Below are 55,533 nucleotides of genomic sequence, written 5' to 3'. Positions count from 1 at the left end.
TCATCGTGTTGGCGAGACCGTGCTGGGCGAGGATGCTCTCGACGCCGGTCTGGGACGCGAATCCGTCGATGCCGAACTCCAGCAGTTCCCAGAGGACGCCGAACGCCATCGTGAAGACGAGGATGAACGCGGCGACGAACTTCCGGGGGAAGTAGACGTCGGCGTCGTGAACGTCGAAGGCGCGGACCGTCGCGTACCCCGCGGCCGCGACCAGCGACGACGAGAGCGTGTGGGTGAGGTTGTCCCAGAGTCCGATTGCCTCGTAGAGGCCGAACGACCCGAGGGCGTGGAGAAACACCGGGACGACTATCCAGAGCGTGAGTCCGGCGTCGATGGGCAGTCCGTAGTCGCGTTCGAGCAGACCGGGCAGTTCCATCACCGCGAGCGCCACGGCGGCGTTGACCACGACGCCGACGCTCCGCCGGACGAGACCCACGGCGAGGACGACGACCAGCGCGAGTTGCAACCCCCGGACGACTTGTCGCTGGCGGCGGTCGGACAGTCGAAGTCGTCCGGCGGACTCGGTAGCGGTCTCCCCGGATTCGGACCGAGCGTCGCCCGAAGACCGAGGTCGAGCGGTACCCGACGCGCCGACCGCAGACCGTTCGCGCGGATGGCCGGTCGAGAAGCCGAGTCGCTCGCGGTCCACGCGACGGAAGTACGCGGCGAAGGCGACACCGGCGACGACCCCGACCCCGGTCGCGGCGGCCATCGACCACATCACGTGGTAGAGACCCCGCAGGTTGCGCGTCCCGAACGCGAGGTCGGCGACCCAGCGGACCACCGCCCACGCGCCCGCGGCGGCCATCGTCGCCGTGACGACGAAGACGACGGCGAATCCGGGCGACATCTCGACCGCGGTGAAGGCGTCGAACTCGACGGCCACCGCCAGCGCGAGCGCCGGGACGACGAGGTACGTCGCGACCGACCGCGGCAGGAGCAGGTCGAGCGACTGGAGCGCGTAGGGCAGCGCCACGAACAGCGAGACCTCCCACGGAAGCGTCGCAGTCCACCGACGGTAGGCGACGGCCGGAACGACAGTCACGGCTACCGCGGCGAGTCCGAGTCCGGCCCAGAGCAGGTCGCCGTCGCTGGCGCTCACCCCGGCAGCGACGGTGAGACAAGCCACCAATATCCACGATGCGACCGCGTTCCGCCGCCGCGCGACGATGCCGTCCGCGATTTCTCTTCCCCCGGACACCACCCGGAGTACGACGGGAGGTCGTAAAAGCGTGGAGTCCGGCGCGCGCGTTACCCGACCGTTACCGTGAGACGTTCCGATAGTTCGGCCAGTTCGATTCGGTGAAACGTTTGAACGATTCGTGAACCGTCCGTCGTGTGCGGAACGACGAGTTCAAACCCGCGTTGTCACGTCCCGGAACCGTTCGAACCCGTGAAACGTCGCTCAACCGAGTTACCACTTCATGGGCCTGTGACCCGAGATGTTAGTCGGGGGAAGAAAAAATGACAGCACAACGTTCAGCGTTCTCGGAGACCGTCGAATCGTGCGAAGACTGCGGTGAATCGACGCCTCACGACGTGCGAATCGAGATTCAGACCGAGAGCAAGAAGTCCGAGAACACCGAGTTCTCGCGCGAACCGTACCGAGTCGCCGAGTGTCTGGAGTGCGGGGAGACGACGAGCAAGCGGATGAACAACGCGTAACTCGGACTTTTCTCGTCGAGCCGTTTCGCCGATAGCCCGTGAGACACGGACTACTTCTCCGAAGTTCGGTATAGCAAAATGGAGTTTATTATCCGGTCTCGAACACCTCGGCCAGCTCCTGGCGCATGAACTCGCGGCGAACCTTCCGCGAGCGCTCCGCGGAGAGGTAGTTCGAGAGGACGACGCGGGGGTCGTCGCTGCCCTGTTCGGCCGCGATGTCCTCCAGGCCCTCCATCACGGATTCGAGGACGGACGTGTAGGTGTCGTACCAGAACCGACGGCAGAGTTGCGGACTCGGGCGCTCGCCGTCGATTTCTTCGGGTAGGTCCGCACGCTCCGCCAGTTGCCGGAACCACGACCAGACCGTCTCGCGGGTCACGTGAGCGGTAGCGCCCCGCTCGGACGGGAAGAGATAGCCGGACCAGTCGTCACCGACGAGGTCGGCGAGTCGGGCGTCCAGCGCGTCGAGTCCGTAGACGAGGTTGACTTCCCCCGGCCCGTTCTTGCGCTCCTCGAACGTGACGTAGGGGGTGTCGTCCTCGGCCACGTCGCGTTCGATTTGAGAGAGATGGAGACTGGCCACCTCGTTCGCGCGCAGTCCCCACGCCGCGAGCGCGACGACCAGCAAGCGTTCGCGGGGCGACTCGGCCGCGCGGACGAGCGCGCGGACGTGGTCCGGAGAGAACTGTGAGGGGTCGGTCTCCTCGACCTGCCACTTGAACTCGTCGTAGAGTCCGGTCGCGGGGTTGACCGCGGCGAGGCGGCGACCCACGAGGTGCTGGTACCAGTCGTCCACGACGCTCCGGACCCGAAGCTTCGTCCGGGCACCGTACTCCCGCTCGTTGAGCCAGTCGAACGCGGCGTAGCAGGCGTGAACCGCCTCGTGAGTCGGTACGTCCGAATCGCGAACCACGGGCGAGAGGAGGTCGTCGGTGTCGTTGGCCTCGCGGTAGGCTTCGACGTAGCGGTTGAGCCGACGCCGTTTGGCGGCGATAGAGGACTCGCGGAGCGAGTGGCGCGAGCGCCGACTGTCGAGGAACGCCTGCAGGGCGTCGAGCGTCTCGTCGTGGTCGGTCGCCCAGTCGTAGCCGGTGTCGTCGCCGAGTCCGAGGTCTTCGCGCCAGAAGTCGCCGAACGAACGGTCGTGGTGCCGCCGGAGCGCCGCGAGGAACCCCCGAAGCCCCTCGTCGCGGAACCACTGGTGGCTCGGACGGTGGGTCTCGGGGTCGCGGCCGTCGGCTTCGAGACGAGGGGCGACGCTCTCCCAGTAGAGTTCGCAGAAGTCCGTCAGCGAACACGTCGTCCAGCGCACGTCCTCGAAGGGGTCTCCGGACGCGTTCCGGGCGGTCTCACTCACGGTCGAACCCCTCCCGTGGCGTCAGTCGCGGGGGAACGGCGGTCGCGTTCGCGGTACGGTATTCTAAGGTCGGCATTTTCGGGCTGTCGAGCGTTTCTCACGCTTCGCTTATAATTTTGTGGGGTTAACCGACTGGTGGAGTCCGTTAAACCCACGGATAATGGGCAGTGTTCGCCGGTCGAACGCATAAATCATATTTCGATATATGGAAATGGTGTTCTGGGCGGGATTCAGAGACGGCCGGACAAGACCCGAACGAGACGTTCTGTAGCCGGTTTAGACTCGAACGGGGTCGGCGGAGGGGCTCACCGCCGTCTAGAAGAAACTCTCCCGGCAGTTGTACGCCGAGTCCGAACCGTAGTAACGCATAGTTACGTCGAAGAACACCAAGTCTCCACCGCAGTTGGCGGTCACTAGCGAGACGACGCGGTCGTCGGTCGAGACGACGACGACTATCGTCGGATTGCCGAAGAGATTACCGACGGAACTCCGACGGGTTTCGCCGGGAGCGAGCGTGTACCGGCCGTGGAGGCGAGACGATTCGGGGAGTTCGACCGACGTAACGGTGCCGTAGTCGGGACCGAATTCGTACGTACTCAATCCCTCCCCCGGCGACGCCGAATCGACATCGCCGTCACCTTTCCGGATGGTCACGTCCGTCAACGGGCCTTCGACGACCGAAACTTCGAAGGTGTGGGTCGCGTTCGCCGAATTGTTCAGCGCGACGGGGACCGGTCCCTCTTGACCGGACGGTCCACCGAGCGGTCCGGCCGTACACCCCGCCAAGACGAGGAGAATCCCGAGACCCAACGTCTGGAGGGAGCGCGCAGAAACGTAGTCGGCCGAATCGGGGTTCGGTGCGTTCATACTTTCGGATGGATGGCACCGCTCATCAGAGCGGTGGAAACAGCGGGGACGATAGTGCGTTCTCGACGGCACCGATGGAAAGTGTCGTGCCGGGATTGGCGTAGTCCATCGCCGGATGGCTACCGGCCCCGCTCCTGAAGCCGGTTTTGTATCCGAACGAACCGAGAGTGTCGAAGGGAGTCCGCCCCGGAATCAGACTCTCCGCCGCGAACGTATCGAACGCGTCGTTCGCACCGTCACGAGTCCACTCGGTCCCCTCTCTGAACGTCGTCTGGTCGCGCCGCGTCCCGCCGACGTAGAGGGCGTGAGCGGGGTAGTAGCTCACGTCCCAGACGCGAACGAGTTTCGTCCCGTCGGCCATGAACGCGAAATCGACGAACGCGTAGAACGCCGGCAGTGCCGTGAAGTAGGTCACCAACGCGGCCGGAATGTTCCCCGAGAAGAGGAGGCCGAGGGTGAGACCTTGGTTCTTCGCACGGGAGAGGTAGGTGTCGTTACCACCGAAGATTATCGAACCGCGAACCCCTTGGACGCCATCGACGGTGACCGTCTTCTGCGTCGTCTTCGGCCCCTTCTTACCGGCCGGGAGGTAATTCTGGCTCCCGTCGAGGTCGTACACGCTGCGGAACGGGTTGGACTCGCCGGGACCTCCTTCGAGCGTGATTTCCGCCAATTTGCTCGGTTGTGCCATCTGCACCTCGTACGAGGGAATTGATTGGCCGCTGGTGTCGAATCCGATTTCGACGGACGTCTTGACGCGGTAGTTCGGAAACGTCCGCCCGTACTCCTCGAGCGACTTGGACCCGAGTGCGCTCGACTGGGCGCTGGGCAACGACTGCCTGTTGTCACCGTGGAACCAGTCGTCGAAGAACGTCGGAATCGCACTGTTGGTCGGTTTCCCGCCGCTACTACTGTTCTCGCTGTACCCCGGAATCGCCGTGACGACGTTCACTTTCTCCGTCTTGTCCCATCCAGCGGAGAGCGTCACACTGCCACCCCCTCGAAACGGAAGCGTTCGTCGTCGATTTCGATGCGGATATCGCCTCCCGCGAGTATCTCCGCACTGTACGGTATCTCCGTACCGTCGTCGTACACGAACCGGCCAGCTCTGATCGCGTCTGTCGAACTCTGGACGTCGTCGTCGATGGGGAACCCGTGGGAGCGCTGGAGTTCGCGGCGCTTTCGGACCCAGCGCGTGATAGTGACCTGTTGCCGGTTGTCGGTCAGGTGGACGTTGTCGAGGTAGACTCGACCGCGGTAGTCGAAACTCGACCCCTTCCCCTGCGGGCCGGTCGAGACCGGACGGTCGGCGGGGTACCACGCTATCTCCAAGCGACGCGGGGCGGCGAGTTTTTCGTCGGCTATCTCGCTCATGTCCCACGCCAGTCGTTGTCCGTAGCGTTGCTCGACCGTGATCTCGGGCGACTCCGCTACGTCCCCCGGACCTGCGGAGTGGTACCGAAATCTGAACGACACCGCCGAATCCGAGTCCGCTATCGACCCGGGGAGTACGTCGGCGAGGAGATACGGTGCGTCGGTGAAGTCGGCGTCTCGGACCGCCCGCTGATTCCGAACCGCTGGCTGAGAGTCACCCTCCACGCTGACTTCCAGCGCGTAATCGCCTCGTGTGACCGGGGCACTCTCGTCTTCGCGACCCACCCGTCGAACGCTGTTTCCGCCGTTCGTTTTCCACCCGTCAGTTCCCTCCTCGAAATCCCCCAGAACTACCGATTCGCTCGCTCCAGCGCGGTCGGACCCGCCAACGACGACGGTACCGGCGACTCCGATTCCCGCTAAGCTACTCAGTACGCTGCGACGAGAGACGTACCGCGAGTCGGTAGAACCGTCTTCTACTTGACGGTCGTTCTCCGAATCATCAAAATCAAAGTCTCCTTGATTATTTTCCACTATAATAAAAATATACGTTGCCATGATAAAACTATGGTACGGAGTGTCTGTGAAACAGTCGCTACAGAACGACGCATCCTGTAAGTATCCCGTGACAACTGAGAGTCGCAGAAGGAGAGCGTAAAAAGAATCACCGGGAACGACGGGGCAGACGGCCGAAACAGAGGACCACGGTCGATTGTCAGTGGGACAGTAAAGTATCCGACCGAACATGTGCCGGACAATTTCCATATCGGTTCCCCGGCAACCGGTCCACATGGCAACTGTACGACCGGCCCTGACGGTACTGATGGGCCTCTTGCTTCTCGGCGTCGGGTGGTGGCTGACGAGGATAGAAGACTGGCAATCGTACACCCCCGCAGTAGGCGGGGCGGCCGGACACGAATCGGGGCGCGGGACCGCCGAGAAACCGTCCGGTATCGTTCGATGGTTGACCACCGTGGACCACAAGGACATCGGCATCCTCTACGGGACGTTCGGCCTGCTGTCGTTCGCGTGGGGCGGCGTGGCCGTCCTGCTGATGCGGACCGAACTCGTGACGCCGCCGGTGGACCTGCTCGGTGCGACGTTCTACAACGCGCTCATGACCACTCACGGCATCACGATGCTGTTCCTGTTCGGGACGCCGATTCTGGCGGCCATCTCGAACTACCTCATCCCGCTGCTCATCGGTGCCGACGACATGGCGTTCCCCCGCATCAACGCCATCGCGTTCTGGTTGCTGCCGATAGCCGCGCTGCTCATCTGGGGCGGCGTCCTGCTCGAACCGTTCGTCGGCGATATCTCGGGCGCTCAGACGGCGTGGACGATGTATCCCCCGCTCTCGGTCGAACAGGCGAACCCGGGCATCGACCTGATGCTACTCGGCTTACACCTCTCGGGCGTCTCGGCGACGATGGGAGCCATCAACTTCATCGCGACCATCTTCACCGAGCGCGGCGAGGACGTGTCGTGGGCGACGCTCGACCTGTTCTCGTGGACCGTGCTGGTCCAGTCCGGACAGATTCTGTTCTCGTTCCCGCTGCTCGGGAGCGCGCTCGTGATGCTCCTGCTCGACCGGAACTTCGGGACGCAGTTCTTCGCGCAGGCGGGCGGTGGGACGCTGCTGTGGCAACACCTGTTCTGGTTCTTCGGCCACCCCGAGGTGTACATCCTCGTGCTGCCGCCGATGGGACTGGTGAGTCTCATCCTGCCGCGATTCTCTGGCCGGAAACTGTTCGGGTTCAAGTTCGTCGTCTACTCGACGCTCGCACTGGGCGTCCTCTCGTTCGGGGTCTGGGCGCACCACATGTTCGCCACCGGCATCGACCCCCGGATTCGGGCGAGTTTCATGGCGGTCTCCATCGCCATCGCGCTCCCGAGCGCGGTCAAGGTGTTCAACTGGATAACCACCATGTGGAACGGCAGGATTCGGCTGACCGCGCCGATGCTGTTCTGCGTCGGATTCGTCGCCAACTTCATCGTCGGCGGCGTCACGGGCGTGTTCGAGGCCGCGATTCCGGTGGACCTCGTCCTCCACGACACCTACCACGTCGTCGCGCACTTCCACTACGTCATCATGGGCGCCATCGCGTTCGCGGTCTTCGCAGCGGTCTACTACTGGTTCCCGCTGTACACCGGCCGGATGTACCAGCGCACCCTCGCCAAGGCGCACTTCTGGCTGTCGATGGTCGGGACGAACGTCACGTTCTTCCCGATGATTCTGCTGGGCTACGGCGGGATGCCCCGTCGGTACGCGGGATACGACCTCACGGTCGGCCCGGCCGCGTACTTCGCGGATCTGCACCAGATAGCGACGGTCGGCGTCTACCTGCTGGCGCTCGGCCAACTCGTCTTCGTCTGGAACGTCGTGACGTCGTGGCTCGAAGGCCCGGAAGTCGAGGACGGCGACCCGTGGGACCTCGCGGACGACGGACTGCTGACTCACGAGTGGGCGTGGTTCGAGCGCAAGCGCGAGACCGCGCTCGCCGCCACCGACGGCGGCGAGGCGACCGGGGCCGACGACGGCGAGGAACCGCTCCCGGACGGCGGCGAGCGAGAGTGAACCGAGGGCGGTCGAGTCCTCGCTCGACTCCTCACCCGACCGTCTTCGTCAGACTGTCCGCGACTTTTCCGAGGAAGAACCCGAACAGTGCCATGAGAACCGCCGTCTGCGTTCCGCCGACGTAGTAACCGAGCGCCAGCCCACCGAGCGCGAGGACGACGCCGAGGGAGTCGCTGTGCATACCGACGGAAGGGGGGCTCCCGTCGGATAGCTTCCGCCGAACGTCTTCGGGTACGGTCGGCGGAATCGGTACTAGTCCCGTGGGTATCGGTTGGTCGCGTCGGTACCGGCCGTCAAAATAGCGTCTCGGGGTCAGACCAGCGTCTCCGGCCGGTTCCCGAGGTAGTCGAACACGGCCCCGAGCGTGAACCCGTACGAGAAGTGCGCGCCGAGGGTCAGCACGAGGTAGAGTAGCATCGCCAGTCCGGTGTACCCCTCGTAGAAGGCGGGCGCGAACCCGGTCCAGAGGACGAATCCGAACGGGACGCCCTTCGTCGCGAACTTCTCGCCCGGCAGGTACGACCCGATGGACGCGAACAGGAGCGGCCACATGACCATCCCGGTCAGCAGGAACAAGATGTAGCCGACCGCGGTCGGGTTCAGCGGGAGGATGGCGTTGAAGCCCGTGAGTTCGGCCAGCGTTCCGAAGCTCTCTATCTGGAACGCCCCCAGCGACGCGGCGATGAGCAGTCCGACCGTCAGCGCGCCGGTGCCGACCAACCCCCCGACCGCGCCGATGAGACCGTCGGTCACGATTCCCCACAGGTGGTCGAAGTCGGGTTCCGTCCCCTCGGTTACGTCGTCCTGTAGGTCCGCCGATAGCTCCGGTTCGTCCCCATCCATGCTGTTCGATACCATTCGACAATCCAAAAGCGTTCTCCATCTTTAACGAATATTTGTGGGAAACCGATAAGTACACGTACGGTGTTATCACCTGCCATGGTATCGTCGGCCGGAGCGCTACTCCTCGCCGCCAGCGAGTTCCTCCCGGCCCAGTCCGGGATAGTACCGAAGGGGACCAGAGTAGAGGTGTTCCAGCGCATATTCACGGTGTTTCTGGTACTCGGGACGCTGGTCGGTGTGGTCGTCATCGGCTACATGGTGTACAACGCGTACAAGTACCGCGACGGGGACGGACGGGCGACCGAAGACGAGGGACCCCGACTCGGCGAACTCCCCACGGGCGGGGGCGGCGGTCGGAAACTGTTCTTCTCGTTCGGACTGAGTACGATAATCGTGGTCTCGCTCATCGCGTGGACCTACGGGACGCTGCTCTACGTCGAGGAGAACCCGCCCGGCGAGGGCGAGGAGGGCCTCGAAATCGACGTGGTGGGCTATCGCTTCGGGTGGGACTTCGTCTACCCGAACGGACACACGTCCAGTACGCTGCGCGTCCCCGAGAACGAGACCGTCCACCTGCAGGTCACGTCAGAGGACGTGTTCCACACGTTCGGGGTTCCGGAGTTACGGGTGAAGACCGACGCCATCCCGGGCCAGAAGACCGACACGTGGTTCCGCACGAACGAGACGGGGACCTACGAGGCCCGGTGTTTCGAACTCTGCGGCGCGGGCCACTCCTACATGACCGCGGACGTGGTGGTGATGGACGCCGAGGCGTACGAGTCGTGGTACGCCAACACCACGAGTGCGAACGGGTCGGCGTCGAACAGTTCGGCGCTCGACGCGCCGCGTGACGTGACGAGTCGGCCAGCATCGGCGACCGCACCCGCGAGCGTAAACGCGCTGGAGGTGGGCACATGACCGACGAGAACGCCGACGGCGCGGAGACCGACGACGGTGTGAAGACAGACGGCGGGACGGAGACGGACGGCGGCGTGACGAACGCGTCCCACGGGACCGACCATCACCACGACCTGCCCGACCCCGGCAGCGTGAAGCGGTGGCTGGTCACGACCAACCACAAGGACGTGGGCATCCTCTACACCGTCACGGCGCTGTTCTTCCTCGTGTTCGGCGGCGTGCTGGCGCTGCTGATGCGACTCCAACTCTGGACGCCGGGCGTGAGCCTGCTCGAACCGCTCCAGTACAATCAGGCCGTCTCGGCCCACGGTCTCATCATGGTGTTCTGGTTCCTCTCGCCGTTCGCGTTCGGGTTCGCCAACTACGTGGTGCCCCTGCAGATAGGCGCGAAGGACCTCGCGTTCCCCCGGTTGAACGCGCTGTCGTACTGGCTCTACCTGTTCTCCGGCATCCTGCTGGGCGTCTCGTTCTTCCAAGGCGGGACGTTCGCGGGCGGGTGGACGATGTACGCGCCGCTGAACCTCCCGGTCTACACCCCGAACATCGGCGCGAGCACCGCGGTGCTGGCGCTGGTGCTGTTCACCGCGTCGGTGACCATCGGGTCGGTCAACTTCCTGACGACGATGCATCGGATGCGCGCCGAGGGGCTGACCCTCCGGCGGATGCCGCTGTTCACGTGGACCATCCTGCTGACGACGTGGATGATGCTGTTCGCGTTCGCGGCGCTGCTTGCCGCGCTGACGATTCTCTCGGCCGACCGACTACTGGGGACGCAGTACTTCGCGGCGACGGGGCACGCCGGGTCGCTGCTGTGGGCGCACCTGTTCTGGTTCTTCGGCCACCCCGAGGTGTACATCGTCTTCTTCCCGGCGCTCGGCGTGATGGCCGAGACGTTCCAGACGTTCACCGGGCGGCGTCTCGTCGGCCGGAAGTGGTTCATCGCGGCGATGGTGCTGGTGGCGCTCCAGAGCTTCCTCGTCTGGATGCACCACATGTTCCTGACGAGCATCAACCTCCAGATAAAGACGCTGTTCATGGCGACTACCATCGGCATCTCGCTGCCCTTCGACCTGATGGTGTTCGCGCTCATCTACACCACCGTCAAGGGGAAGGTGCGGTTCGCCACGCCGTTCCTGTTCTCGTTCGGGGCGCTGATACTGTTCATCCTCGGGGGCATCACCGGGGTCTTCCTCGGCGCGGTGGTCCTCGACTACGAGTTCCGGGGGACCTACTGGGTCGTCGCGCACTTCCACTACGTGATGGTCGGCGGCGTGACCGCGCTGGTGGGCGGTCTCTACTACTGGTACCCCAAGATGACGGGCAAGATGTACGACGAGTTCCTCGGGAAGGTCCACTTCGCGCTCTACTTCGTCGGGTTCAACCTGCTCTACTTCCCGATGTTCGTCGCGTGGGAGACCCCGCGCCGGGACTTCGTCTACCCGGAGGCGTTCCTCCAGTGGCACCAGCTATCGACAATCGGCGGGTTCCTGCTTGGCGCGTCGTTCCTCGTGATGTTCTACAACCTGTTCGTCAGCCTCTGGCGGGGCGAGGACGCCGACGACAACCCGTGGCGCTACTCGACCACGACGGAGTGGGCGATCCCCTCGCCGCCGCCCCTCGAGAACTTCCCCGGCAGGCCGTCGTTCTCCAGCGGGTCGCTGGAGTTCCGACGCGGCGCGGGCGGCGTGGCCGACGGCGGCGAATTGGCGGGCAACGAAGCGACCGACGGCGGCGTGGCGCGGAACGCACAGGGGCAACTCGCAGGCGCACACGCGGGAGACGAGAACGGAGAGAGCCACGCCAGCATCTGGCCGTTCGCGATCGGACTCGCGTCGTTCGTGCTGTTGTTGGGGCTCTCGGGTCTGCAGAAAGCGAGTTACCCCGGCGGACTCGAAGGCGGGTTCTACGTCGCGCTCACGGTCGGCGGCCTGCTCGCCGGGGTGTGGGCGCTGGTCCGGATGGCCCGCGAGGAGTTCCACGCGCTGACCGGTCCGTTCGGCGAGAGTTGGCCGTTCGAGGACGTCGGGAACACGAAACTCGGCGTCTGGATATTCCTCGCCAGCGACGTAGTGCTGTTCGGCGCGTTCGTCGGGTCGTACGCCTTCATCCGAGTCGCGGAGGGGTGGACCGACTGGCACCACCTGATACCGGCCGCCCACGTTCCGCTGCCGGGACTGATAAACACGTACATCCTGCTGACGAGCAGTTTCACGGTCGTGCTGGCGCTCGTCGCGGCCGAGCGGGGGAGTCGCTGGGGACTGGTCGGGTCGCTCGTGACGACGTTCGTCCTCGGCATCGCGTTCCTCGTCAACAAGGCATTAGAGTGGCTCCACCTGTTCCACGTCCACACCGAGGCGTTCCCGCACGGGTGGGACATCGGGACGAACGTCGCGTCATCGACGTTCTACCTGACTACCGGCTTGCACGGCCTGCACGTCATCGCTGGACTAGTCGTGACGCTGTATCTCATCGTGCGAGCGTGGAACGGCGCGTACCTCGACGACGACCGGCCGGTCGAGTACTTCGGCCTGTACTGGCACTTCGTGGACATCGTGTGGCTGTTCCTGTTCCCGCTGTTCTACATCCTGTGACCATGACTGGCAACACCGCAATCATCGACGAAGCGACATTCCGGACCCAACCATGACCAGACTCAAACTGTACACCGCGATTTACGTCGTGTTGTTCGTCTTCGCGACCGTGCAGGTCCTCGTGGAGCAGTCGGGCGGACTCCCCTACTGGACCGCGTTCTGGGTCATCATCGCGCTCTCGTTCGTGAAGGCGCTCATGGTAGCGTGGTACTACCAGCACCTCAAGTGGGAACCGCGGTCGGTGGCGTTCACCATGTTCGTCGGCCTGCTGGCGGCACTGGCGCTGACGACCGCGGCGGCGTACTCGATACTGTAGGCCGAGTTACCACACCTCAAAACTTTTCAGCCCGGCCGAGACGACGTAGCGTATGGCGGAGAAAGGTGTTCGGGTGACTTGTCCGCACTGCGAGGAGAAGACGGGAGCGACGATTCCGGCGCGGCGCTCGGTCCGACGCGTCCACGAGGAGTACGACGGTCGGAAGGTCCGTGACGGGTTCTGCAATCGGTGCGGCGAGGAGTTCGCGGTCAGGTACGAGTAATCGGACCGCACGGTCGAACGCTAAGCGACCGGGAGCGGTTCATCCCGGGGCCTGCATCATCGACACCGCGAGGTACGTCAGGAAGAAGAACGCGTACACCCCGACCAGCGCCGCGACGACCTTGAGGTGGTAGAGGAACAGGTCCTCGCGCTCGGCCTCCAGCGCGTCCTCGTAGGCCTCACGCTGATCGGTCGAGCAGTCCTCGCCGTGGAAGTCGCCGAGGTGGAGCGCGCGGAGTCGCTCGCTGCGGAACGGGCGGCGGCAGTGGGGGCACCGAGCGGGCGTCTCGTCGTCGGGGATCCGGACCTCGGAGTCTGCGACGCTCACGGTCACCCCGCGAGGACGAGTTTGACGGCGACGCCGACCACGAACAGCGACCCGAACAGCCACGCGCTCAGAAGCGCCGCCTGCGCGCTCCGGAGACCGCGGAATCGGGCGGAGCTATAGGTGCCCCAGAGCAGGAACCCGAGGAGCGACACCCCCAAGACCGACCCCACTGCGACCCAGTCACCGACCGCGGACGCCACCCCGGCGTCGCTGACGAGGAGGACCGCCCCGCCGCCCGCGACCAGAACCAGCGCGAAGAAGGCCGCGGCCCACGTCCCGACCGAGTCGGTCTCGTCTGCCGACCGTCGCGTGTGCGCGCCCCCGACGTTCGCGGCGTCGTAGTGCCGCCAGTCCTCCATCCGTGTGACGAACGACCAGACCGCGAGTACGGCGATTCCGGTCACGACGGCGCTCGCCAGATAGGCTGTTTCGGCCATGAGAGTCGTCCCTGTATGGTTGTTAGATAGTAACACGCATAAAGATTGACCCGGTGTTCGGGGGCGTATATCTGGTAAGTGCTAACAGTGTTCAGTCAGCTTTAATAGATAACCGATAATAGCAGGAAATACTTCAGCCGCCCAGAACGACTGGGCGCGCGAGGTGATACACCCATGAACTGTCCACCACTCCGGGCGAGCGCTTTCGGCACGGGAGCCGACAGCAAGGCGTCCGGAGGTTCGGTGTCCGCGGGGTCGACCGGAGTGATTCCGGTGATGCCCTGCGATGCCGGACAGGTGGACCACATGGGCAATAGTACGTATTGCCTCGAACGGACCACCCCGACCGCGTAGGGCGTTCGCGGACGCCGACGTTCCGTCGGCACTGCGACGCCGGGTCGGCTCGCTTCCTCTCGAACTCACGACTCGGAAGCGAGCGGCGTGCGTCGGGAGCGTGGTCCGTTCGGCCACGTCCTTCTCCGGCGCATCGACCCGGTAGTCGCGACTCGTCCGCGCGAGTCGGTCTCCGAACGAAGAGAGACATCTGCGCTCCCGATAGCGCCGCGTCTCGCGGCCGCGAGCGAAGGCTCGCAGGGAGACGCCGAACGCGACCCGACCACCACACCACCACACAAATCGCACTACCATGACCGCACCGACGATAGACGCGACCGCAGACCTCGAAATCCACGTCCCGCGCGGCGACGACGGCACGTTGCAGGACGGTATCGCCACCGTCCTCGGCCGGAGCGCCGCGGTCGACCGCACGGAGGTCGTCGATATCTCGGGCGTCACCCCGACGCTCAACGACCTCCGCGTGGACGCCTCGGTCCGCCTGCACCTCAGACTCGACGACTCGGTCGAGGACGAGCGGGCGGCCGTCCGCGAGACCGTCGCCGACCAGTTCGGCGTCCGGACCGTCACGGCCGTCGAGACCGACCGGTCGGCGTGACCCGGGGCCGTCCTCGCTCGGTCGCGCCGACTCCTCGCGGGGTCCCCGACGGCCCGGACGTGACGCATCGCTCGACCACCGACACGACCAGACTCACACCAATGCGATACACGCAGTACACGCCCGAACGACCCACGAGAACGACCTTGCGGAACGCGGCCGCGCGAACGCGCGACGCCGCGGACCGCTACGCCAAGATGACGGTTACCCTCGCCGTCGCCGCCGCGGCCTTCGCGGTCGGGACGACGGCCGCCGCGTTCGCGCTCGGCCTAATCTTGGCATCCATGCCCGGCCACCCCTTCGCCCTGCTCGCGGCCACCGCGGCCACCGTCGCCGCGGCCTCCGCGGTCCCCCTGCTGGCGCTGTTCGCGGCCCGCGTCGCGCTCCGCGCGCTCGACCGCCTCGCGTGACGCGGTGCGCGACGGGTGAACGGACGCGGCGCGACGCGGTTCCTGTCGGCCCGACGGCGAACGACCGTCGCCCCAGCAAACGCTTCTTTCGCGCGAGACATCCAGCGGCGACCGACGACCGCCGTCGGACAGCCCCGACCTGTGCTGTTCTAGGAGCGTCCTACGGTGGATAAGGCGCGCCATAACAATGGGACCGTGGTCCGGACGACTCTACGAGATGGACCTGAGAGAGATAACCAGCGGACTGTGCGGAGGCGACGAACGCACGCGGCGAGACGACGAATCCGGAACGACGGCCGGGTCAGAGCGCGAGGGCGACGGTTCCCGCTCGGCGACCAGCGAGTCGGGCGACACCGCTACGAACCGGTCGGAGACGACGAGCGACGACTCGGCGTCGAGCGAGCAAGACCGGGATGACGACTACCTCTGCCCGTTCTGCGAGACCGAGTTCGACGCCGAGCGGGGTGCCTGTCCGGAGTGCAACGCCGAAATCGTGCTCCGAGGGACGCGATAGGACTCCGTCCGTCGCCCGAGAAACTGGGCGTTGTCCGGCGCGGAAAGCGAAACCTATCGCGGAACGTAAGTACACTTTTACACCAGATGGTGTCGTGGCGGGCTTCAATGACCCAGCGGTACACTCGTCGGCGGTTTCTGGGAGCGAGCGTCTCGGCCGGACTCGTGGGAGGAGCGGGGTGCGCCGGTCCGACCGGGAGTCGGCCGCGACAGAATAACTCCACCCGCGACGAGGACGGCGGCCGAGAATCTACGTCTACCGACGCGGGGACCGAGAAGACGACCCAGACGGCCGCCGACCCCATCGACGTTCGGGGTGCGCTCTACGTCCCCTCGCGGGCGTGGAACACCTTCCAGATGTGGCACGACTACGACGAGCAGGTCGTCGAGCGCGACCTCGGATACGCCGAGCGCGTGAACCTCAACGCCATCCGAACGTGGGTGAGTTACGAGCAGTGGCTCGAAAGCCCCGACGAGTTGGAGCGGTCCATCGAGCACTTCCTGACCGCGGCCGACGACCGTGGGATGGAGGTGTTGTTCGGCCTGTTCGAGAGCGTCGGCAGGGAACCGACCGAACAGAACCTCCACGATACGGACCCGCGGACCGCGCCGCCGGTCCAGTCGCCGTCGAGCGAAATCATCCAGTACAGCAGTCTGTGGGACGACCCGCGGGAGTACGTGCGGTGGTTCATGGACCGGTGGCGAGACGACGACCGCCTGTTCGCCGTCGAAGTGATGAATGAACCGGGGTGGCTCCCGACCATGAAGCGGTTCGCGAACGCCATGTTCGAGACGATGGCGGAGAACCGCGGGTCGGTCCCGCTGACCGTGGGTTCGACCAGCCTCGCCAACAACGCGGAGTACGTCGATTGGGGCGTCGATATCCTCCAGTTCCACTACAACTTCCCGAACAGCACCGACGTGTTTCACGACCTGCTCCCGAACGCGCTCGAACTCGGCGAGGACCTCGACATGCCGGTCTACCTGACCGAGTGGCAGCGCGTCGCCGACTACGGATGGGGCAGCAGCGGCGAGGTCGAGCAGTGGCAACCAGATTACGCCTCTCTCGCGCCGACGATTCACCAGCACGGCGTCGGCAACTTCTTCTGGTCGCTGATGGTGAAACCCGCCTACGTCCGCTACATGCGCAAGCGCGGCATCATCAACGGTCTCTTCCACGAGGACGGAGCGGTCTGGAACCGCGCGGACGCGAAGGCAATCAAAGCCATGTCGGGCGACGCGAACGTGAGCGGTTTCGAACAGCGCCGCGAGTGGCCCGAGTGGGCCTCGGAACTGAAGTCGAACCACAACGCCACCGATTAGACCGAGAGAACGAACAGTACTGGGGTAGCCCTATCGCCTCGGATTCGGTGAAGTAGACGGATAGCAGTCCCAAAGTGAGACAGACGACGGTCGGGAGGGAAGACGAACGATTACCGTGAGGGGTGAAAGACGACGGTCAGGAGGCCCGCCAGCGTGACCATCCCCCTCCTGAACGGTCTAAGCCGACGGCGAGGTCAGTAGAGTTCTCCGCCGAGAGGCACGTCGTCGTCGGGCGCGACGAGAACCGGGTGACCCTCCTCGTCGGGGACACCGACGGTCAGCGCCTCGGACTTCTCGCCCGCGATGCGGACCGACCCGAGATTGGTCGCGCAGAGCACCTGTCGTCCCACGAGGTCATCCGGGTCGTAGTTGTACCCGGTCTGGGCGACCGATTGTACCTCCTCGTCGCCGAGGTCGATTCGGAGTTTCGACATCTCGGGTTTGTTCGTTTCCGGGAACGACTCGGCGTCGACGACTTCGCCGACGTGGAACGTGGTCTCGAAGGGACCGTCGGACATGGGAGGGCGTACGCAGTCGGCCGACTTAAATGTCCAGTCGGGCGAACCGGGGTTCGCGCTCAGTCGGCGCGCTGGACGCGGATTTCGTTGCCCGAGAACTCGTTGTTCGAGAGCGACACGTCCACGCCTATCGCGGAGACGCCGACGAGGTTGTCCGAGATGGTGCTGTCCTCGACGGTGCCGCCGGTGGCGTTCTCCAGTCGGACCCCGTAGGCGTTCGAGAACGTCGAGACGTTCCGGACTGTGGCCGACCCGCCCGTGACGAGGACGCCGGAGTGCCAGTCGGTGACGGAGACGTTCGTGACGGTGACCCCCTCGGCGTCCGCGACCGCGACGCCCTTGGTGTGACTCTCGCCTCTGCCGCCGATGGTGTGACCGCCGCCGTCGAAGGTCACGTTGTCGGCGGTGATCTTCATACAGGGCTGAGAGATAGCCGTCTCGCCCGCGTTCTCGATGTCGGTCGTCAGGACGTAGGTGCCGGGTTCGTCGATAGTCGTGCAGGAACCGATCTCCGTCGGAGTCGCGTCGGTCGCCGTCGCCGCGTCGAACGGCGTCGCCGTCGTCGGGACGCCGCCAGCGCCGACCGCGAGTCCGAACGCGGCGAGGAGAACGACGAGCGTGCGAACCTCTCGAAATGTCATGCGAACTGCCACGATGGAGGAGTAGTTATACCTACGGTGCAGTTCGACCGCTAACGGGCGTAAACGAAACGGTAAGCGGGGACTAATTCCCCCGTTGAGGCGGAGTGACGCCCGGCAGTCGGCAACGTCGCAGCGGCGACATCGCCGACTGCGGGGAGGCCGACCGGAGCGATTCTAGCCGATGCTATCGGACCGCCCCGACCGGACCGCACTCCCGTCGGGGCGTCTCCGTCCGCCGACATCGCGGCGTCGCCGTCAGCGTCCGCCGGTTCGACACGCCTCGCAGACGGCCACCTCGGCCGAAATCGGCCCGTCCTCCGGGGCGACGGGCAAGACCGTTATCGGAACGTACTCCCGGCAGTACGCACAGCGTTCGATGGCCGTGATTCCCGTGTCCATACCTCTCGGTCAAACCCCCACTACTCAAATTTTACTCTGGCTGTCAACGAATATGAATAAATCTTGTGGCCATATGTTGGAAAACCAAGGATGGATTCAAGGTAACTATTGGATTTTTTGTAGCGCAAATCGTTTATTCGCGATGCTCCTACGACGACCCGATGACCGACTCCGAGAACGATGTCGCCGACGCCGACCCTCCCGACGAGAGCGACGCTCCCCCGGGAGAAGCGACCGACCCAGTCGAATCTGCGAACGACGCGGCCGACGACGAGGCGGTGAGCGTCGAGTCGTTCCACGACGCCGTCGAGCAGTTCGGCCGCCCCGTCGTCACCGCCGAGGAGGTCGCGCGCGCACTCGACCGGTCGCAGGCCGAGACCGACGACGCGCTCACCGGTCTGGCGGAGCGCGAGGGCGTCGAACGGCTCGACGTCTCGAACGACCCCGTGGTCTGGTACCCGACCGACTGGGGGAAACTGGCCGACCGCGAGCGCGTCATCGTCTTCCCGAAGCGCCGCGAACTGGTCGTGGACCAACCGACCCAGTTCACTCGCGCGCAACTCTCGCAGTTCGCCCACCTCGTGGACACCACGCGCGACGGCGGCTACATCTACGAGATTCGCCAAGAGGACGTGTGGGCCGCGCCGTTCGACGACTTCGAGGACCTGCGGGGAACCCTCCGCGACGTGCTCCCCGAGCGGTCGCCCCACCTCGAAGAGTGGATGGAGAGCCAGTGGAAGCGCGCCCGCCAGTTCGTCCTCCGGACCGACGAGGAGGACGGCTACGTCGTCCTCGAAGCCGCGAGCGAGGACCTGATGGGCAACGTCGCGCGCCAGCGACTGGACGAGGGGCAACTCCGCGCCCCGCTGTCGGACACCGAGAGCTGGGTCGCCGAGGAGTCCGTCGCCGAGGTCAAGCGCATCCTCTACGAGGCCGGATACCCGGTGCGCGACGAGCGCGACCTTGACACCGGCGAGGAACTGGACGTGACACTGAACCTGCGCCTTCGTGACTACCAGCAGGAGTGGGTGAACCAGTTCGTCGAGACCAAGTCGGGCGTCCTCGTCGGCCCGCCGGGGAGCGGGAAGACGGTGGCGGGCATGGCCGCTATCGAGGCGGTCGGCGGCGAGACCCTGATTCTAGTCCCGGGCCGCGAACTCGCCACTCAGTGGCACGAGGAACTGCTGGCCAACACCACCCTCGCGCCCGACCAGATAGGCGAGTACCACGGCGGCACGAAGGACGTTCGGCCGGTCACGATAGCGACCTACCAGACCGCCGGAATGGACCGCCACCGGCAACTGTTCGACCAGCGCGAGTGGGGCCTCATCATCTACGACGAGGTCCACCACGTCCCGTCTCGGGTCTTCCGACGCTCCGCGGAACTCCAGAGCAAGCACCGACTCGGTCTCTCGGCCACCCCGGTCCGCGAGGACGACAAGGAGGAGGAGATATTCACGCTCATCGGCCCGCCAATCGGCACCGACTGGGACGCGCTGTTCGAGGCCGGATACGTGCAGGAACCCGAGGTCCAGATTCGTTACGTCCCGTGGGACGACGAGACGTACCGCAACGAGTACGGGAGCGCCGACGGCCACGAGAAGCGACAGGTGGCGGCGAGCAACCCCGCGAAACTCCGCGAGATTCGCCACCTGCGCGCGGAACACCCCCACGCGAAGACCCTGATATTCGTGGAGTACCTCGACCAAGGCGAGGCGCTGGCGGAGGCGCTGAACGTCCCCTTCATCTCGGGCGAGATGCGCCACGCCCGCCGCGAGCAGTTGCTCCAGCAGTTCAAGTCGGGCCAGCGCGACGCGCTGGTCGTCTCCCGGGTCGGCGACGAAGGCATCGACCTGCCGGACGCCGAACTCGCCATCGTGGCGTCGGGTCTCGGCGGGTCCAGACGACAGGGCGCACAGCGCGCTGGCCGGACGATGCGGCCGACGGGCAACTCACGGATGTACGTGCTGGCGACCCGCGGCACGACGGAGGAGGACTTCGCCCGACGGCGGATGCAACACCTCTCTGCGAAGGGCGTCCGCGTCACCGAGCAGAGCGCGGAGGCCGTCGAAGACCGCACACCGTAACCGTCTCTCCTAACGACATCGGTACGCTTCTCTTCGGCAGGGAAGTTTCGTCGTTCCATTTCGATACGAGTTCTTCGTCGAGACGAGGTCTCTCTCGACGCGATTTCGCTCTCCACGCGCGTCCAGTCGGCGGACGAGACCGAGGTAGGCCGCACCTAGCCGCCGGTATCACTCGGTGAGTGACAGTTACGCCCCGTTTACGCGAGCGTAGCGTCCGGCAGAGAACGACCCAGAGAGTCCATAACAAAGGGAAATACCGGAATACGGACCGTTAGCAGTGAGATGAACGTCGATAGAACCACGATTCTAAGCTTTGGACTGACGGTGCTGTTGGTAACGTCGGCGCTGCCGCCCGGCATCGCGGGGCTGGTCGGGACGGCGAGCGCGGACCACGACGACGCGCCGGTGTACACGGTTCGACAACCCGGCACGAACGTCTGTTACGAGGTACGACCCTACTCGTACGACCACCCCAAGATGGTCCCCGAAGTCGAAGTCCGGCGGAACATCACGTACGAGGAGGCCGACGTGAAGGGGTCGTTCCGGAACCCCGACTGGAACGGGTTCGAGTCCATCGAGTCCCAGATGGACTACCGCTATCGGAACGACACCGACCCGCGTCCCGGCCCGGAGAACGTCTCCTACAAGGGCCAGATTTCCGAGTACGCACCGTATCTCAACACCCAGTTCGTCTACGAGGGTTGGGAGTACGCCACGTACGGGAAGTACAACTGGTCGGCGGACGGCGAGAGCCACCTGTTCTTCTACGAGAACGCGAACGGGGAGGTGAGTCTGGTGGTCCGCCACGACAGACTGTACGAGGAGACCGGCACCTCCTCGCACTACCCGTACAACGGTGAGTACGGTCCCGCCGACGGCTTCCTCGAACCGTCGCCCGGCGGCGGGACGGCCGACTGGACGTTCGACGACCTCCCGAGCGGCGAGTGGGCGTACATCGACGACATGTACCCCCGGGCGGAGATAGACGACCGGTACGTCGATGCCAGCGGAACGATGTTCGGTCACCGGAACCTCGCCGAACGGAATTCGAGCTACGAACGTCTCAGCGAGTTCGGCGGCGGCTACTTCGACGTCCACTGGACGTGGGGTCCCGGCGGAACTGACGGCGGCGCGTACCGCGGGTTCCACAACCTCCAGCGGGGCGAGAACGTCACCATCGACGCCTCGTTCACCGGCGACGTCCAGCGCTGGGCCGTGCGCCACAACACGGGCCACGACGACATGAACGGCGAGATGAAGGACCTGCAGATGGACGAACCGCTCGTCATCGAGCGCGGCGCGAACTGCCTCGACGCGGAACTGAGCGCCGACCGGAGTCGGGTCGAGGCGGGCCAGAGCGTGACGTTCACCGCGGACGAAGCGGCCGACAGCTACCAGTGGGACTACGACGGCGACGGTCGGATAGACGAGAACACGACAGACCCCTCCGTCCCCCACACCTACGAGAACGCGAGCGAGTACGAAGCGACGGTGACGATGGTCGCCGACGGCCGGGAGGTGACGGCGTCCACGACGGTCGAGGTGAAGACTGGCGAACCGCCGAGCGCCGACTACATCGTCAACGACACCGCGGGCGACAGCGAGTACCACGTCGTCGGCGAGTCCATCGCGTTCGACGGGTCGGCGAGTTCCGACAACGTGGCGCTCGCCGACAGCTACGAGTGGCGCGTCAACGGGAGCGCGAAGAGCGGCGAGCGAATCTCGCACACCTTCGGCGCGCCCGGCGAGTACGAGGTGTCGCTGACGGTATCGGACCGAAGCGGGAAGACCGATAACGTCACGAAGACGGTGACCGTCGTCGCGCAGGACGACCCGACTGCGGAAGTCGCGGCGACCCCGACGACGGTCGAGGCCGGAGCGCCGATAACCCTCGACGCGAGCGCGAGCAGCGACGAACACGGGAGCGTCGAGTCGTACTCGTGGAGCGCCCCCGGCGGCGACGTGCGCGACGAGGACGGCGGTGACCCCGGAGCCAGCGTCACGTACGGGTCGGCAGGCGACTATCAGGTCGAACTGACGGTCACCGACAACAACGGGAACGTCGACACCGACAGCGTCAACGTCACGGTCGGGAACGGGAGCGACCCGAACATCACGAGTCACACCGTCCCGAGCGAGGTGTCGGTGAGCGAGACCGTCGCGGTGTCGGCGTCGGCGACCGACAACAGCGAGCGGTCGCTGAACTACACGTGGACGTTCCGGCAGTCGGGGACCGTGGCCGAACGATACGGCCCGGACGCGAGCTATCAGTTCGACGAAACGGGGACGGCCACCGTCGAACTCGTGGTTACCGACGCTTCCGGACGGGCGGTCTCGACCGACGAGATTCCGGTGGACGTCGTCGACAGACCGAACGCGGAACTCTCGGTCCCCGCCGAGACCCGCGCCGGGAACGAGGTGACGCTCGACGCGAGCAACTCCACCGACCAGCGGGGTGAAATCACGGAGTACCGCTGGGACTTCGACGGCAACGGGACGGCCGAGCGGACCACCGACGCCGCGAACGCCACCGTGACGCACGCGTACGACAGTTCCGGTACCTACGACCCGGTCGTGACCGTCGTGGACGACGACGGGGACACCGACAACGCGTCGGCGACTATCGAGGTGAAACCCGAGGAGAAGGCCGCGACCGGCGGCGGCGGTGGCGGCGGTGGCGGCGGTTCGACCAGTCTCGGCCCGCCGCCGGTCGTCACCGAGGTCGAACGGACCGGTGCGAACACCGCGCTGATAGACGTGCGAAACGGGCAGGGCGACGAGACTATCAGTGCGGGACTGCCGACCAGCGACGCCGCCGCCCGGACGGGCGTCGACTTCCGGCGCGTGGCGGTCGATTTGCGGGGCGACGACAGCCACATCGCGTTCGAGAGTTCCGCGAGCGCCGACCCGCCGGGGAACGCCGCCGAACTGACCGCGACCGACGAGTCGCTGGCGTACCTCGGTCTCGACGCGAAGTACCTCGACACCGGCGTCGAGAACGCGACCGTCGAGTTCACGGTCAACCGGTCCGCGCTCGGCGGACTCGCGTCCGGAGACGACGTCGCGGTCTACCGGTACGACGCCGGGTGGCAACGACTGAACGCGACGGTCGCCGAATCGACCGGCGACGCCTACCGACTCACGGCGACCACCGACGGACTCGGAACGTTCGCGGTCGGCGCGAACCGGCCCCTCGCGGTCGCCGACGCCGAGTTGGTGAGTCGGACCGTGGCGACGGGGAACGAGGTGACGGCGACCGCGACGGTCGAGAACAACGGGACGACCACCCGGAGCGCCGCGGTGACGCTCACGCTCGACGGGAGTTCGGTCGCCTCCGAGACGGTGGAGGTCGCGCCCGGCGAGTCGGCCGAGGTGACGGTCACGGGGACGGCCCCGGCGACCGGCACCTACGACGTCGCAATCGGCGGCGAGTCGGTCGGCATCCTCACGGTCAAGGAGACGATTCCGGCGAACACGTCGGTCACCGACGTGTCGCTGAACAGTTCGACCATCTCGGCGGGCGAGCAGGTCGAAATCACGGCCACGGTCGAGAACACCGGCGGCGAACCGGGCGAGCGACCGGTGACCCTGACCATGTTCGGCGAGCAGGTGGCGACCAAGAACGTGACGGTCCCGCCGGGCGAGACGGCGACCGTCACCTTCGTCCGGCAGGTGGACGCCGCCGGTAACTTCACGGTGGACGTAGAGGGGAAGACGGCGACCCTCGGCGTGACGAGCGCGGACGACGGCGGCGTCCTCGGGAAGGAGGCCCCGGACGTTCCCGGATTCGGCGTCGGTACCGCTGTCGTCGCGCTGATTGGGGCACTGCTACTCGCACGGATACGCGACTGAGCGAGGCGGCAGTCGCGCTCCGATTGCACCTCTGGCTCTGCTCTCTACTGCACCACGACTCCGCTCTCTTTTCGCTGCCCGACGCCGTTTTCCGTCCCAGCGCCGTACTACGCTCGGGATGACCGACAGCGACGGCACCGAAGGTCGCGGTAGCGGACTTCTCGGTGGACGGTCGTCCAGCGGTCGGGAATCGTCGGACGACGGTCAATCGTCCGACGCGACGTCGAGCGGTAGTTCGGGGCTGGTGGCGAAGAAGAACCGCGTCCGCGAGTGGGCGCTCCTCGACGGGAATCGACTGGTGGTCGCGGGTATCGTGGTGGCAGGTATCTTCGCCGTGCTGGCCGGGACGGAGCGACTCGGACTGGTTCCGCTGGACCGCAGTCAACCGGTATACTACGTGTTCAGCGCGCTCATCAGCGGGAACCTCACGCTGATTACGGTCGTGGTCTCCATCAATCAGTTACTGCTGGGTCGAGAGTTCCACTCGCCGGGTGAACTCGAATCCGAGATTCGGAACGTCGTCGACTACCGGAGCGAGGTGGAGGAACACGCGGGCGAAATCGCGCCGGTGAAGCCGCTGGGCTTCCTCCGACTGCTCTTCGAGAACACGCGCCGAGAGGCCCGCCGAATCGACGCGATGACGTTCGGGACGGTCGGCGAGGAGACGCGCTCGGAGGTGGACGAAGTGGTGAAGTCGATGACCGACCACGCCGAGCGCGTCCTCGACCTCCTCGACGATTCGAGCGCCGACACGTTCGACGTGTTGTCGGTGACGCTCACGACCAACTACGCCGAGGAGATACATCGGATTCGACGGATTCGCGCCGACCACGGCGACGACCTGCCGGAGTCGGTGACCGACGCCCTCGACACGCTCGTCGACCACCTCCAGAAGGTGGACGTGGCGCGCCAGTACTTCAAGTCGCTGTACCTGCAGGAGGAACTTTCGTCGCTATCCCGGGTCCTGCTCTACGCCGGACTCCCCGCGGAGTTGGTCTCGGTGGTCGTCCTCCTCGGTCTCACGGCCCGACAGGGGACGGGGATAACCCCGTACGCCCACCTCCTGTTGCCGATTACGGTGACGCTCGCGTTCCTCCCGCTGGCGCTGCTGCTGTCGTTCATCGTCCGCACGGCGACGGTAACCGAGCGCACCGCGGCGACGATTCCGTTCACCACGGCGAAACAGGAGCAATGATTTTCGGGGTATCTGAAACGTCACCGCGGGGTCGCGGGTCAGTGAGCCGTCAGTTAGCAACTCGCCGGGGCGAACTCGGCTGATGATAACAAAGGCTATTATTTTCCACCGCCTCGATTAATACCATGACCGTCGTCAGTATCTCGATGCCGGACGAACTGCTGGACCGCGTGGACGAGTTCGCGGGCGAACACGGGTACACCGGCCGGAGCGAGGTGTTCCGGGAGGCCGCCCGGAACCTGCTCGGGGAGTTCGAGGACAAGAAACTGGAAGACCGCGACCTGATGGGCGTCGTCACGGTGCTGTTCAGTTACGAGGACACGACCGTCGAGGAGCGGATGATGCACCTCCGTCACGAGTACGAGGGGTTGGTCGCCTCCAACGTCCACAACCACGTCGGCGACCACTACTGCATGGAACTGTTCATCCTCGAAGGCGGTCTGGAGGACATCTCGACGTTCGTCGGGAAGATTCGGGCGACCCAAGACACGCTCACGGTCGATTACTCCGTGATTCCGGTGGACGAGGTCGGACCGCTGACCACCGGAGAGTGAGAGGCTTCGAGCGGTGGGCAGTCAGTCGTCGGTCTCTTCGCCGCCGTCCGCGGCCGTGCCTTCTCCGCCGTCGGTGAGTGCGGTCTCGCGCTTGCGCTCGAACCACGTCCACTCCCGGGTCTTCAGACCGTCGTCTTGGAGGTCCCACGGGTCGCCGCTCTCGACGCGAGCGCCCTCCATCCACGAGGTGACGAGGTTGTAGACGAAGATGAGTTGCGCGAAGGCGAGGACGAACGTCCCGATTCCGGCGATGACGTGGAAATCCTGAAACTTCGGGAGGTAGGTGGCGTAGCGACGAGGCATCCCGCCGTACCCCAGAATGAGCAGGGAGAAGAACACCAGATTCGTGCCGAGCATGGTGAGCCAGAAGTGCGCCTTGGCGAGGGTGCGCTGGTACATCCGGCCCGAGACCAGCGGGAACCAGTAGTAGATGCCCGAGAATCCGGCGACGGCGATGGCACCCATCACGATGAAGTGGAAGTGGCCGACCACGTAGTAGGTGTCGTGGAGCACGAGGTCCACCGGAATGGACGCGAGGAAGACGCCCGTGACGCCGCCGATGATGAAGTTCTGGACGAACCCGATGGAGAACAGCATCGGCGCAGTGAGTCGCAACCGGCCGTTCCACATGGTGGTGATCCAGTTGAACGTCTTGACCGCGCTCGGGATAGCGATAGCCATCGACACCGCCATGAAACTCGCCCGAATCCGGGGGTCGATGCCGGTGGCGAACATGTGGTGGGCCCAGACGCCGAAACTCAGGACCCCGATTGCCAGCGTCGAGTAGACGACGAACTTGAACCCGAACAGCTTCCGGCCCGAGAACCGCGGCAGGATGAGACTCACCAGTCCCATCGGCGGCAGCACGAGGATGTACACCTCGGGGTGGCCGAAGAACCAGAACAGATGCTGGTAGAGTATCGACCCGCCGCCGGGATTCAGGAAGAACGAGGTCCCGAAGTTGCGGTCGAGAAGCAGCATGACGAGCACGCTGCCCAACAGCGGGAACGAGAACAGGATGAGACCCGACTGAGTGAGCATCGTCCACGAGAAGATGTCGAGTTCCGGCCACCCCACGTCCTCGCCGCGTTCGGTGACGATAGTTGCGATGAAGTTGATGGCACCCATCGTCGCCGAGACGCCGGTCAGGTGGAGTCCGAGCAGCATCAGGTCCACGCCGGGGTTGGTCTGCTCGACCGAGAGCGGCGCGTACATCGTCCACGAGGTCTGAGACGGTTGGATGCCGATGTCCAGCGGCGCGGCGAAGAAGCCGAACCAGATGAGCAGCGCCCCCGGCGGGAGCAACCAGAAGGCGATGGCGTTGATGCGGGGGAACGCCATGTCGTCCGCGCCGATGAGCAGCGGGATGAAGTAGTTCCCGAACGCCGCGATGATGGGCGTTCCGAACAGGAACAGCATCGTGATACCGTGAGAGGTGAGTAGCGAGTTGTAGAAGTTCGCCCCGATGACGACTGACTCGGGCGTCATCAGTTCGGTCCGCATGAGGATGATGTTGATACCGCCCCACGCGAACGCGATGAGACCGTAGATACCGTAGAGAATGCCGATGTCTTTGTGGTCCACCGTGGTCAGCCACCGGGCTAATCCCTCCGGCTTCTCCCGATGGGTCACTTCTGCGCCCTCGCGGTACGCGCCACCACCTCCTCCAGTGAGCGGCGTGTACGACCGCCAGTCTTCGATGCGTAGGATGTACGCGGCGACGACGACCAGAAGCACCCCCATGACCGCAGTGAGTGCGAGTTGCCCTACTTCGACCATACGCAATCCTGAGTGCTACACCGCCAAGAAAGGTTGGGCCTATTCTTTGAAGCCGACGGGTTTCGACGAGAAACCAACCGGTGGCGGTCAGTGCCGTCGTGCGGAGCCGGACGGGCCGGAGCTTCGAAGGGTCCGGAAACGGTTCGATGGCACGACTGCTGGCGACGCCGCGGAGCCGACTGCCGCGAGCAACGGTCCTTTTGACCTCGAAGCCGTAGATGGAGCTATGAACATGCTCGTGGACGGCGAGTGGCGTACCGACGCCTACGAATCCACCGACGAGGAGGGCGAGTTCGACAGACAAGAGACCGCCTTCCGCGACCGGGTCGAGGAGGACCCGGACGCCGAGTTCCCGGCAGAGGCGGGGCGGTACCACCTCTACGTCTCCTACGCCTGCCCGTGGGCCCACCGGACCCTGCTGGTCCGGAGTCTGAAGGGACTGGAAGACGCTATCTCGGTCTCGGTCGTGGACCCCTACCGCGAGAACGACGGCTGGGAGTTCAGCCCCGAGAAGGAGGGCTGTACTGAGGACCGCGTCAACGGCTTCGACTACCTCCGGGAGACCTACGTCGCGGCCGACCCCGAATTCACCGGCCGCCCCACGGTGCCCGTCCTCTGGGACACGGAGCGCGAGACCATCGTCAACAACGAGTCCGCGGAGATAATGCGGATGCTCGACACCGCGTTCCACGACATCGGCGAGCGTGACGTGACCCTCTATCCAGAGGGCTACCACGACGAGGTGGACGAGACCATCGAGGACATCTACGAACCCATCAACAACGGCGTCTACCGGGCCGGGTTCGCGGGTACCCAGCGGGCATACGACAGAGCCGTCACCGAACTGTTCGACGCGCTCGACCGCTACGACGACCTGCTCGAAGACCGGCGGTACCTCTGCGGCGACGCGCTCACGGAGGCCGACGTGGCGATGTTCACCACGCTCGTCCGGTTCGACGCGGTCTACCACACCCACTTCAAGTGCAACGTCCGCCAGATATCCGACTACGACAACCTCTGGCCGTACCTCCGGGACCTCTACCAGACCGAGGGCGTCGCCGAGACGGTGAATCTGTCCCACATCAAGGAGCACTACTACCGGAGCCACGCCGACCTGAACCCCAAGCGCATCGTCCCGAAGGGTCCCGACATCGACTTCGAGGAACCCCACGACCGCGACGAACTGCCGGGCGGGCCGCCCGAGGAACTCGCCGCGTCGCCCCAGTAACCGGTCGCGGCGCGTCCGACCGGGTTCGGCGTTTCTTTCCTGCAGTCGCGGTTCAGTTTTCACCCATTCGGTGATAAGAAGGAAGTAGTAATACATCGTTGCTATTTGCGTGCGAGAACACGACGCGATTTCGAAGGAGTCGCGGCGAGACGTACTGAGGGCGGTCGGCGGCGGGCGCGACGATGACGCGAACCCGAACGTCGTGGACCTCGTGACGCCCGACGGCGTGAGCCAGTCCGAGGCGCTCTCGTACCCGGCGACCGAACAGGCGACGATTCCGTACCTGTCGCTGTAGGAGAGGACCGACCGGCGAGTGCCGAGGTTCGGCGACCGAACCTATTTTTTCCGACCCCGACCAACGGATGCGCATGGTGATGAAAGAGTCCGAGGAGAAGTTGCAACGCGGCGAACCGGTCCCCGATTTCGAACTGAAGGGCACCGACGGCGAGACCTACTCGCTCGCAGACTTCGCCGACTACGACGCCGTCCTGCTGGTGTTCACCTGTAACCACTGTCCGTACGCGCAGGCCAAGTTCGACCTGCTGAACGACGTGGCCGCCGAGTACGACGACGCCGCTGTCGTCGGCGTCAATCCGAACGACGAGGAGGAGTACCCGGACGACTCCTACGAGGCGATGGTCGAACGCGTCGAGGACGGGACGATTCGGTACGACGCTTACCTCCGCGACGACACCCAGTCGGTCGCCGAGGCCTACGGCGCGGTCTGCACGCCCGACCCCTTCCTCCTGCGAAATAGCGAGGCGCAACGCGCCTCGAATAGTCGAGCGGGGGAGCCGCGAGACAACGAGGGGAGCGGGGAGTTCACGCTGGCGTACCACGGCCGACTCGACGACGCGCCGAACCCCGACGACGAACCCACCGAAATCTACGTTCGGGACGCCATCGACGCGGTGCTGGCGGGCGAGGAAGTGGAGTTGGAGTTCGTGCCCTCGCGGGGTTGCTCCATCAAGTGGAAGTGAGTTCGTCGTCCGGTCCGCGAGGTGCTTCGGCCGCGCGTCCTCCGTCCGCATTCACTCCCCGCCGCGGAACGCCGTCAGCGAGTCGGCGTACTGCATCGCCACCGTCCCGAGGATGCTCATGACGAGGACGTAGGCCACCGTGAACGACGTGAGTTCGTCGGTTCTCGGGACGGTCGCTCCGCCCGCGACCGCCAGCGAGGCGATGACCAGCGAGAACTCGCCGCGGGGGACCAGTCCGACGCCGACTCGGAGCGACCGGCGTCGGTTCAGGCCGTAGAACCGACCGCCGAGGAGACCGCTGGCGAGTTTCGAGACCCCGGTCGCCACCACCGCGACCGCGAGGAGTAGACCCACGTCGAGAAACGTCGTCACGTCGGTCGTCAGGCCGATGGTGAAGAAGAACACCGCGGCGAACAGGTCGCGAGTCGGGCCGACCACCGCTTCGAGGCGCTCGGCGTGGTCCGTCCGACCGAACGCGATACCGACGAAGAAGGCGGCGACGGCCTCGCTGACGCCGATAGCGAGCGCTTCGCCCGCCACCAGCGTAGTGATGCCCACCGCGAAGAGCAGGAAGAGTTCGTCGGCCTCGACCGAGAGCAGTCGGTCGACGTAGGGCGTGCCGTAGACCGCGGCGACCGCGAGTGCGAGCAGGAACGCGGCGGCGGTCGCGACCGACGAGAGGACCGCGGCGACTCCGCCGCCCCCGAGCGCGACTGCCGACAGGATGGCGAGGACGACGGCGATGAGGAGGTCCTCGAAGACGAGCGTGCCAAGAATCACGTCGCTCTCGGGGTCGGCTATCCACCCGCGCTCGACCAGCGACTTCGTCACCACCGCGCTGGAAGAGATGTAGACGATGCTGGCGAAGAAGAGGGCTGTGAGCAGCGGGAACCCGAACAGCGCGGCCAGCGCCGCGCCGACGCCGAAGTTGACCGCGAAGTCCGCCGCGCCCACGCCGAGCAGTCTGGTCGGTCGCGCCAGCAAGCGGTCGGGACTGAACTCCAGTCCGAGGAAGAACAGGAGGAAGACGACGCCGAGGTCCGCGCCGACGTCGAGCACCTGCGAGTGCGAGACGAGCGTCAGGTCCAGCGGACCGAGTGACCGGGGTTCGTTCGGTCCGACGACGATGCCCGTGAGGATGTACGCCGGGATGACCGACTGGTCGACCCGCGCCGCGAGGGCACCCGCGACCGCGAGGGCGGTGAACGCGATGCCCAGTTCAACGAGGGCCTCTGCCATCAGTTCGCCACGAGGTCCGCCAGCGTCCCGTGTTCGGCGCGAGTACCGAGTGCGACCACCACGTCACCCGCGTCTAACTCGAAGTTCGCTTCCGGGTTGGCGAACGTCTCTCCGTCGCGCTGGACCGCGAGGATTGACGTGCCGGTGCGTCGACGGATTCCGCAGTCGCTCAGCGACTGGCCGACGAGCGGCGAGTCCGGTCCCACGTCGTGCCACTCGATTATCTCGTCGCCGACCGGGACCTGCACGCGCTCTAAATCGAGCGGTTGGAAGTACGCGCCCTCCAGCAAGGTGCCGAACTCCCGCGCCTGCTTGTCGGTGAGTTCGAAGAGTTTCTCGCTGTCGGCCTCGGCCGAGCGCCGCCGGAACACCTCGCGCTTGCCGTCGTGGTGGATGAGGACTACGAGACGGTCGTCGCCGTCCATCTCGTACTCGAACTTCCGACCGACGCCGGGCACGTCCGTCTCGTAGACGGTCATGGCGCTCGATACGCCGTCTCGGAACTTAAGCCCGGTCACCAGTCGGAGCTGATGCGGTCGCGCTCGCTTCGATACGTTTACAGGACGGACCTGATAAGCCGCTACATCATGGACGTTCGCGCCCTCCGCAGGACGCTCCGGGACCGCGCCGGGAGCGCGCTCGCCCGCCGGTTCGGCGTGGACCCGCGCGCGCTGGCCGCCCTCCGAGTCTCGCTCGGCGTTCTCCTGCTCACCGACCTGTTGCTCCGGTCACGGGACCTCGTCGCGTTCTACACCGACGCCGGAGTCCTGCCGCGGTCGGTCCTCCGCGAACACGTCGGCGGTATCGCCGCGCTCTCGCTCCACGCCCTCTCCGGGTCGGCGTGGGTGCAGGGCCTGCTGTTCGTCCTCGCCGGTGCGGCCGCCGCGGCGCTACTGGTGGGCTACCGAACCACCCTCGCGACGGCAGTCTCGTTCGTCCTGCTGGTGTCGCTCCACGCCCGGAACCCGGTCCTGCTCAACGGCGGCGACTCGCTGCTCCGACGCCTGCTGTTCTGGGGCGCGTTCCTGCCGCTGGGCCGCCGGTGGTCGGTGGACGCGTTGCGGGCCGAGCGAGAGCGGGAATGCGACCCGGCGAGCGACGGGACCGACCGAGTCGCCAATCTGGCGTCCGCTGCGCTGCTGGTGCAGGTCGTGCTGGTCTACGCCACGAACGCGGTGTACAAGCTCCGGGGCGACCTGTGGGTGAGCGGCGAGGCGATTCTGTACGTGTTTCGGCTCGACCAGTTAACGACGGGACTCGGCGAGGTGCTCGCCAACTATCCGACGGTTCTCCGGGCCTTCGACAGGGTGTGGCTCGGCCTGCTGGTCACCTCCGTCGGCCTCCTGTTGTTGACGGGGTGGACGAGGGCCGCGTTCGCCGCGCTGTTCGCCGGGATGCACCTCGGGATGGCGCTGACGATGCGAATCACCGTCTTCCCCCTCATCTCCGTCGCGGGCCTCCTTCCCTTCCTGCCCGGCGCGTTCTGGGACGCCGCGACGGCGAAGGTCCGCGAGTCCCGCCCCGGGGAGCGGTTCGACGCCGCCGACTGGTCGCGGCGCGTCGAGCGACTGCTCCCGGAGGCGCGGTTCGGGGCAGTCGGTGCGGTCAGGACCGTCGGCGCGGTCCCCGCGGGCGTCGCGCGGTGGGCGCGCCGTATCCGACCGCCGGTCGTGGGGTGTCTGCTCGCGCTGGTCCTCGTCTGGAACGCGGCCGCGCTGGGCTACGTCGCGCTGCCCGAGGACGTGAGTTCGACGGTGGACCCCGAGGAGTACCGCTGGGACATGTTCGCGCCCGAACCCCGGACGACCGACGGGTGGTACGTGGTGCCCGGCGAACTGGCGTCGGGCGAGCGAGTGGACGTGTTCCACCGGCGAGCGGTCAGGTGGGACCCGCCGCCGGACGTGGCGCGGAGCTACCGCAACGTCAGGTGGTTCAAGTACATGATGGACCTCCGGGCGAGCGCGTACGCCCCGCTCCGTCCACAGTTCGCCGACTACCTCTGCCAGCGGTGGAACGCGACCCACGAGGACGGCGTGCGACGACTCGAACTCTACTACGTCGAACAGCCGGTTCGACTCGACGGGCCGGACCCGACTAGACGGGTGAAACTCCACAGTCACACCTGTTCCGGGCCAGCGTGAGTTCGCGAGGGTTTCGAATGCGGCGCCTCGTCGCCCGACGGGACTCGTAGCGTAACCCTGTAGACCGTTTTCGATTTCGAAAACGCAAACGTTTGCGGATACGAAAACGGGATGGGTTTCGAAGACGGTCTCGGTGTGAGCGCGCTCACGGTCCAGCAGACTGGCGACGCGAGACGCGAGAGCGCCCGTTCTGGGTCGAGCAGTACCGACGGTCACGCCGAGTGCCGACGGTCAGTCCACGAACAGTCGAATGTCGTCTTCCACGAGACCCGACCCCTCGGGCGTGTTCTCGGGAACCGCGTCGAACCAGTCGGCGTCCCAGTGCTCGTTCTCGTCGTGACTGGGGTCGGCGGTGTCGGGGTCGCCCGCGACCGAAGCGCGGAAGACGACGCCGTAGGTCGTGGCGTGCGGTTCGTCCTCGCCCTCGACGAAGTGGTCTATCTCCCTGACGACCTCTACGCCGTCGAGTTCGAAGGGGAGGTCGGTCGTTATCTCGACAGTCCCGCGGGCGACCGCGGCCCAGTCCTCGCCCGGTTCGACGCCGCAGTGCGGGAGCATGGCGACGGACTCCTCTTTGTGGACTGCGAGCAGGACGTCGCCCGCGTCGTTGGTCAGGCCGACCACGGCCCGTCCGGCGGCGTCTGTGTTACAGTGGTCCCGGTCGTCGTGCACGGCCTCTTCGCTGGTGAACGGAACGTCGGCCCGGTCGCGCAAGCGTTCCGGGTCGGTGAGCGAGTCGGCGGGCGATACGTCGTCGGTGGTTTCCGTAGATGTCTCTGTCATGGGGTGCGTTCGGTGTCGGCGTCGCGTCGCGCGACGGTCCGGCGCGCAGTCGCGCCACGCGTCGCTGGTCGGGTCGGTTAGCGTACAGTTCGTCGTCGAGAGCGTCCGATCGTCAGATATTCGAGCGCCGGAGACGTATCTACGCGCAACTGATAGAAAAAAGCAGCGATTTTATTCCGTCTGTACTCTCTATGTAATATTTCGTTGCGGGAGGTAATAAGTGTTTCGCTCTACACAGAAGTAGAGTTCTTAGAGACGGGAAAATCATCCTCAAAGGAAGAGATTCACGTGTCTTCACGGAATCGACACTCACAGTACGGCGACCCAACACTTTACCCGAAACCCGTCGAAGAGAGACGAGAGCGTGCCCGAACTCGAAGCGCCCCTCGAAATCGGGGGTCTCGAACTCCCGAACAGACTGTATCGCGCGCCCCTCCTCGAATGCGCTGGTGACGGACCGGACGCCCCCGAGACGCTCGCTGGCGAACTCGAACCCGCCGCGGCGGCCGGGGCCGGACTCGTCTTTCAGGGGGCGGCCCCCGTCCGCGAGACGGGCGGCCGGGTCGCGCCGTCGATGACGCCGCTCGCGGACCCGGAGTTCACACGGACTCTGTCGTCGCTCACCGACGCGATTCACGACCACGGCGGGCGCATCTTCGCCCAGTTGGACCACGGCGGTCTCCGGACGATGGAGACGTGGCACGCCGAGTACCGCCGGGCCAACCCCGGACTGACCCAACTCGCGGTGTCGGAGCCGCCGTGGCCGCTCCGTCTCGCCGACCGACTCGGCTTCCTGACGTTCGACGCGCGCGTCCTCTCGACCGAGGAGGTGTACGAACTCGCCGCGGACTTCGGTCGGTGCGCCGCCAACGCCGCCGACGCGGGCTACGACGGCGTCCACCTCGCCGGGGCGAACATGGGCATCCTCCAGCAGTTCCTCTCGCCGTTCTACAACCGCCGGGACGACGAGTTCGCCGACGGCATGCGCTTCTTCGAGGTGGTCCACGACGAGATTCGGGAGCGAGCGGGCGACGTTCCGCTGGTGACGAAGGTGCCCGCCGAAACCGCTGTCCCGCCGTTCGTCCGGCGACACCTCACCGAGGACGACGCCGTCGAAATCTGTGCGCGCCTCGACCGCATCGGCTACGACGCGCTGGTTCCGGTCCGGTGTTCGACGTTCTGGGACATGAGCATCGTCCGCGGACGATTTCCGGAGCGAGCGTGGCGCGACGAGCAGTTCCGGGAGGGGTACGTCGCGGCGTTCGGAAACAGGTGGAAGGCCGCGCTGGTCGCGGCCGTGAATCGCGTCGAGGCGGTCGCGTACGGCTTCGAACCGGGGTGGAACGCCGACCTCGCCCGGCGCGTCCGCGAGCGGACGTCCGTCCCGGTCCTGCTGGAGGGCGGGATTCGGAGCTGCGAGCAGATTGACGACTTGCTCGGAAGCGACGACTCCGGGCCGGTCTGCGACGCGGTCGGGATGGGTCGCCCGTTCTACGCCGAACCGCGGCTTCCCGCTCGCCTCCTCGATTCGGCCGACGACGCCGAAGCCGTCTGCGACAACTGCAACAACTGCACCGTCCCGCAGGTCACCGGGGCGAACGGAGTCTGCCGGACGCCGGAGGTGTTGGCCGAGCGCGGGCGACTGGAGCGCGAGGGGGTTTACGAACGAGACTGACGGACCAAGGATAAGGAAGCCCGGGCGCTACCGTCGGACATGGCCCGCGAGATTTCCCACGATGCGACCGGCCCGCTCAAACTGGACGAGAGCGACTTGGACGACGAGAAAGGCGACGTCGCCGTCTGCCTCTGCGGTCTGTCGGAGGAGTACCCCTTCTGCGACGGGTCGCATCGAGTCACCGAGGACGAGGAGGACGGCGTCCGCTACAAGTACGAGAACGACGACCCGGACGGCGAGCGCCGCGAAATCGAGTCCTTCGTCTTCGCCGAGGAGTGATTCCTCGACGGCTATTCGTCAACCGGTGAGCGCCCGCAGGCGCTCCGACAGGTCGTCGAGTGCGACGGTGTCTGGCTTCGCGCCGTCGGCGTCGAGTTCGCGGAACCCGGTCCCCGTCAGCACCGCGACCACGTCGTCGTCCGGCGCGAGTTCCCCGCGCTCGGAGAGTCGCCGAACCCCGGCCAGCGTCGTCGCGGAGGCCGGTTCGACGCAGAACCCCGCGTCGGCCGCGAGGTCGGCCTTCGCGTCCAGAATCTCGCCGTCCGGAACCGAGAGGACCGCCCCGCCGGTCTCGAGGGCGGCCGCGAGCGCCCGCGTCCCGCTCGGCGGGTCGGCGTTGGCGATGGAGTAGGCGACGGTGTCCTCGGCGTCGCTGGTGGCGGTCACCTCGTCCGCGCCCCGGCGGTAGGCCGCCGCGATGGGGTCGCAGGCCGCGGCCTGTACGAGGTAGAGTCGGGGCAGGTCGGCCTCGGCGAGCAGGCCCGCGGCCCGCAGTTCGCGGAGTGCCTTCCACGTCGCGCTGGCGTGACCGCCACTGCTCACCGGGAGGACGATAGCGTCCGGCGCGGGGGTACTCGCGCCCGTCTGTCTGGACGCAGACGCCTCCGACGCGAACGCCTCGCAGAGTTCCAGCGCCGCGGTCTTCTGCCCGGCCACGCGGAGGGGCGTGTCGGAGTTGACGAACTCGACCGGCGCGTCGGCGTCGAGGGCGTCGTAGTAGAGTCGGCCGTAATCGCCCGCCATCCGGAGAACCGCGGGGTCGTACTGGGCGATGGCCGCGAGTCGCTCGCCCGAGATGTCGTCGGGGACCAGCACGAGAGCGTCCGGGCCGTCGGGGCCGGTTCCGGCGGCGTTGGCGGCCACGCTGATAGCCATGTTGCCGTGCGAGACGGTGCCGACCCACTCGCGTCCCGCCGCGCTGGCCCACGCCGCGCCGACGGCGCTCCCGCGGTCCTTGAAACTGCCCGTCGGATTCTCGCTCTCGTCTTTCAGGTGGAGTCGGCAGCCTTCGTCGAGGTCCGGGACTCGGACGAGCGGGGTCGCACCAGCGGCCGCGGCGACGCCTCCGGGATGTCCGACCGGCAGGAGGTCGGCGTAGCGCCAGACCCCCGGACCGACTTCGCCGCGCTGGCCCGACCGCTCGGAGTCGGGCCACTCGAATCCTACGGCCGCCCCGTCGGTGTCGAACCAGAGCGGTTCGCCGCACTCGCAGCGCTTGCGGTCGGGGAACGACGCGGTCCGGCCACACCGGTAGCAGGTCAGGTCGGGCGACTCGGACGGCGCGTCGGTCGGGTCGCCAGTCATCGCATCGCGTCGTCGTAGGCGCTGTGAGCGCGCTCGGCCCCGCTGGCGAGGTAGCCCGCGTCGGTGCCGACTATCTGGTAGTCGTAGCCGTAGTCGCTCCAACGCCGAATCTCGTCCTCGGAGGTGGCAAGGGTTCCGACCGGCGTCTCCGACTCGTGGGCGCGGTCGAGGACGGACTCGACGGTCTCGCGGAACGCCTCGGAGTCGTACTCGCCGAACACGCCCAGCGACCCCGAGAGGTCGGTGGGACCGACGAGCAGGGCGTCCACGCCCTCGACCGCGGCGATGTCGGCGGCGTTCTCGGCCGCGCGCTCGGTCTCGACCTGCACGACGGTCACGATGTGGTCGCCGCCGGACGCGACCTGCTCGGCGAGGTCCCGACCGTAGTCGTTGGCGCGCGACCCGGCGATTCCCCGGACGCCCTCCGGCGGGTAGCGGGTGGCTTCGACCGCTTCGCGGGCCTCCGCCGCGGTCTCGACCATCGGAACGAGGACGCCGGAAACGCCGGTGTCCAACAACCGCTTGATTCGCACGGGGTCGTTCCACGCGGCGCGAGCGAGAGCGGCCGTGGTCCCGTCGCCCGCGGCCTCCACGGCCCGGACGGTGTCGGCCACGGTTTCGATGTCGGTCGGTGCGTGTTCGGTGTCCACGACCGCGAAATCGGCGTCGCGGGCACAGACCTCCGCGACAGCGGGGTGGCCGATGGAGAGCCAGTGGCCGACTACGGGGTCGCCGTCGCGGAGTCGTCGCTTGAAGTCCGGGGCGTCTGTCATGGGGGAACCGTCGGCGTCGCGCGGCAAGTAGGTTTCCGAGGCGGCAGAACGGCCGGGCCGGTGAGGAGTCCGAGGCTGTCGCGGTGCTATGCGGGAGGGGTGCAGTGCAGTCGCTGTACTCATCGGTTCAAGCAGTAGCTAGCTTCTTTTCGAGAGCCACCATCCACGTACCACCTACAGCCTCCGCCTTCGTACTCTACCTATAGTTTCCATCCTCCCACTCCACCCACAGCCTCCACCTTCAACCCAACATCACGATAGAATGAGAGCGCGAACACGCCAACAGCCACCACACAGGGAGAAGCCGAACCGAGTTACTGCGTCCGAACGCTCGACACGATGAAGATGTACCCGACCGTCGTGACGGCGTAGTTGACCGTCAGCAGGAGGCGACTTCGAGTGAAGTCTGTCAGGAACGCGCTGAAGGTGGTGGCCACCGCCGCGGCCACGACGAGCGAGAAGCCGATAGAGAGCAACAGCATCGCTCGGTTCTCCGTTTCGATGTACGCGCGTGCCGCCATCGCGACCAGCGTCAGGCCCGCGATTACGAGGGTCACGCTGAGAACGACGTAGGCGATTTCCATCGGTTGCATTTCGCTACTTGGAGGCGTTTCACGGTCCAGAGGTTTAAACCTATCCGGTGATTCCCAGTGGGGATAATTGGCAGCGTGCGGGTACGTAGCGAATCACCGTCGGCGTCGGAGCGAACCGTGAGGCGGTCCGACTACCGCTCGGTCGGCGAGTGCTACGACCACGACTCGGTCCGCGAAGTCGCCGTCAGCGCCACGGGAGCGCCGCGGCCAACGCCTCGACGGGGTGGGTCGGGCGCTCGGCGTCGAGTTGGGACCGGCACGACGCACCCGGCGCGACCACCTCGTCGGCGTCGGCCTCCGAAATCCGGTCGCGCAGTTCGTCGGCGATGGCCTGCGAGAGGTCGTAGTGTTCGGCGTGGTAGCCGAAGCTCCCGGCCATGCCGCAACAGCCAGAGTCGAGCGCGGCCACGTCGTAGCCCGCCCGGTCGAGGACCGTGGCGGCGTGGTCGGCGGTGCCCAGCGCCTTCTGGTTGCAGTGGCCGTGGTAGGCGAGTCGGTCGGCGGGCGCGTCGAACTCGATCGCCTCGTCGCGGCCGGTCCGGTCGAGGTACTCGCAGACGCCGTAGGCGTTCTCGGCGAGCGCCGCGGCCCCCTCGGCGTCGGGGAGCAGGTCCAGATACTCGTCTTGCACCATCGCGGCGTCGGAGGGTTCGGGGTAGACGACCGACCAGCCATCGCGGACCTGCGGGGCCAACCGGGCGACGTTCGACTCGGCGCGCTGGCGCGCCACGTCGAGGAACCCCTCGGAGTAGGCCGGGCGGCCGCTCGGGTCGGCGTCGGGGACGCGAACGTGGACGCCCGCGGCTTCGAGGACCTGCACCGCGGCCCGACCGGTCCGGGGGTAGACGTAGTTGGTGTAGGTGTCCGGGACGAGCAGGACCCTGTCGTCGGCGTGCGACTCCGGAATCCGGGGACCGCCGCGGGACTCGAACCACGCCTCGAACGACTGGTCGGCGAACGCCGGAACGTCTCGCTCACGGGCGACGCCCAGCGCCTTCTCGGCGACGAGACCCGTCCCCGGCAGGTCGGCCAGCCAGTTCGAGACGGGCGCGAGCGCCGACCCGACCGCCGCCAGTCGGTCCACCTCGGCGAAGAGTCGCTCGCGCAGGCCCGCGCCCTCCGCCTCGTGGTACCGGTGTTTGACCTCGGCTTTGAGTTTGGCGAGGTCCACGCCGGTCGGGCAGTCGCTCTGGCAGCCCTTACAGCCGAGACAGAGGTCCAGCACCTCCTTCTGGAACCGCTCGGTGTGCATCTCCTCGGGCGGGAGTTCGCCGGAGATGGCGGCCCGGAGCATGTTGGCCCGACCGCGGGTGGTCGCCATCTCCTCGTCCATCCCCCGGTAAGAGGGACACATCACGTCGGAGTCGGTCTGTCGGCAGGTGCCACACCCGTTGCAGAGTTCCACGAGGTGCGAGAACCCGCCCTCCTCGGAGAAGTCCTGTTCGGTCGCGGGTTCGAGCGACGAGTAGGCCGGGCCGTACCGCAGGTTCTCGCGCATGTCGGTGGGCGACTCCTCCTCGAAGACGACCTTCCCGGGGTTCATCCGCCAGTCGGGGTCGAACGCGGTCTTGAGTTCCCTGAAGGCGTCCCACAGGTCCGGGCCGTACATCTTGGGATTGAACTGCGTGCGGGCCAGTCCGTCGCCGTGTTCGCCCGAGAACGACCCGTGGTGGTCGAGGACGAGCGAGGTCACGTCCTCGGCGATGGACCGCATCTTCTCGACGCCCGCCTCGGACTTGAGGTTCAGCACCGGCCGGACGTGGAGGGTGCCGCTTCCGGCGTGGGCGAAGTAGGCCGCCGAGGTGTCGTGGGCCTCCAGCACGCCCTCGAACCCCTGCACGTACTCGGCCAGTTCCTCGGGCGGCACCGAGGCGTCCTCGATGAAGGGGTAGGGCTTGGGGTCGCCCTCCATACTCATCAGCAGGGGGATGGCGGCCTTCCGGAGTTTCCACAGGTCCGCCTGCGACTCGTCGTCGTAGGCCTCCAGCACGTCGAAGGCGTCGCCCTCGCGGACGAACGCCGCGTTGGTCTCGGCGACGGCGTCGGTCAGGTCGTCGTGGACCTCCGAGTCGAACTCCAACATCAGCGCGGCCGCGGCGTCGTCCGGGATGGGGTCGGCGTACTCCGCGTACTCGACCGACTCGCGGGCCAGTCGGAACACCTCGTCGTCCATGAGTTCGACCGCGCTCGGGTCGTAGTCGAGCGCGACGGGGACCGCCTCCATCGCCGACAGCAGGTCCTCGAAGCAGTAGAGCGCCAGCGCCGTCTCGTCGGGTTTCGAGACCAGCGAGAGGGTCGCCTCGGTGACGACGCCCAGCGTCCCCTCCGCGCCGACGAACAGCTTGGCCAGATTTACGCATTCGTTTCCGTTTGCGTTTTCGTAAACGCATTCGTGGAGGTTGTAGCCAGACACCGACCGCTTGAGGTCAGGGTATCGCTCGGCTATCTCCTCGGCGTTCCCCTCCACGATGGCGCGGACCGTGCGGTAGACCTCCGCCTCTCGGTCGTCCTTCGAGACGATTCGCTCGTATTTGGGACCGTCGAGTTCGACCTCCCGGGCGCGAATCCGGCTTCCGTCGGCGAGGACCGCCTCGACCGCCTCGACGTAGGCGTCGGTGATGCCGTACCGGACCGAGTGCGCGCCAGTCGAGTTGTTCCCGATGCCGCCGCCGACCGTCGCGCGGTTCGACGACGCCGGGTCGGGCGCGAACTTCAGGTCGTCCTCCGCGAGACGCGAATCGAGGTCGTCCTGCACGACGCCGGGTTGGACCGTCGCGCGCTGGGCCTTTGGGTCCACGTCCAGAATCGCGTCCATGTGGCGCGTGAAGTCGAGGACGACGCACCCCGGACCGACGGCCTGTCCGGCCAGCGACGACCCAGCGCCCCGGGGCAGAACCGGCGCGTCGTGGTCGGCCGCGACCTCCGTGGCGGCCTGCGCGTCGGCGGCGTCGGTCGGGAAGACGACGCCCGCGGGCCGCGCTTCGTAGATGCTCCCGTCGGTCGCGTACAGAATCTGGGTGTACTCGTCGAACCGGACCTCGCCCTCGCACGCCCGGCGGAGGGCGGCCGCCAAGTCGGCGTGGGCGGGGTCGTCGGGCGCGTCGATACCGACCGATTCGCGGTAGCTCTCGACGTCGAGACCGTCGGCGGGCGGAGACGACATGATAGGTAATGACACCCGAGAGGTGATAAATTGAGGGTGCAGTTCCGGGCCGGGGTCTGAGACGTTCAGAAAGCGGAGTCAGTCGAGGCGTGTTCGTGGAGTTCCGCGGGGTGGACACGGACCCCCGGTCGAAAATGCGCATTACGGATGGCCCTCGTCGGGCGGTTGACGAATTCAGGGTCGGCACGGACGGTTTCCGTCGAGTCCGTTGGACACCGGAGCGCAACTGGTTCCGAGAGGTCGGCCGTATATGTTTCCGTAAACGTTTACGCAAACAGGAAACGAGGGTACGGTTCCGTCGTACAGGCCACACTGGATACGAAACGCGGATTCGAGAGGGGCGAGGTGCGCTCGAAACTGCGAATTCAATCTCCAACAGTACATGCGGATTCAATAGAGAGATGGAGAAGTTGCATCCGAACTCTCACCTCTCATCACGTTGATTCCCCCGACGGCCAAAATCAGGCCACAGACGGCGGAGATGAGCGTGAAAATAGCGGTGAGATTCTCCGGGAAACCACCGGGACCGTAACTGGCCACTACGAGTTGTGTCCGTCCGGTTACGACGAGTCCTACTGGGGCGACACCGAGCAAAACCATCGCTACCCCGAGAATGATGTCTCCGATTCGTCCGCGGTCCATGAGCGAGCATAATGACTGCCTGTCAGTTGACCCTTTCCCCGTTTCACCACTATCTTCTCCGTCTATTCGTGACGCACAAGTTGGGCTACTCGCGACTGTAAACGATACAATAGGCAAAGAATGCAAGCGTAGAGGGTAACGAGAGGAGTAGTAGAAACGGCCCCCGAGACGACGACGCCCCCGCCGACGCCGGACGGCACGACGACCACAGGACGACGCTAAGTCGGGCGAGCGACCGGCAGGAGGTGTGTAACAAAGACCGACGCGCCGGAACGGTCGTCCATGGCAGTGCGAAACGGCGACCTGACCGAGAAGTGGTGCGAGTACGTCTACCGCGACCGCGACGAGTCGGTGCGCCGGTTCGTCGAGAACTACCCCGACGAGCGCGCGCTGTCGGTCAGTTGCGACCGGTTCGGTCACGACTACCGGTTCCTGCGGCCGCTGCTGTCGAACCCCGACGAGGCACTGCGAGCGGGGAAGGCCGCGCTCTCTCGGTTCCTCTCCGGGGAGTCCGACCGGGACCTCCGCGACGTCTACCTGCGAATCAGCGACCTCCCCGCGGAGAGCGAGGTGGCGCTCTCGGACCTCCGCGCGACCCACCTCAACGGCCTTCACACGATGCGGGGCATCGTCGGCGAGACGGGGCCGCTCCGCCCGAAGGTAGTCCGCGCGGGGTTCCGGTGCGCGAAGTGCGAGGCGGTCACGCGCCACGTCGCCCAGTCGGGCCGGGAGTTCCGGACGAACGCCAAGTGTCCGCGGTGCAGTTCGGTCGGGTACCTCTCGTTCGCGCCGGAAGCGAGCGAGTACGTCGATGCCCAAGAGGTGACGGTTCGGGACCCGGCGGGCGGCGACGGACTTCCGGTCCTGCTCGAACACCACCTGACGGGGAGAGTGTCGGAGGGAGACGAAGTGCGGATAGTTGGCATCCCTCGTGCGAGTCGGGCCGACGACTCGGCGGTGGCCGACACGTGGGTCGAATCGGTGAGTATGGAATGCTTAACGGGGACAGACCCGTAGCGTCGGTCGGTTTTGCCATCTTCCGACCGTGACAGTTCCGGGGGTTTCGAAACGGCCATCATCCTTTTCCCGATAGGTAGGTTCCAATCCAAAAGGGGAGACGATGTACGACCTGACAGGCTTTCAGAGAGACTTGCTGTACGTCATCGCGGGGTTGGACGAACCGCACGGTCTCGCTATCAAGGACGAACTCGAATCGTACTACGAGAAAGAGATTCACCACGGCCGACTCTACCCGAACCTCGACACGCTCGTCGACAAGGGATTCGTGGAGAAGGGCCAACGCGACCGCCGGACGAACTACTACACCCTGACCCGCCGCGGCACCCGCGAAATCGAGGCCCGCCGCGAGTGGGAGACCCAGTACGTGGACCTGCCGCAGGAAGCGACCGCGTAATCGACGTTCGGACCGTAACTACGGATCAGAAAGAGAGGCGAGACGGGCGAAGTCGAGGCGACCGAACCCGGAACGACCGCGAACTCAGGGATGGGACGGAGCGAGCGTCGCACCGACGACCGCCGCATCGAGCGACTGCACCCACCGGAGGACGGGGGAATCGGGTCCGACGACGTACTCGTCGCCGGACTCTTCGAGGACGCCGAGGTCCACTAACTTCTCGACGTGAAGCCAGACCCGCTTGCGCGAGACGCCCGTGAGCAGGTGGACGTCTTCCTGCGTGAGCGACTGGTCGGGGTCGGCCTCCAACAGCGCGTCGAGCATGAGTCGCACCGATTCGAGTCGCGCGAGGTACGCCAACCCGTCTTCGTCGTCGGGCGCGCCGGTGGTCTCGACGGCGGCCGAGAGTTCTCGCGCCGCGTGGTAGACGATAGCGTGTTCGTTGACGCGGTAGGCACCGTCGTCGGCGACCAGCACGCCGAGCGAGATGAGCGCGTCGATGGCTTCCGCGACCTCCGACTCTGAGAGGTCCGAACGCGAGGCGAGGTCGTCCTCGCCGTAACGGGCGTCCGGGTCGGCGTCGAGCAACGCCCCGAGAAGCGACCGGACCGACTGTTCGCCCGTCAGCCACAGCCACCCGCTCGGGTAGGCGCGCCGGGCCTGCGCGGGGTCGGCGTCCTCGGCGAACTCCCACATCTCGGATGCGGTGTCGCTCGTGCGCAATTCGGCGTCGTCGGTCGTTGGGAGGTTCATTACGTCTGGGGTGTCCCGGGGACGGTAAAAAGCTACCGCGGTCGTCGGGGCGAGGCGAAGGTCTGCGAGCGAAAGTCGGGGTCACCGGACCACGACGTATCGGTTCGGCGCGAAGTCGAAGGCAGGGAGTCAGTCGGGGCGAGTCGTCTCGCAGGCGACGCTCCACCGACACTCGCCGAACTCCCGAAGTCGGGAGTACATCCCCCGGAGGGCCTCTTCCGCCGTCTCCGGCAGGACGTGGAACTCCACGCTCCCGTAGCGAATCACGATGCGGAAGGCGGTCGAGTGGCGTTCGTCGTGGACCAGATACACCGGTGCGGGGAGTTCGAACCAGTCGCCGTAGGTGTAGCGGTCGCCGTCCAGAACGCTCTCGACGAGCGCGGCTAACTCCCGTTCGGGACGCTCCGGCTCGGGCGAGAGACGGAAGACGGTTCCCCCCTCGTACTCCACGCCCCCGTCGCGCGGGTAGACGCGCTCGGGGCGGCGCGGGATGTCGAACGTCGGTGCGTCGTCGGTCACGGACGATAGTACATCGTCATCACTTATCAATCTCTACGTCGCGTGTCAGAATCCAACGTCGTTCGCGGGAAGTGGACGCTTACGTTTGCGCAACCGTTTGCGATTTCGTTTACGGTTGCGTTTCCGTCCGTCGCACCATCGAGACTGGCGCGCTTCGGAGGCGAGTCCTGCTGACCTCCCAGTCACACCCCGTTTGCGCAGACGTTTACGTACACGTTACCGTGGTCGGACGCGACGAACACCGGGCCCGAAGCACGAGTTAGGACTCAGAACTGAATCGAAATGCAGACGCAGATAGGAGAGCGGCGGACATGAACCCGTTTTTGTTTACGTAAACGATAACGGAAACGATATCGCAAACGATCTCGTAAAGAGTGAGCGAATCCGGCGACGCGGCCGTAAACGTACGCGGAAACGCAATCGGAAACGATTTCGAAAACGACTACGAAGTAGTCCGTCAGAAGTTGCGCCGGGCGTACTCACCGGACGCGTCGGCGAGCAGATCCAGATACTCCGGGGCCGCTTCTCGGAGACCCAGACGGACCGCGAGTCGGACGACTTCGCTCCGGTCGAGCGCGTCGCGGTCCACGTCCCGTCCCAGCGCGCTCTGGAGGGAGGTGCCGACCGCTTCGAGGTCCTGTTCGCGTTCTGCCAGCGTCGTCAGGAGCGCGGTCACCGACTCGTCGCGTGCCGCGAACGTCTTGGCCTGTTCGCCCGAGTCGATGGCCGCGAGCGCGTCGACGAGGTCCTCCACCAAATCGTCGCTCTCGTCCTCGCCCGTCGCCGGTTCCGCGAGACGGTCGGTGCGTTGGGTCTGCTGGCGGAGTTCTTCGAGGTCGGGGTCGCTCACGCCGTCTCACCTCCCGTGGTCGCGGCCGGTTCCGCGTTCTCCAACCGTTCGGACAGCGTCGCGGCAGTTTCGAGGAATGCTTCGCGTGCGCGCGCGGCAGTCGTCGATGGTTCTTCGAGCGCGAACGCGGTCCGGCCCGACTCGGCGGCGTTCCGGATGTCCTGACTCACCGGGACGTGCGACGACACGAACGCGTCGGGGTAGGCCTCCTCGAAGGCGTCGAGGTACTCCTCGGCGAGTTTCGTCCGGGTGTCGACCTTGTTCGGGAGGACCATGGCGAGTCGCACGTCCACGCCGAAGTTGGCACCGATCTTGTCGAGGTCGGCACGGAGCGCCTCGGCCTGTTCGGACTCGAACGGTCCCATCTCGACCGGCGCGATGACGTTCCGAGCCGCCCAGAGACCGTTGTAACTGACGTTGTTCGTCAGGCCCGGCAGGTCGATGAGGATGGCGTCGTAGCCCAGCGGTTCGATGTACTCGTCCAAGAACGTGTCGAGTCGCGAGTAGCGGTCGTGGGCGTCGTCGATGTTACCCAGTTCGGCGTCAAGGCTGTCGAGACCGGGATGGGCGGGAATCAGGTCCACGCCCTCGTCGGTGTCGAGGATGAGTCCTTCGACCGCGGCGTCGCCCAACTTCTCGGCGATGGCGCTCCACTGGTCCTGGAAGACCGTGGAGATGTTGGGCCAGTCGTCGTCCTCGGCGATCTGGCGCTCGACGGTCTCCCATCGTCCGAAGTGCTTCACGAGGTCGCCCTGCTTGCCCGCGAGGTCGATGAGCAACACGTCGTTGCCCTGTTCGGCGAGCGCCACGCCGAGGTGGGCCGCGGTGGTCGTCTTGCCCGTACCGCCCTTGTCGAGGAAGGTACAGGCTCGAATGGAGCGAGGCATAATTTGCGTTTGCGCAAACGCAAACGACCTATTTAATCCTTCGTCAGACACGTGTGCAGGAAATAACATTTACGATTGCGTATCCGGTACCGTTTCTAGAAACGTTTGCGTTTGCGTAAACGGCGTTAGGAGTCGCCGCCGAAGCCGGAATCGCTAACGGGTACGAAACCGAAACCGAGTCGTATGGACCCGTTCGTCCTCGTGGCGCTGGGTATCTTGTTCGCTGGCGTCGTCGGGAGCGTGGTACCGCTCGTCCCCGGCGCAGGCCTCTCGCTGGTCGGAATCTACCTCTACTGGTGGTCCACCGGCTACGCCGAACCGGGTCCGTGGGCGTTGCTCGCGTTCACGGTGGTCGGAGTCGCCGCTATCGTCGCCGACCAGTTCGGCGGGGCGCTCGCCGCGAGCGCCGGTGGTGCCTCGACGAAGACGGTGGTCGTAGCGACCATAGTCAGCGTTCCGCTCCTGTTCGTCGCCGGGCCAGTGGGACTCGTCCTCGGCGTCGCGGGTGTCGTGTTCGTCGCGGAACTCTATCGAACCCGAAGCGCCGAGCAGGGTACCCGCGCGGCCGTCTTCGCCGCTGTCGGGGTCCTCGGGTCGGCGCTCGTACAGTTGGTCGTCACGCTCTCGTTGCTCGTCGCCTTCTTGTTCGTGGCGTTCTAACCTTTTTATCCCAGCACGGAGTAGTCGTGTGGCATGAAGTCGTACGCCGCGCTTCTGGTGGGGGCGATGGTCCTGCTCGCTGGCTGTGCGGGCGGAATGAGTGGGGCCATCACGGGTAACGCCGACCGCGAAGGGTCCTCGACGACACCGCCGACGACCACCGACGTGGAACGCGTCGTCAACGCGACGTTCGTGGTGGAGGACGGAGAAAACGTCAACGTAAGCCTGCGAGTCGCCAACGAACCCGAAGAGCGTCAGTCGGGACTCATGCACCGCGAGTCGCTGGCCAACAACAGTGGCATGGTGTTCGTCTACGAGGACGCCCAGCAGGTGTCGTTCTGGATGAAGAACACCCTGATTCCGCTGGACATGATCTTCGTCGCGCCGAACGGAACGGTGTTGAACGTCCAACACGCCAGTCCACAGCCGAACGCGTCTACGGACGAGTTAGAGAGATACCCCAGCGACGGGCAGACGAAGTACGTCGTCGAACTCCCGCGAGGGTTCGCGAACCGGACCGGCGTGGGACCGGGGACCAAACTCGTGTTCAACGGGACGCCGCCGACCGTAGAGTGAGTGAGTCGGAATTCATCGGAACACAAAGCATATATACGATGAGTGAGACCGAAAGAATACCTCGGGTAGGGGTACACGAGGTACATTCTTTCGACGCAATCAGGTAGTTACTGTCGGGTTCGTAGACCGTAATCGTTTACGTTAACGTTTACGCTTACGGATACGATTCCGTTAGCGTTTCTGTGAGTCGCTGGTTTTCCGGGAGGAAACCCCGTTCGACAGCGACACCACTCGACGACGTGATGATTCGACACCTTCGACCTGTCGGAACCGACGCGAAGTTACACGAGACCTCGCGGGAGACTCCGCCGTCCGGTTTAAAGACGCTACTCCGCAGTCAAACACCGGGACGACGGTATTGGGCGTCTCAGAGGTCCTGAAACGCCCCGACGAAGTCGTCGTGGTCGTCAAGTTGGTCGCGAGAATCGTCCACTTCGGTCCGTAGCGACTCGATTTCGGACTCCAGTTCGGCGTACTCGTCGTTGGATTCGAGCGCCTCGGCGTCCTTCTCGGATTCGAGGACTGCTCGTTTGGAGACCAGCGAGAAGTACCGCTGTAGCTTCGCGCCGTAATCGACGCGGGTCAACATCTTTTCGACGGTTTCGTGGAGGTCGTCTTTCGAGACGGGTTTGACCAGATAGTCGTCGAACCCCATCTCCAAGATGTCGAAATCCGGTTTGACCGCGGTCACCATGACGACGCGGCAGTTGAGTTCGCGGCTTCGAATCTCCGCGAGGACCTCGTCGCCAGATTGGCCCGGCATCCGGCGGTCGAGGAGGACGACGTCGACGGATTCGTCGAGCACGTCCAGCGCCGTATCGCCCTCGTAGGCACTCCGCACGCGATAGTCGTTCTCTAACCACATCGCGTAGAGGTCGGCAACGTCTTGCTCGTCGTCCACGACGAGAACAGTCGATTGATCGGGGGACATGGTCGTGTCAGGCGCGACTCGAACGGCCTCTGGTTACTGACTGAATGATGCGACAATATAGACTTATATCTTGTGGTTATCGAATCGAAACAGTCCGAATCCCCCGTAACAGATTGGGGCTTCCTAGCCGCTCCGTCCGTTATTTGAGTCGAAAACGGGATGCGCTGTTCGCGGCCGACGACCCGTCGGACGACGTTCCTAACGAGTCGTCCAACTGGAGAGATTGGCGGTCGTGAATCAGTCACCGAACATTTCTTCACCGCTTCGACCGCAACAACTAAACCGATTCGGTCTGTACACCCAGATGGATATGTCGAAACCCAGTGATCGCTTTTGCCACGGGCAGTGAACCGGAGACGACCCCGGAACAACGATTCGAGCGACTCCTAGAACTCCCGCCGAGTGCGAAACTCGTCTACAGAGTGTTAGAGCAGGAAGAGGGTCCGTTGACCCAAGGACAGATTCGGCGGCACGCGCTCCTCCCGGCGAGGACGACCCGCGACGCGCTGACGAAACTCGAAGACGACGGACTCGTCGAAGAGGAGATGTACGTCCCCGACGCGCGAAAACGCTTGTACCTGCCGCGGCCCGTCTCGGTCCCCGAAGACGCGGAACTGACCGCGTAGGTTCCGCAGGGGACTTAAAGGCCCGTCATATCATGCAGTACATCTATGCAGGTATCGTTCGTAGAAATTACTGCCTGCAGGGGTCCTACGCCCCGGCGTCGCAGGCAAGGGAGTCGTAAATAATTACTGTGCCTCTGACAACCGGGGCGGTCCTCGCCGCCCTGATTCTTCCTCCCGAGCGACAGCAGCGTGGAGACGGACGACCACGGCGGTCGGACTTGGGTCGTCCGCGGTCGGTACCCGAAAGCCCGAGAGTCGTTACTGGAAGGCTTGGACGATGCCGTCGTAGGCCCTATCGACGTTCCACGACGAGTTGAACGTCGCCATGGCGTCTTCGAGGTTGGTGAGCGTCTCCGGCGGGACCGCGAGACCGTGTGCCGTAGACGGCGGTTGGACCTCGGCGTTCTGGAAGTCGTCCATCTGGCTCTGGAGGAACGGGCCGAACGCGTCCCTCGGAACGTCCGTTCGCGGCGGAATCGACCCCTTCTTCGGGTTGAACCGACGCTGGCCGTCCACGCTCCCGACGTACCGGAGGAACTTGGTCGTCGCGTCGGGCGACGGGTTGTTCTTCGGGAAGGGGAACGAGTCGATGACCAGCGAGTACTGGCCGCTCGTGCCGGGGTAGCTCACCTGATTCCAGTGCTGTTCGTACTCGAAGCCGTCCTGTGAGCGGTACATCCCGGCGGCCCAGTCGCCCTGATGGATGAACGCCGCCTCGCCCTTGATTATCTTGGAGTTGGCTTCGGTCCAGCCTATCGACCCGGCGTCGTCGTTGAAGTACTGGCGGTACTGTTTGACGCCCCGTAGTGCGTCCTTGACCTGACTCTCCACAGCACCGACGTTCCCGTCGGCGAACTGTTGATACGTAGACTGACCGTGTCTCGCCAGCAGTTCGGTCTCCCACAATTGAAGCGTGGACCACGGCGACTGGGTCTGGTGGGCCATCCCCGCGGCGTCGGTCTCCGATTCGACGGTTTCGACCGCACTCAGCACGTCGCTCGGACCGGAGAACGAGGTCGGGTCCACACCCGCCTGCTCGACCACCTCGACGTTGTAGAAGAGGTTGTTGAGTCGGTGGATGTTCAGCGGCACCGTCACGTAGTTGCCCGCGGGCTGGGCCACCTGCTTCGGCCCTTCGAGGTACGCGTTCTTCATGTCGTTGCGGTCCCAGACGGACGATTCGATGTCCTTGAGGACGCCCGCCTCCGTGTACGGCGTGAGGTTCGCACCGGGCCAGTCCTGCCACGTGCTCGGCGGATTGTTGTTCAGGACTCGCTTCTTGATGACGGTGTGGAGATTCTGTCCCGCACCGCCAGCGACCGGGTTCTCGTTGACCGTGACGTTCGGATACTGTTGCTTGAACCCCTCGAACAGCGCGCTGATGGCCTGTCCGCCGTCACCGCCGGTCCACCAGTGCTGGACTTCGAGCGTGCCTCCGTCCTGACCGACGAAACCGGACAGGCTTCCGAGTCCGGCCGCGCTCGCCGCGCCGGTCGCCTTCAGATACGTGCGTCTCGATAGCGTGTCGTCGTTTGCTCCCATCGGTAACCCCCAGACGCGCTAACTACCCCCGAACACTAATGATTTCCTCCGAATACGACAGGAGAACGGTGCGAACGAAACCCCCGAATCCGACGACTACCCGGCCGACAGTCCTACGACGTTCTGCTGGAGTCGGATGGTCGCGGTGATGAGGAACCCGGCCACGAGGACGACGAAGACGTTCTCGACGGCCCCCACGACCACCGGGCTGATTCCCACGAGGACGCCGAGGTCCGCGAGTCCCAGACCGGCCAGCGAGACCAGCACGGGCAGGAGGTGACGGCGGAGCGTGTCGAGCGACGTGCCGCGCGCCATCGACTCCAGTTTCTCGGCGAACACCACGCCGTACGCCGCGAACGCGACGCTGCCGAGACCCTTGACGACCTCGGCGACGGCCGCCTGTGCGACGAGTAGAACCGCGACCCACTCCACGAGGATTACCACGACGAACGCGGCCTCGACTCTGCGCAGCGTGGCGAGCGAGAACCGCTGGTCGTCCGGCGCGGGAGCGAGCGCCGAGTTGTAGTACACCTCTCGCATCGAGAACGCGAGGAAGACGATGCAGAAGAGCAGGGCACCGTGGGCGAACGCTGTCAGGACCCGAGAACTGACGACCGATTCGGCGACGCCGAACAGACCGAAGAGTCCGGCAGTGGCCCCGACCGCCGCGAGGTAGCGCCAGAACGGGCGCTGGGACTCCAGTCGGTTCAGTCGGAGGTTACGGACCGCGTAGAACCCGAACACCCCGGCCGACACCGTGACGAGGACCGACCCGAGGAAGCGGACGACCGCGGCGCTCGGGTCGCCGGACGCTTGGACGGAGAGCGGCGCGAGCGCCGTCATTTCCCGATACGTCGCATCGGGGTCACTTAAATACGGGCGGAGTCCCATCGCTCCGCAGTCCGAACGGGTTCGAGCGGACGGGCGGACCGCCGACTTCGGGGTAGACCACCAGTCGCCGAAACCGGCAACCGTCGGCGGCGGTTCCCGAACGCCGGGAGATTGAAACCGCTCGCGCCCCTCTAGTCCGACGTGCACTCCCACGACCCGGACGAGACGCCCTGCCCGGTCTGTGGCAAAGCCTACGACCAGCGCGTCGTCGTGGAGCGCGGCGACCGCTGGGCCGACGTGTTCGGCGGGCCGCCGTTCTCCGCGCTCACGAAGTACGCCCGTCGATGTGCGACCCGTTACGACGCGGACGAGGAGCGCGCCCGGAGCGAGAGCGAGCGCGTAGTCTACTTCCACGACGACGGTCCTGCTGGCGGCCGATAGCTACAGGTCGAACGACAGCGGCAGGTCCCGCGCGACGACCTCCAACTCCCGACGAAAGTCCTCGACGGTCTCGAATCGTGCGCGCTTCTCCTTCGCGAGCGCCCGCCCCACCAACTCGTCGATAGCTTTGGGCACGTCCCCGACGCGGGCGCTCGGCGGTTCGGGGTCCACCTCGCGGATTCGCCGCAGGATTGCTCCGGTCTCGCCCGCGAACGGCGGCCGCCCGGTGAACAGAGCGTAGCAGAGCGCGCCGAGGAGGTAGACGTCGGTCGCGGGGTCCGGCCGACCGAACGCCTCGGGCGCGACGTGTTCGGGGGCGGCGTAGCCCGGCGGGACCGGCGGGTCGCGGAGTTCCGCAAACGGGTCGCCGAACGCCCAGTCGCCGACCTTCGGGACCGGCCACGCGCCGAGAGTGCGCGAGAGACCCACCGCACCGGGACGGAGCGCGCCGTGGACGACGCCGCGTGCGTGGGCGTGACAGACCGCCGTGGTGACGCAGTGAGCGTACCACACCGCGCGGTCGAAACCGACCGACCCGAGGTGGTCCCGGAGACTCCCGCCGTCCATGAACTCGGTGGCGAACCACGGTCGGGGCGTCGCCCCGCGTGCGAGAATCGGAGCGACGTGAGCGTGGTCGTCCACGCCCGACCACGCCCGAATCGCTGTCTCGACGCGGGACGGGTCGATGTCCGCGTCCGACCGGAGCGTCCGGAGCGCGACCACGACGTGGCGTCCGCCCTCTCCCGGGGTCGAGGCGCGGGCCTTCGTCGCGGTCGTCAGCGGACCGTCTCCGAGGTCGGCTAGTCGCTCGAACCTGCCGCGCTCTGACACGACTACGGGCACCGAGGGAATCGAGTCGGGCGGTCCGAGCGACTCGTCCACCTCGTCGTCGCCACCGCTCTCGTCGCCCGCCGCCTCGTCGTCGTTCGGGTCTCGCCGAATCCGAATCGGGCGGCCGCTCCCGCCGGACTCGTCGGTCACCGCGACGACGTCGGCGTCGCCGGTCAGAATCTCCGCGACGTCCGGCGTGGCCTCGATGGTCTCGGGGAACCCGTCCTCGTCGAGTCGGGTGACGAGACGCCGGAGCGTCTCGGCGGCGACCCGGCGAACGAGTCCGTCTCCGTCCGCCACGAGGTCGGCGAGGCGACCGAGCGCGGGTTCGGCGGCGTGCGGATACTCTCTGGCCACGTCGGCGAACGCGAGCACGCTGTTCTCGCGGACGAGCGGGTCCTCGTCGGTCAGACTCGCGGTGACCTCTGAGAGCGCGGTACGGGCGCGCTGGGGGTGCTGGTCGGCGACGGTCGCCAGCGCCCACGACGCGCCCCGTCGGACCCACCGGTCGTCGTCGTCCAACAGCGGCGCGAGTTCGGACTCGACCGGAAGCCGACGCGAGCGGTCGGGGTCGTCGGCCGCGATCTCCGCGAGGGTCCACGTCGCCGCCGCTCGCTCCTCGGGGTCGTCGCTGTCGAGTTTGGACGCGGCGGCGTCGGCGTCGTCGTCCACCGTCCCCCACCGCTCGCGGGCCTGTTCGCGGAGACGGTCGGCCCGCTCGCGGTCGTCGGAGTCGCGTCCGTCCATCGGTTCGACCGATGTCACGCGGGTCTGATAAGTGTTCCTTCACCGGCTCTCGGTGCCGTTCAGAAGAGAACGAGTGACGGACTCGGCGGGGGTTCGTGCGGAGTCGATTCCGTCGAGGCCTCCGGGGGCACCCGACAGTCAGTCTCGGCGAGTCGCGTCGAGGTCCACGACGGCGTCCGCGAGTTCGCGGACCGCCGAGAGCGACTGCTCGTCGTGAGGCGACGGGTCCAATAGGTAGTAGCACCGACCGTCCACGCTCTCGATACGGCCCGCGAAGACGTGGAGGAACCGGAAGGCCCGGTCGAGGGCGGCGGTGTCCAGCAGGGCCGTCACCGAGTCGAAGCAGACGACCGTCCGGCGACCGTTACCGTCCCACGTTTCGAGGTACTCGCTGGCGCGAACGCCGACGCTGGTGAGGTCGGTGGGGTCCGAGACGGTCTTCACGAACGGGGCGGCGTCGGCGGAAGGGAGCGAACGCGTGGTCGAACTCGTCTCGGAGGAAACGGTCGCCGAGGAGCGCGTCGTCTCGCCGACGTGGACGAACCCGACCTCCGGCGGCAGTTCTCCCACGTTCGTTCGCCAGTGACGAAGCCAGACGTCGGGAGAGCGTCGGTAGGAGACGACGAGGAGATTCTTCTCGACGGGACGGGCGAGTTCGTCGAACACCGCCGCGGTCACACCCTCGGTTACCGTCGGTCCCTCCAACAGGGTGTTGGAAACCGAAGATTGCGAACGAGACACACGAACAAGTGTCCGCGTAGCAACTTAAAAATTAGTGAATTCGGCTCCGAGTGACGTTCGGACGTCGGACAGGTCGCAAAACCTAACACAGATGCGTCCATCGATTCGGTCAACGCATGGGTCTCGGTCCAAAGCAGTGGAAATGTAAAGACTGCGGGCGACAACACGCAACAGACCGGAAGCAGTGCATCGAGTGCGGGTACAGCGTGTTGAAGCCCGTGGACAACGAGAAGCGACTGGACCGACTCTCGACGGTGGTGTTGGCGCTCCTGCCGACGCTGCTGGCGGTTCTTACGATGGGACTCATCGCGTGGGTGATGTTCTTCTGACGGGACGCGGAAGGTAACGGGCGTGCGAATCAGAACGCCTCGGAAGCGTCGGCTATCGCGTCAGTCGTCGTCGCCGGAACCGGACGTGTTCGCGTCGCTCGCCGCGCTTCCCCCGACGGCGCTCGCGTCGGGCGACCAGTCGTCGAGCGTGCGCTGGACCGCCTCCTCGCCGACCGCACGGGCGAGGGTCTCGAATCCGGCCCGCTCAGTGCGGTCGTCCGCGCCCGCCAGCAGGCGCGAGACGATGAACTCGGGCGTGGACTTGCCGACCGTACCGAATCTGGGCTGGTAATCGACTTCGAGTTCGAGGTCGTCGTCCAGTCCCTCGGCGAAGA

Annotated in this window: 58 protein-coding genes (2 of these 58 running past the window's edge); 27 read left to right on the top strand and 31 right to left on the bottom strand. The window is 65.8% G+C overall.

Features of this window, described 5'->3' with window-relative positions; genetic code table 11:
- Positions 1 to 1,201, bottom strand: the 5' portion of a protein-coding gene (locus NGM06_RS18995; protein ID WP_254270340.1) for a DUF2238 domain-containing protein. 119 nt of this gene lie to the left of the window's left edge; only the first 1,201 of its 1,320 coding nucleotides appear in the window; it begins with the start codon at positions 1,199 to 1,201; the stop codon falls past the left edge of the window.
- 263 nt (positions 1,202 to 1,464) lie between these two features.
- On the opposite strand from NGM06_RS18995, the gene NGM06_RS18990 reads away from it, so the two are divergent.
- Positions 1,465 to 1,665: a DUF7835 family putative zinc beta-ribbon protein gene (locus tag NGM06_RS18990; RefSeq protein WP_163522737.1), complete on the top strand. Its 201-nt coding sequence runs from the start codon at positions 1,465 to 1,467 to the stop codon at positions 1,663 to 1,665.
- Positions 1,666 to 1,753: 88 nt separating this feature from the next.
- Here the strand turns inward: NGM06_RS18990 and NGM06_RS18985 are convergent, their stop codons facing one another.
- The 4 genes from NGM06_RS18985 to NGM06_RS18970 form a co-directional block, all read right to left on the bottom strand.
- On the bottom strand, positions 1,754 to 3,022 hold the full coding sequence (locus NGM06_RS18985; protein ID WP_254270339.1) for a tyrosine-type recombinase/integrase: 1,269 nt from the start codon (positions 3,020 to 3,022) through the stop codon (positions 1,754 to 1,756).
- 315 nt (positions 3,023 to 3,337) lie between these two features.
- Positions 3,338 to 3,889, bottom strand: a complete 552-nt coding sequence (locus NGM06_RS18980) for a hypothetical protein (RefSeq protein WP_254270338.1) — start codon at positions 3,887 to 3,889, stop codon at positions 3,338 to 3,340.
- Between the two features lie 25 nt (positions 3,890 to 3,914).
- Positions 3,915 to 4,877: a hypothetical protein gene (locus NGM06_RS18975; RefSeq protein ID WP_254270337.1), complete on the bottom strand. Its 963-nt coding sequence runs from the start codon at positions 4,875 to 4,877 to the stop codon at positions 3,915 to 3,917.
- Positions 4,874 to 5,548, bottom strand: a complete 675-nt coding sequence (locus NGM06_RS18970) for a hypothetical protein (RefSeq protein ID WP_254270336.1) — start codon at positions 5,546 to 5,548, stop codon at positions 4,874 to 4,876. Before NGM06_RS18970 ends, NGM06_RS18975 begins: the two co-directional genes overlap by 4 nt.
- Before the next feature lie 505 nt (positions 5,549 to 6,053).
- Between NGM06_RS18970 and NGM06_RS18965 the strand changes: the two genes are divergently transcribed.
- Positions 6,054 to 7,841 (top strand): cbb3-type cytochrome c oxidase subunit I, encoded by a 1,788-nt coding sequence (locus NGM06_RS18965; protein WP_254270335.1) that lies wholly within the window; start codon positions 6,054 to 6,056, stop codon positions 7,839 to 7,841.
- A gap of 31 nt (positions 7,842 to 7,872) precedes the next feature.
- Here NGM06_RS18965 and NGM06_RS18960 read toward each other — a convergent pair whose 3' ends face one another.
- Complete coding sequence (locus NGM06_RS18960) at positions 7,873 to 8,022, bottom strand: hypothetical protein (protein WP_254270334.1); 150 nt, start codon at positions 8,020 to 8,022, stop codon at positions 7,873 to 7,875.
- Positions 8,023 to 8,153: 131 nt separating this feature from the next.
- Positions 8,154 to 8,684 carry a DUF6789 family protein gene (locus NGM06_RS18955; protein ID WP_254270333.1) on the bottom strand — a complete coding sequence of 177 codons (531 nt, stop codon included), beginning with the start codon at positions 8,682 to 8,684 and terminating at the stop codon, positions 8,154 to 8,156.
- Between the two features lie 96 nt (positions 8,685 to 8,780).
- Here NGM06_RS18955 and coxB point away from each other — a divergent pair, with 96 nt between their 5' ends.
- From coxB to NGM06_RS18935, 4 genes are read left to right on the top strand one after another with little or no spacing between them, the layout of a single operon-like run.
- A complete protein-coding gene (gene coxB / locus NGM06_RS18950) occupies positions 8,781 to 9,602 on the top strand; it encodes a cytochrome c oxidase subunit II (RefSeq protein WP_254270332.1) in 822 nt (273 codons plus the stop codon).
- On the top strand, positions 9,599 to 12,193 hold the full coding sequence (locus NGM06_RS18945) for a cbb3-type cytochrome c oxidase subunit I (RefSeq protein WP_254270331.1): 2,595 nt from the start codon (positions 9,599 to 9,601) through the stop codon (positions 12,191 to 12,193). The genes coxB and NGM06_RS18945 overlap by 4 nt, the downstream gene beginning before the upstream one ends.
- A 52-nt stretch (positions 12,194 to 12,245) precedes the next feature.
- Entirely contained in the window at positions 12,246 to 12,509 is a 264-nt protein-coding gene (locus NGM06_RS18940) for a cytochrome C oxidase subunit IV family protein (protein ID WP_254270330.1), read from the top strand.
- A gap of 52 nt (positions 12,510 to 12,561) precedes the next feature.
- Positions 12,562 to 12,732, top strand: a complete 171-nt coding sequence (locus tag NGM06_RS18935) for a hypothetical protein (protein ID WP_163522730.1) — start codon at positions 12,562 to 12,564, stop codon at positions 12,730 to 12,732.
- A 39-nt stretch (positions 12,733 to 12,771) separates the two neighbouring features.
- Here NGM06_RS18935 and NGM06_RS18930 read toward each other — a convergent pair whose 3' ends face one another.
- Both NGM06_RS18930 and NGM06_RS18925 read right to left on the bottom strand, forming a co-directional pair.
- Positions 12,772 to 13,059, bottom strand: coding sequence for a DUF7410 domain-containing protein (locus NGM06_RS18930; RefSeq protein WP_254270329.1), 288 nt, complete (start codon positions 13,057 to 13,059; stop codon positions 12,772 to 12,774).
- Between the two features lie 2 nt (positions 13,060 to 13,061).
- Positions 13,062 to 13,496 (bottom strand): hypothetical protein, encoded by a 435-nt coding sequence (locus tag NGM06_RS18925; protein ID WP_254270328.1) that lies wholly within the window; start codon positions 13,494 to 13,496, stop codon positions 13,062 to 13,064.
- 646 nt (positions 13,497 to 14,142) lie between these two features.
- Between NGM06_RS18925 and NGM06_RS18920 the strand changes: the two genes are divergently transcribed.
- The 4 genes from NGM06_RS18920 (at position 14,143) to NGM06_RS18905 (ending at position 16,694) form a co-directional block, all read left to right on the top strand.
- On the top strand, positions 14,143 to 14,448 hold the full coding sequence (locus NGM06_RS18920) for a hypothetical protein (RefSeq protein ID WP_254270327.1): 306 nt from the start codon (positions 14,143 to 14,145) through the stop codon (positions 14,446 to 14,448).
- Positions 14,445 to 14,858 carry a hypothetical protein gene (locus NGM06_RS18915; RefSeq protein WP_254270326.1) on the top strand — a complete coding sequence of 138 codons (414 nt, stop codon included), beginning with the start codon at positions 14,445 to 14,447 and terminating at the stop codon, positions 14,856 to 14,858. The genes NGM06_RS18920 and NGM06_RS18915 overlap by 4 nt, the downstream gene beginning before the upstream one ends.
- 187 nt (positions 14,859 to 15,045) lie before the next feature.
- Positions 15,046 to 15,372 carry a hypothetical protein gene (locus NGM06_RS18910; RefSeq protein WP_254270325.1) on the top strand — a complete coding sequence of 109 codons (327 nt, stop codon included), beginning with the start codon at positions 15,046 to 15,048 and terminating at the stop codon, positions 15,370 to 15,372.
- A gap of 107 nt (positions 15,373 to 15,479) precedes the next feature.
- Positions 15,480 to 16,694, top strand: a complete 1,215-nt coding sequence (locus NGM06_RS18905; RefSeq protein ID WP_254270324.1) for a glycoside hydrolase 5 family protein — start codon at positions 15,480 to 15,482, stop codon at positions 16,692 to 16,694.
- 194 nt (positions 16,695 to 16,888) lie between these two features.
- On the opposite strand, the gene NGM06_RS18900 is transcribed toward NGM06_RS18905, so the two are convergent.
- The 3 genes from NGM06_RS18900 to NGM06_RS18890 form a co-directional block, all read right to left on the bottom strand.
- A complete protein-coding gene (locus NGM06_RS18900) occupies positions 16,889 to 17,212 on the bottom strand; it encodes a tRNA-binding protein (RefSeq protein WP_254270323.1) in 324 nt (107 codons plus the stop codon).
- Positions 17,213 to 17,271: 59 nt separating this feature from the next.
- Complete coding sequence (locus tag NGM06_RS18895; protein WP_254270322.1) at positions 17,272 to 17,853, bottom strand: right-handed parallel beta-helix repeat-containing protein; 582 nt, start codon at positions 17,851 to 17,853, stop codon at positions 17,272 to 17,274.
- 255 nt (positions 17,854 to 18,108) lie between these two features.
- Entirely contained in the window at positions 18,109 to 18,252 is a 144-nt protein-coding gene (locus NGM06_RS18890) for a hypothetical protein (protein WP_254270321.1), read from the bottom strand.
- A gap of 161 nt (positions 18,253 to 18,413) precedes the next feature.
- Between NGM06_RS18890 and NGM06_RS18885 the strand changes: the two genes are divergently transcribed.
- The 4 genes from NGM06_RS18885 (at position 18,414) to NGM06_RS18870 (ending at position 25,940) form a co-directional block, all read left to right on the top strand.
- Entirely contained in the window at positions 18,414 to 20,339 is a 1,926-nt protein-coding gene (locus NGM06_RS18885) for a DEAD/DEAH box helicase (RefSeq protein ID WP_254270320.1), read from the top strand.
- A 282-nt stretch (positions 20,340 to 20,621) separates the two neighbouring features.
- Positions 20,622 to 24,191, top strand: coding sequence for a PKD domain-containing protein (locus NGM06_RS18880; protein ID WP_254270319.1), 3,570 nt, complete (start codon positions 20,622 to 20,624; stop codon positions 24,189 to 24,191).
- A gap of 118 nt (positions 24,192 to 24,309) precedes the next feature.
- On the top strand, positions 24,310 to 25,386 hold the full coding sequence (locus NGM06_RS18875; RefSeq protein WP_254270318.1) for a DUF7972 family membrane protein: 1,077 nt from the start codon (positions 24,310 to 24,312) through the stop codon (positions 25,384 to 25,386).
- Between the two features lie 125 nt (positions 25,387 to 25,511).
- Positions 25,512 to 25,940, top strand: coding sequence for a CopG family ribbon-helix-helix protein (locus tag NGM06_RS18870; protein ID WP_254270317.1), 429 nt, complete (start codon positions 25,512 to 25,514; stop codon positions 25,938 to 25,940).
- A gap of 21 nt (positions 25,941 to 25,961) precedes the next feature.
- Here the strand turns inward: NGM06_RS18870 and NGM06_RS18865 are convergent, their stop codons facing one another.
- Positions 25,962 to 27,683: a cbb3-type cytochrome c oxidase subunit I gene (locus NGM06_RS18865; RefSeq protein ID WP_254270443.1), complete on the bottom strand. Its 1,722-nt coding sequence runs from the start codon at positions 27,681 to 27,683 to the stop codon at positions 25,962 to 25,964.
- 262 nt (positions 27,684 to 27,945) lie between these two features.
- Between NGM06_RS18865 and NGM06_RS18860 the strand changes: the two genes are divergently transcribed.
- The 3 genes from NGM06_RS18860 to NGM06_RS18850 all read left to right on the top strand — a co-directional run bounded on the left by NGM06_RS18860 (position 27,946) and on the right by NGM06_RS18850 (position 29,927).
- Positions 27,946 to 28,947 carry a glutathione S-transferase family protein gene (locus NGM06_RS18860; RefSeq protein ID WP_254270316.1) on the top strand — a complete coding sequence of 334 codons (1,002 nt, stop codon included), beginning with the start codon at positions 27,946 to 27,948 and terminating at the stop codon, positions 28,945 to 28,947.
- Positions 28,948 to 29,056: 109 nt separating this feature from the next.
- The gene (locus NGM06_RS18855; protein WP_254270315.1) at positions 29,057 to 29,242 is read left to right on the top strand and encodes a glucodextranase DOMON-like domain-containing protein; all 186 of its coding nucleotides are present in this window, start codon (positions 29,057 to 29,059) and stop codon (positions 29,240 to 29,242) included.
- A gap of 73 nt (positions 29,243 to 29,315) precedes the next feature.
- Entirely contained in the window at positions 29,316 to 29,927 is a 612-nt protein-coding gene (locus NGM06_RS18850; protein ID WP_254270314.1) for a thioredoxin family protein, read from the top strand.
- A 51-nt stretch (positions 29,928 to 29,978) separates the two neighbouring features.
- On the opposite strand, the gene NGM06_RS18845 is transcribed toward NGM06_RS18850, so the two are convergent.
- A complete protein-coding gene (locus tag NGM06_RS18845) occupies positions 29,979 to 31,166 on the bottom strand; it encodes a cation:proton antiporter (RefSeq protein ID WP_254270313.1) in 1,188 nt (395 codons plus the stop codon).
- Positions 31,166 to 31,645, bottom strand: coding sequence for a cation:proton antiporter regulatory subunit (locus NGM06_RS18840; RefSeq protein WP_254270312.1), 480 nt, complete (start codon positions 31,643 to 31,645; stop codon positions 31,166 to 31,168). Before NGM06_RS18840 ends, NGM06_RS18845 begins: the two co-directional genes overlap by 1 nt.
- A 108-nt stretch (positions 31,646 to 31,753) precedes the next feature.
- Here NGM06_RS18840 and NGM06_RS18835 point away from each other — a divergent pair, with 108 nt between their 5' ends.
- On the top strand, positions 31,754 to 33,307 hold the full coding sequence (locus NGM06_RS18835) for an HTTM domain-containing protein (protein ID WP_254270311.1): 1,554 nt from the start codon (positions 31,754 to 31,756) through the stop codon (positions 33,305 to 33,307).
- A 231-nt stretch (positions 33,308 to 33,538) separates the two neighbouring features.
- On the opposite strand, the gene NGM06_RS18830 is transcribed toward NGM06_RS18835, so the two are convergent.
- On the bottom strand, positions 33,539 to 34,090 hold the full coding sequence (locus tag NGM06_RS18830) for an NUDIX hydrolase (RefSeq protein ID WP_254270310.1): 552 nt from the start codon (positions 34,088 to 34,090) through the stop codon (positions 33,539 to 33,541).
- A 364-nt stretch (positions 34,091 to 34,454) separates the two neighbouring features.
- Between NGM06_RS18830 and NGM06_RS18825 the strand changes: the two genes are divergently transcribed.
- Positions 34,455 to 35,765, top strand: a complete 1,311-nt coding sequence (locus NGM06_RS18825) for an oxidoreductase (RefSeq protein ID WP_254270309.1) — start codon at positions 34,455 to 34,457, stop codon at positions 35,763 to 35,765.
- Positions 35,766 to 35,804: 39 nt separating this feature from the next.
- Positions 35,805 to 36,044 carry a CDGSH iron-sulfur domain-containing protein gene (locus NGM06_RS18820; RefSeq protein ID WP_254270308.1) on the top strand — a complete coding sequence of 80 codons (240 nt, stop codon included), beginning with the start codon at positions 35,805 to 35,807 and terminating at the stop codon, positions 36,042 to 36,044.
- A gap of 18 nt (positions 36,045 to 36,062) precedes the next feature.
- On the opposite strand, the gene NGM06_RS18815 is transcribed toward NGM06_RS18820, so the two are convergent.
- The 5 genes from NGM06_RS18815 to NGM06_RS18795 form a co-directional block, all read right to left on the bottom strand.
- Positions 36,063 to 37,349 carry a threonine synthase gene (locus NGM06_RS18815; protein ID WP_254270307.1) on the bottom strand — a complete coding sequence of 429 codons (1,287 nt, stop codon included), beginning with the start codon at positions 37,347 to 37,349 and terminating at the stop codon, positions 36,063 to 36,065.
- The gene (locus NGM06_RS18810) at positions 37,346 to 38,122 is read right to left on the bottom strand and encodes an HpcH/HpaI aldolase family protein (protein WP_254270306.1); all 777 of its coding nucleotides are present in this window, start codon (positions 38,120 to 38,122) and stop codon (positions 37,346 to 37,348) included. Before NGM06_RS18810 ends, NGM06_RS18815 begins: the two co-directional genes overlap by 4 nt.
- 314 nt (positions 38,123 to 38,436) lie before the next feature.
- A complete protein-coding gene (locus NGM06_RS18805) occupies positions 38,437 to 38,715 on the bottom strand; it encodes a DUF7521 family protein (protein WP_254270305.1) in 279 nt (92 codons plus the stop codon).
- Positions 38,716 to 38,899: 184 nt separating this feature from the next.
- Positions 38,900 to 41,878 (bottom strand): FAD-binding and (Fe-S)-binding domain-containing protein, encoded by a 2,979-nt coding sequence (locus tag NGM06_RS18800; protein ID WP_254270304.1) that lies wholly within the window; start codon positions 41,876 to 41,878, stop codon positions 38,900 to 38,902.
- 390 nt (positions 41,879 to 42,268) lie between these two features.
- On the bottom strand, positions 42,269 to 42,520 hold the full coding sequence (locus tag NGM06_RS18795; protein ID WP_254270303.1) for a hypothetical protein: 252 nt from the start codon (positions 42,518 to 42,520) through the stop codon (positions 42,269 to 42,271).
- Between the two features lie 282 nt (positions 42,521 to 42,802).
- On the opposite strand from NGM06_RS18795, the gene NGM06_RS18790 reads away from it, so the two are divergent.
- Positions 42,803 to 43,537 (top strand): minichromosome maintenance protein MCM, encoded by a 735-nt coding sequence (locus tag NGM06_RS18790; protein ID WP_254270302.1) that lies wholly within the window; start codon positions 42,803 to 42,805, stop codon positions 43,535 to 43,537.
- 103 nt (positions 43,538 to 43,640) lie between these two features.
- On the top strand, positions 43,641 to 43,934 hold the full coding sequence (locus NGM06_RS18785; RefSeq protein ID WP_248652524.1) for a PadR family transcriptional regulator: 294 nt from the start codon (positions 43,641 to 43,643) through the stop codon (positions 43,932 to 43,934).
- 84 nt (positions 43,935 to 44,018) lie between these two features.
- On the opposite strand, the gene NGM06_RS18780 is transcribed toward NGM06_RS18785, so the two are convergent.
- The 4 genes from NGM06_RS18780 to NGM06_RS18765 form a co-directional block, all read right to left on the bottom strand.
- Complete coding sequence (locus NGM06_RS18780; protein WP_254270301.1) at positions 44,019 to 44,687, bottom strand: hypothetical protein; 669 nt, start codon at positions 44,685 to 44,687, stop codon at positions 44,019 to 44,021.
- Positions 44,688 to 44,816: 129 nt separating this feature from the next.
- Positions 44,817 to 45,206: a hypothetical protein gene (locus tag NGM06_RS18775; protein ID WP_254270300.1), complete on the bottom strand. Its 390-nt coding sequence runs from the start codon at positions 45,204 to 45,206 to the stop codon at positions 44,817 to 44,819.
- Positions 45,207 to 45,663: 457 nt separating this feature from the next.
- Positions 45,664 to 46,056 carry a DUF8115 family protein gene (locus tag NGM06_RS18770; RefSeq protein WP_254270299.1) on the bottom strand — a complete coding sequence of 131 codons (393 nt, stop codon included), beginning with the start codon at positions 46,054 to 46,056 and terminating at the stop codon, positions 45,664 to 45,666.
- A complete protein-coding gene (locus NGM06_RS18765) occupies positions 46,053 to 46,943 on the bottom strand; it encodes a ParA family protein (protein ID WP_254270298.1) in 891 nt (296 codons plus the stop codon). Before NGM06_RS18765 ends, NGM06_RS18770 begins: the two co-directional genes overlap by 4 nt.
- Positions 46,944 to 47,126: 183 nt before the next feature.
- Between NGM06_RS18765 and NGM06_RS18760 the strand changes: the two genes are divergently transcribed.
- Entirely contained in the window at positions 47,127 to 47,603 is a 477-nt protein-coding gene (locus NGM06_RS18760; protein ID WP_254270297.1) for a DUF456 domain-containing protein, read from the top strand.
- Positions 47,604 to 47,636: 33 nt separating this feature from the next.
- A complete protein-coding gene (locus tag NGM06_RS18755; RefSeq protein WP_254270296.1) occupies positions 47,637 to 48,179 on the top strand; it encodes a DUF192 domain-containing protein in 543 nt (180 codons plus the stop codon).
- 367 nt (positions 48,180 to 48,546) lie between these two features.
- On the opposite strand, the gene NGM06_RS18750 is transcribed toward NGM06_RS18755, so the two are convergent.
- Positions 48,547 to 49,110, bottom strand: a complete 564-nt coding sequence (locus tag NGM06_RS18750; protein ID WP_254270295.1) for a response regulator transcription factor — start codon at positions 49,108 to 49,110, stop codon at positions 48,547 to 48,549.
- A gap of 422 nt (positions 49,111 to 49,532) precedes the next feature.
- Between NGM06_RS18750 and NGM06_RS18745 the strand changes: the two genes are divergently transcribed.
- A complete protein-coding gene (locus tag NGM06_RS18745; RefSeq protein WP_379793615.1) occupies positions 49,533 to 49,736 on the top strand; it encodes a hypothetical protein in 204 nt (67 codons plus the stop codon).
- A 258-nt stretch (positions 49,737 to 49,994) separates the two neighbouring features.
- On the opposite strand, the gene NGM06_RS18740 is transcribed toward NGM06_RS18745, so the two are convergent.
- Both NGM06_RS18740 and NGM06_RS18735 read right to left on the bottom strand, forming a co-directional pair.
- Positions 49,995 to 51,278: an ABC transporter substrate-binding protein gene (locus tag NGM06_RS18740; RefSeq protein ID WP_254270294.1), complete on the bottom strand. Its 1,284-nt coding sequence runs from the start codon at positions 51,276 to 51,278 to the stop codon at positions 49,995 to 49,997.
- Positions 51,279 to 51,374: 96 nt separating this feature from the next.
- Positions 51,375 to 52,121: a hypothetical protein gene (locus tag NGM06_RS18735; RefSeq protein ID WP_254270293.1), complete on the bottom strand. Its 747-nt coding sequence runs from the start codon at positions 52,119 to 52,121 to the stop codon at positions 51,375 to 51,377.
- 189 nt (positions 52,122 to 52,310) lie between these two features.
- Here NGM06_RS18735 and NGM06_RS18730 point away from each other — a divergent pair, with 189 nt between their 5' ends.
- Positions 52,311 to 52,550 carry a hypothetical protein gene (locus NGM06_RS18730; RefSeq protein WP_254270292.1) on the top strand — a complete coding sequence of 80 codons (240 nt, stop codon included), beginning with the start codon at positions 52,311 to 52,313 and terminating at the stop codon, positions 52,548 to 52,550.
- Here NGM06_RS18730 and NGM06_RS18725 read toward each other — a convergent pair whose 3' ends face one another.
- The gene (locus tag NGM06_RS18725; RefSeq protein ID WP_254270291.1) at positions 52,551 to 54,128 is read right to left on the bottom strand and encodes a protein kinase domain-containing protein; all 1,578 of its coding nucleotides are present in this window, start codon (positions 54,126 to 54,128) and stop codon (positions 52,551 to 52,553) included.
- A 138-nt stretch (positions 54,129 to 54,266) separates the two neighbouring features.
- Positions 54,267 to 54,869 (bottom strand): DUF7504 family protein, encoded by a 603-nt coding sequence (locus tag NGM06_RS18720; protein WP_254270290.1) that lies wholly within the window; start codon positions 54,867 to 54,869, stop codon positions 54,267 to 54,269.
- Between the two features lie 116 nt (positions 54,870 to 54,985).
- On the opposite strand from NGM06_RS18720, the gene NGM06_RS18715 reads away from it, so the two are divergent.
- The gene (locus NGM06_RS18715) at positions 54,986 to 55,198 is read left to right on the top strand and encodes a hypothetical protein (RefSeq protein ID WP_254270289.1); all 213 of its coding nucleotides are present in this window, start codon (positions 54,986 to 54,988) and stop codon (positions 55,196 to 55,198) included.
- Between the two features lie 60 nt (positions 55,199 to 55,258).
- On the opposite strand, the gene NGM06_RS18710 is transcribed toward NGM06_RS18715, so the two are convergent.
- Positions 55,259 to 55,533, bottom strand: the 3' end of a protein-coding gene (locus tag NGM06_RS18710; protein ID WP_254270288.1) for a MutS-related protein. It continues 1,675 nt past the right edge of the window; the window shows 275 of its 1,950 coding nt (coding positions 1,676-1,950); its start codon lies beyond the right edge, outside the window; it ends in the stop codon at positions 55,259 to 55,261.

Source organism: Halorussus aquaticus (assembly GCF_024218795.1).
Classification (GTDB): Archaea; Halobacteriota; Halobacteria; order Halobacteriales; family Haladaptataceae; genus Halorussus; species Halorussus aquaticus.
The sequence above is the reverse complement of the archived record's forward strand: the minus strand, read 5'-3'. Positions and strand labels throughout refer to the sequence as shown.

Excerpts from the sequence above, each read along its gene's own strand:
- NGM06_RS18980 (WP_254270338.1), bottom strand. The coding sequence starts at position 3,889 with ATGAACGCACCGAACCCCGATTCGGCCGACTACGTTTCTGCGCGCTCC.
- NGM06_RS18890 (WP_254270321.1), bottom strand. The coding sequence starts at position 18,252 with ATGGACACGGGAATCACGGCCATCGAACGCTGTGCGTACTGCCGGGAG.
- NGM06_RS18900 (WP_254270323.1), bottom strand. The coding sequence starts at position 17,212 with ATGTCCGACGGTCCCTTCGAGACCACGTTCCACGTCGGCGAAGTCGTC.
- NGM06_RS18740 (WP_254270294.1), bottom strand. The coding sequence starts at position 51,278 with ATGGGAGCAAACGACGACACGCTATCGAGACGCACGTATCTGAAGGCG.
- NGM06_RS18960 (WP_254270334.1), bottom strand. The coding sequence starts at position 8,022 with ATGCACAGCGACTCCCTCGGCGTCGTCCTCGCGCTCGGTGGGCTGGCG.
- NGM06_RS18845 (WP_254270313.1), bottom strand. The coding sequence starts at position 31,166 with ATGGCAGAGGCCCTCGTTGAACTGGGCATCGCGTTCACCGCCCTCGCG.
- NGM06_RS18920 (WP_254270327.1), top strand. The coding sequence starts at position 14,143 with ATGACCGCACCGACGATAGACGCGACCGCAGACCTCGAAATCCACGTC.
- NGM06_RS18830 (WP_254270310.1), bottom strand. The coding sequence starts at position 34,090 with ATGACAGAGACATCTACGGAAACCACCGACGACGTATCGCCCGCCGAC.
- NGM06_RS18750 (WP_254270295.1), bottom strand. The coding sequence starts at position 49,110 with ATGTCCCCCGATCAATCGACTGTTCTCGTCGTGGACGACGAGCAAGAC.
- NGM06_RS18865 (WP_254270443.1), bottom strand. The coding sequence starts at position 27,683 with ATGGGGGTGCTTCTGGTCGTCGTCGCCGCGTACATCCTACGCATCGAA.
- coxB (WP_254270332.1), top strand. The coding sequence starts at position 8,781 with ATGGTATCGTCGGCCGGAGCGCTACTCCTCGCCGCCAGCGAGTTCCTC.
- NGM06_RS18795 (WP_254270303.1), bottom strand. The coding sequence starts at position 42,520 with ATGGACCGCGGACGAATCGGAGACATCATTCTCGGGGTAGCGATGGTT.
- NGM06_RS18735 (WP_254270293.1), bottom strand. The coding sequence starts at position 52,121 with ATGACGGCGCTCGCGCCGCTCTCCGTCCAAGCGTCCGGCGACCCGAGC.
- NGM06_RS18860 (WP_254270316.1), top strand. The coding sequence starts at position 27,946 with ATGAACATGCTCGTGGACGGCGAGTGGCGTACCGACGCCTACGAATCC.
- NGM06_RS18840 (WP_254270312.1), bottom strand. The coding sequence starts at position 31,645 with ATGACCGTCTACGAGACGGACGTGCCCGGCGTCGGTCGGAAGTTCGAG.
- NGM06_RS18895 (WP_254270322.1), bottom strand. The coding sequence starts at position 17,853 with ATGACATTTCGAGAGGTTCGCACGCTCGTCGTTCTCCTCGCCGCGTTC.
- NGM06_RS18805 (WP_254270305.1), bottom strand. The coding sequence starts at position 38,715 with ATGCAACCGATGGAAATCGCCTACGTCGTTCTCAGCGTGACCCTCGTA.
- NGM06_RS18990 (WP_163522737.1), top strand. The coding sequence starts at position 1,465 with ATGACAGCACAACGTTCAGCGTTCTCGGAGACCGTCGAATCGTGCGAA.
- NGM06_RS18880 (WP_254270319.1), top strand. The coding sequence starts at position 20,622 with ATGAACGTCGATAGAACCACGATTCTAAGCTTTGGACTGACGGTGCTG.
- NGM06_RS18715 (WP_254270289.1), top strand. The coding sequence starts at position 54,986 with ATGGGTCTCGGTCCAAAGCAGTGGAAATGTAAAGACTGCGGGCGACAA.
- NGM06_RS18800 (WP_254270304.1), bottom strand. The coding sequence starts at position 41,878 with ATGTCGTCTCCGCCCGCCGACGGTCTCGACGTCGAGAGCTACCGCGAA.
- NGM06_RS18955 (WP_254270333.1), bottom strand. The coding sequence starts at position 8,684 with ATGGATGGGGACGAACCGGAGCTATCGGCGGACCTACAGGACGACGTA.
- NGM06_RS18885 (WP_254270320.1), top strand. The coding sequence starts at position 18,414 with ATGACCGACTCCGAGAACGATGTCGCCGACGCCGACCCTCCCGACGAG.
- NGM06_RS18910 (WP_254270325.1), top strand. The coding sequence starts at position 15,046 with ATGGGACCGTGGTCCGGACGACTCTACGAGATGGACCTGAGAGAGATA.
- NGM06_RS18850 (WP_254270314.1), top strand. The coding sequence starts at position 29,316 with ATGGTGATGAAAGAGTCCGAGGAGAAGTTGCAACGCGGCGAACCGGTC.
- NGM06_RS18790 (WP_254270302.1), top strand. The coding sequence starts at position 42,803 with ATGGCAGTGCGAAACGGCGACCTGACCGAGAAGTGGTGCGAGTACGTC.
- NGM06_RS18925 (WP_254270328.1), bottom strand. The coding sequence starts at position 13,496 with ATGGCCGAAACAGCCTATCTGGCGAGCGCCGTCGTGACCGGAATCGCC.
- NGM06_RS18810 (WP_254270306.1), bottom strand. The coding sequence starts at position 38,122 with ATGACAGACGCCCCGGACTTCAAGCGACGACTCCGCGACGGCGACCCC.
- NGM06_RS18725 (WP_254270291.1), bottom strand. The coding sequence starts at position 54,128 with ATGGACGGACGCGACTCCGACGACCGCGAGCGGGCCGACCGTCTCCGC.
- NGM06_RS18945 (WP_254270331.1), top strand. The coding sequence starts at position 9,599 with ATGACCGACGAGAACGCCGACGGCGCGGAGACCGACGACGGTGTGAAG.
- NGM06_RS18785 (WP_248652524.1), top strand. The coding sequence starts at position 43,641 with ATGTACGACCTGACAGGCTTTCAGAGAGACTTGCTGTACGTCATCGCG.
- NGM06_RS18820 (WP_254270308.1), top strand. The coding sequence starts at position 35,805 with ATGGCCCGCGAGATTTCCCACGATGCGACCGGCCCGCTCAAACTGGAC.
- NGM06_RS18875 (WP_254270318.1), top strand. The coding sequence starts at position 24,310 with ATGACCGACAGCGACGGCACCGAAGGTCGCGGTAGCGGACTTCTCGGT.
- NGM06_RS18870 (WP_254270317.1), top strand. The coding sequence starts at position 25,512 with ATGACCGTCGTCAGTATCTCGATGCCGGACGAACTGCTGGACCGCGTG.
- NGM06_RS18905 (WP_254270324.1), top strand. The coding sequence starts at position 15,480 with ATGACCCAGCGGTACACTCGTCGGCGGTTTCTGGGAGCGAGCGTCTCG.
- NGM06_RS18815 (WP_254270307.1), bottom strand. The coding sequence starts at position 37,349 with ATGACTGGCGACCCGACCGACGCGCCGTCCGAGTCGCCCGACCTGACC.
- NGM06_RS18965 (WP_254270335.1), top strand. The coding sequence starts at position 6,054 with ATGGCAACTGTACGACCGGCCCTGACGGTACTGATGGGCCTCTTGCTT.
- NGM06_RS18765 (WP_254270298.1), bottom strand. The coding sequence starts at position 46,943 with ATGCCTCGCTCCATTCGAGCCTGTACCTTCCTCGACAAGGGCGGTACG.
- NGM06_RS18835 (WP_254270311.1), top strand. The coding sequence starts at position 31,754 with ATGGACGTTCGCGCCCTCCGCAGGACGCTCCGGGACCGCGCCGGGAGC.
- NGM06_RS18940 (WP_254270330.1), top strand. The coding sequence starts at position 12,246 with ATGACCAGACTCAAACTGTACACCGCGATTTACGTCGTGTTGTTCGTC.
- NGM06_RS18755 (WP_254270296.1), top strand. The coding sequence starts at position 47,637 with ATGAAGTCGTACGCCGCGCTTCTGGTGGGGGCGATGGTCCTGCTCGCT.
- NGM06_RS18760 (WP_254270297.1), top strand. The coding sequence starts at position 47,127 with ATGGACCCGTTCGTCCTCGTGGCGCTGGGTATCTTGTTCGCTGGCGTC.
- NGM06_RS18780 (WP_254270301.1), bottom strand. The coding sequence starts at position 44,687 with ATGAACCTCCCAACGACCGACGACGCCGAATTGCGCACGAGCGACACC.
- NGM06_RS18935 (WP_163522730.1), top strand. The coding sequence starts at position 12,562 with ATGGCGGAGAAAGGTGTTCGGGTGACTTGTCCGCACTGCGAGGAGAAG.